Source organism: Bradyrhizobium sp. NAS96.2, from assembly GCF_001908235.1.
Lineage (GTDB): Bacteria > Pseudomonadota > Alphaproteobacteria > Rhizobiales > Xanthobacteraceae > Bradyrhizobium.
The window spans coordinates 1-54,288 of sequence record NZ_LGHK01000021.1; the positions used below are offsets into that span (position 1 = coordinate 1).

The window sequence follows — 54,288 nt, forward strand, 5'->3', positions numbered from 1 at the left end:
CCGATCGCGATCTTGCTCAGGAGCAGTCCAGGCAGACTGTGGTGCAAACGATCCGACGATCGACCGGCTCGATCCGGGTGGCCACCCGGATCGAGCCATTCCTTGCGGAACGCAACAAAGATAGCAGAGCCTTCCAGTACAAGGTGCGAGCGAAGCGAGCCTCGAAGGATGCACGGCCCGGGCTATGGCCGATTCACCCTTCGAGGCTCGCCCAGCCGCGCAAGAGCGCCGCTGGGCGCGCACCTCAGGATGACGGGTTTGTTTGGGTGGCGGCTGCCGTCTTCAATCCAGCAGCTTGGTATCATCAGGCGCCTGCGGCGGCGTCTTGATCGCGATCGCTTTGAACGGACGCCCGTTCGGCTTGGTGCCGCCATGCGGCGTGCCCTTCGGGATCACGATCAAATCGCCCGGCCTCACGGTCACTTCCTTGTCGCCGAGCCACACCGTGCCGGTGCCCTCGAGGATGAACTGCATCTCGTTGGTGTTGGGGTGCATGTGCTTCGGCACATTGCCGTCCTGGATCGAGACGGTGGCGCCGTCGGCGGCGACGAATGTCTTGGAGCGGAAGCCTGTCTTGTTGGCATCGCCGAGCTTGTCGCCCTCCATCTCGCCGGTGTGGATGATTTGCGCGGAGATGCTCTCGGCCGCGAGCGCCGGCCGCAGCAAATGGGTGACGCCGCAGCCGGCGGCAAAGGCAACGGCTATCGACAGCGCGGTTGCAATACGATTCATGAAGACCTCCCTTGGTGTTTCCCTTGAAGTATTCTTGATGGTTCTATTCTTGGTGCTTCTTCGGCGTTTTCTGCATCCACGATGCTATGCCTTGGCCGCAGGCTTGACCAGTTACCGGAAAGTCGCCTTCTCAAGGCAGGCCTGCTCCTCTATCTTGCCGGCCAGTCGAACGGAGGACGTCATGAATAAATGGCTTGGCAAGCTTGCCGGAACGCTGCTGGCGCTGACCCTGTCCACGGGCCTTGCCGCGGCGCAAAGCAAGATCACCATCGCGGTCGGGGGCGGCGCCTGCCTGTGCTATCTGCCCACCGTGCTGGCCAAGCAGCTCGGCGAATATGACAAGGCCGGGCTTGCGGTCGAGCTGGTCGACCTCAAGGGCGGCTCGGACGCGCTCAAGGCCGTGCTCGGCGGCAGCGCCGACGTCGTCTCCGGCTATTTCGACCATTGCGTCAATATCGCCGCCAAGAAGCAGGAGATGCAGGCCTTCGTGGTCTATGACCGCTATCCCGGCCTCGTGCTGCTGGTCTCGCCGAAGCACACCGGCGAGATCAACTCGGTCAAGGATCTCGCCGGCAAGAAGGTCGGGGTCAGCGCGCCGGGCTCCTCGACCGACTTCTTCCTGAAATATCTGTTGAAGAAGAACGGCCTCGATCCGTCCGGCACCGCCGTGATCGGCGTCGGCCTCGGCGCCACTGCGGTGGCTGCGATGGAGCAGGGCCAGATCGATGCCGCTGTCATGCTCGATCCCTCCGTCACCGTGCTGCAGGGCAGCCACGCCGACCTCAAGATCCTCAGCGACACCCGCACCCAGCACGACACGCTCGCGGTGTTCGGCGGCGAATATCCGGGCGGCGCGCTCTACTCGACCACCACCTGGGTCAACGGCCACGACAAAGAGGTGCAGGCACTGACCAATGCGATCATGGCGACGCTCGCCTGGATCCATTCGCACTCCGCCGAGGACATCATGGCCAAGATGCCGGAAGACCTCGTCGGCAAGAACAAGGAGCAATATCTGGCCGCGCTGAAGAACACGATCCCGATGTACTCGGAAACCGGCAAGATGGATCCCAAGGGCGCCGAAGCCGTGCTCGCGGTGTTCAGCGAGGGATCGCCTGATGTCGCGAAGGCCGGCATCGACGTCACCAAGACCTACACCAACAAATTCGTCGATCAGGTCAAGAAGACGACCGGGAACGCAAAGTAGCTTGCGCAAAGATCGTACCAGAATGAGTGCGCGGTGAGCGACATGCCGTCTCCGCTGATTTGTCGCGTCACCGCGCTGGACCTCGCGTTGCAGCGGCGTCCCTGGCCGTTCGCGAACGAGCGGCGCGCCGAGATCGACGCGCATTTCGCCGAACAGCAGCGGCTGAACCCGAACCTGTGGAACGGCCGCGTCCTGCTCGGGCGCGATCCGGTGTTTGCCGATGCGCGGCTCAGTGCGAGCTATTTCGAGACCGATTTTGCAAGCTTCCTGGCCTGGCGCGATTGGGGCTTTCCGGACAAGGAGGTCTTCAACGGCTTCGGCATGGGCGCGCTGCTCGCAAGCGACGGCGCCTTCGTGTGCGGCGTGATGGGCGAGCAGACCGCGAACGCCGGGCGGATCTATTTTCCTTCCGGCACGCCCGATCTCGACGACATCAGGGGCGACACGGTCGATATCGCCGGCAGCGTGATGCGCGAGCTCGAGGAGGAGACTGGGCTCAAGCCATCGGATTGCCGTGGCGATGCCGACTGGCACTGCATCTACACCGGGGTTGCGCTCGCGATGATGCAGATCCTGCGCGTCGACATGCCCGGCGACGCGTTGCGTGCAAAGATCGAGTCCAACCTTGCGCGCCAGCAAAATCCCGAGCTCGCCGGCATCCATCTGGTGCGCAGCCGCGCCGACCTCACCCCCGCCATGCCGCGCTTCGTGACCGCGTTCATCGAGACGCAGCTGCCGGCGTAGCTTTGGCGTCCGCTGCTTCGGAATTTTTGTCACGACGCCATTGGAACCGAGCGCTGCTTATCGCATTCATTTCTCAGTGGTAATTGCAGACTTGCCAGGCTTGTGATGCTGTACACGGCACCGATCGCAGTGCCGGGGGCGCCACACGTGATCGTCATCGGGAATGAGAAGGGCGGCTCAGGAAAGACGACGATCGCGATGCATCTGGCTGTCGCGCTTCTGAAGCAGGGTCAGCGGGTCGGCACCATCGATCTGGACAGCAATCAAAAGGCTCTAACGCGCTACATCGAAAACCGGCGCATCTGGGCCAACCACCGGCGGATCAAACTCGAAATTCCGTTGCATCGTTACGTCCGGCGTGCGGAGGGCGCGAAGCTGGACGACAATGAGGCCGCAGAATTGGCGGCTTTCTGGGAGGCGGTCTCCAGTCTCAAGGAATCTCTCGATTTCCTGGTGATCGACACCCCTTCGACGGATACTTACCTGATGCGTCTCGCCCACCTCGTGGCGGATACGCTGCTAACGCCCGTCACCGACAGCTTTCTTGACCTCGGCACGCTGGCCTCAACCGATCCCATCACGCACGAAGTGACGGGAACCGGTCACTATGCGGAGTTGGTCTGCGACGCCCGCAGGCGACGTCTCCAATTCGACCGGAGCCATACCGATTGGGTCGTCATCCACAACCGCTCGTCGGCGCGTCGGCTGGTGCGGCGGAGTCTTGCCGAAGCAGGAACAAGGCTGGCGTTCAGGCATCTCGGAGGTTGTTCCGAGCGAAACGTGTATCGCCGGTTCTCCGCTTCCGGGCTCACCGTCCTTGATGCACTGGACGAAGCAATCCTCGGTGAGCGGCCGGATCGGTCGCACCGATTGGCTCAACAGGAGATGTGTCATCTCATCGAGCTGTTAAGGCTGCCGATCAGCGAGCGCGCACGCCGAAGGGCCGCGGCGCGCGAGGAGTGGTTTGTGTCAGCACATACGCCGCTTGATACCGGGGATCTGCTGGCTGATGAAATTGCCGGTCCACTGCCGGAGTAACGGCGGATCATTCGGCCACTTCAACGACCATCTCGACCTCCACGGCGTTGTTGAAGGGAAGACCAGCCATCCCGACAGCAGATCGCGCGTGTTTGCCGGCTGCCTCGCCGAAGACCTCCACCATCAGATCGGAAAAGCCGTTTATGACTTTCGGCTGATCTCCAAGGCCGTCGGCGGAATTGACCATCCCGAACACCTTCACCACGCGCTTGACGCGATCGAGGCTCCCAAGTGCGACGCGTACCTTCGCCAACATGATCAGGCCGACCTGGCGGGCCGTGTCATAACCTTCCTGCACGGTGAGGTCCTTCCCAACCTTGCCTTTGTACTTCCAGTCAGCAGCCGGGGTGTTTCCCGCGAGAAAAAGCAGATTGCCGACCCGGACCGCATCGACGTAGTTGGCGACCGGTGTCGGAACGGGCGGCAGCGTGATGTTCAACTCCTTCAGCCGGGTCTCGGCGGACGGTGAATTCTGCGCCACCGCACCCGACGAAGCGGCAATCCAAGCTCCCAATCCAAGCACGCACGCACCCAACCACGAGATGAGTCTCGCTCTGCAAAGCATGTGAGTCATGTGTCGCCTCCGATGACAATTACTTCGCAGCCCTCAGGATAGGGCAGAAATGGCGAAGCTGCCTTCCGTAGTTCTCCGGTCTGAAAAGTCGTCGACACCGTTCCGCCGAAACTTTGCGCAAGCCTGCGCCGCGCGGACGCAGCCATCGCGCTTGACATCATCGGCCGCTCACCCTGTGATAGGGCGGCACGACAACAAAAAATGCAGTGCACAATCTCTGGGGAGGGATGCATGCCGGTCAGGAGGGTCGCCCGCTGGCTCGCGGGTCTGTCTGTCGCCGTTGCGACGCTCGGCGTGGCCGCACCCGCGCATGCGCAGGACAAGAAGGTCAAGATCGGCGTGATCTTCGATTTGACCGGCCCGCTGGCCGGCGGCGGCTCCGAACTGCAATATACCGGCGTCAAGATCATGCTCGACCATTACGCCAAGACCGGCGTCGAGGGTTACAAGGTCGAGGCAGTTTATGCCGACGCGCAGAGCAAGCCCGATATCGCGATCAACGAGGCCGTCCGCCTGCTCGAGCAGGAGAAGGTCGACATGGTGATGGGCTTCTTCTCCTCGGCGCAATGCGTGCCGGTGGCGGCCCGGGTCGACCAGATGAAGAAATTCATGTGGATCACGACCTGCATCTCCTCGGGCGTGTTCGACGGCAAGAACTACAAATATGTGTTTCGTCCGCAGGCCGCCGGCAACCAGTACGGCATGATGACGACCGACTTCATTGCGCAATATTCGCTGTCCAAGTTCGGCAAGGAGCCGAAGGACCTGCGGGTCGCCATCATCCATGAGGACGGCGCCTACGGCGTCGACGTCGCCAAGGGCAACGAGGCCGGCGCCAAGAAAGCCGGCTTCAACATCGTGCTCAAGGAAGGCTATTCGGCGACCGCGCCCGATCTGTCGGCGCTGGTGACCAAGCTGAAGCGCGCTAAGCCGGACGTGATCTTCCACACCGGCTACAATCCGGACATCACCTTGCTATTCCGCCAGGCGCGCGAGCAGGGGCTGAAGTTCGGCGCCATCGTCGGCCACGGCGCCGGCTACGGCGTCTACGAGAAGCTGAAGGAAGGCCTCGGCGCCGACGCCAACTATCTCTTCAACACCGACCCGATCTCGATCTGGCTTGCCAACCAGAAAGGCATGGACCCGAAGCTGCCGCCGGTCATCAAGATGGTTGGCGAGGAGTTCGACAAGCTCAAGCCCGGCGTGCCGATCCGTTCCGCCCATGTCGGCATCGGAGCGGCCAACGCCTATGTCTTCCTCGACGACGTGCTGCCGCGCGCGATCAAGAAGTATGGCGGCGTCGATCCGGACGCGCTGCGCAAGGCCGCGCTCGACACCGACATTCCCGAGGGCGGCACCATGCTCGGCTACGGCGTGAAGTTCTACGGCGAGGGCGAGCAGTATGCCGGGCAGAACGCGCGTTCGTTCCCGGTGGTGCTGCAATATATCGACGACAAATCCTATGTGGTGTGGCCGAAGAGCCAGATGCAGCGCGAGACCGTGCTGCCGCTGCCGGCCGGCACCACCTACAGCTACAAATAGCTCAAGCCAGATGAGATCAGGTCGAACAGTAGCCGTGCAGGAAGCGCGCTCCCTCTCCCGCTTGCGGGGGAGGGCTGGGGTGGGGGCTCTCTCCACAAATCGTATCGTGGAGAGAGCCCCCACCCGGATCGCATCTTCGATGCGCTCCGACCTCCCCCGCAAGCGGGAGAGGTGCAGCGAGCCTGCGGCCGGGCTACTCCCGCCTGACTGCATCCTGCTTTAGCGCTGCGAAAGGGACCGCCGTGCTCGCCGTAGAAGGCCTGGTCAAGCGGTTTGGCGGCTTTCGCGCCGTCAACAACGTGTCGTTCCGCGTCGAGCAGGGCGAGATCCTCGGCCTGATCGGCCCGAACGGCTCGGGCAAGAGCACGATCTTCAACATGCTCTCCGGCACCTTGCCGCCGACCGAGGGCTCGATCCTGTTCGACGGCCGCGAGATCGCCGGCCTTGCGCCGCACCGCATCATCGTCGGCGGCATCGGCCGCACGTTCCAAATCCCGCGGCCGTTCCATCGCCTCAGCATTTTCGAGAATGTCGTGCTCGCCGGCTTCTATGGCCAGGGCCGTCACAGCCGCGCCAAGGCCGAGGAGGCGGCCGAGCATGCGCTGGCGATGGTCGGCCTGCCGACCGATCGCCATGCCAGCGTCGAAGGTCTGGGCGCCGCCGGATTGAAAAAGCTTGAACTCGCTAAGGCGCTCGCGACCGGACCGAAACTCCTGCTCGCCGATGAAAGCCTCGGCGGGCTCGACGAGGCCGAGATGGACCAGGCCGCCGACATGCTGCGCCGGATCCGCGACGAGCTCGGCATCACCATCATCTGGGTCGAGCACATCATGGGCGTCTTGATGCGGGTGGTCGACCGCGTGATGGTGCTGGATCACGGCGAGAAGATCGCCGAGGGACTGCCGGCCGATGTCGCTGGCGATGCCAGGGTGATCGAGGTCTATCTCGGCACCGATGCGGACGCGAGCCTGGCGGCGGCGGCCGCGGCGCAAGCGCGCCGCCGGATCGGGGCGTGAGCGGCATGCTGGAGTTGAAATCGATCGACGCGGGCTATGGCAGCTTCCAGGCGCTGTTCGACGTCAGCCTCGACGTCAAGGCGGGCGAGGCGGTCGGCGTGATCGGCCCGAACGGCGCCGGCAAGACCACCTTGATGCGCGTGATCTCCGGCTTGATCCGCCCGATCAGGGGCACGATCGCGATGGAAGGCGCCGACGTCGTCGCGACGCCCGCGCACCGCATCGTCAGTCTCGGGATCGCGCATGTGCCGGAAAACCGCCGGCTGTTTCCGCGGCTCACCGTGGCGGACAATCTGAAGATGGGCGCCTACATGCCGGGTGCCCGCGCGCACTATGCCGAACGGCTGGAGTTCGTGTTCGAGCTGTTCCCGCGGCTCAAGGAGCGCCTGCAGCAGATGGCCGGCACCATGTCGGGCGGCGAGCAGCAGATGTGCGCGATCGGCCGCGCGCTGATGTCGAACCCGAAACTGCTGCTGCTCGATGAGCCCTCGGCCGGGCTCGCGCCGGTCGTGGTGCAGCAGGTGTTCGAACTCGTCAAGCGTATCCGCGCCAGCGGGCTGACGGTGTTGATCGTCGAGCAGAACGTGCAGCAGGTGCTGCGCGTGGTCGACCGCGCCTATCTGCTGGAGGCAGGCAGCATCCGCGCCGCCGGCACGGCAGCAGAGCTCGCGGCCAGCGATACCATCAAGCAGGCGTATTTGGGGGTGTAGGGGATGATGACGATATCGGAAAGTGTTGCGGCATCGGCGGTTCACCTCTCCCCTTGTGGGAGAGGTCGGATCGCATCGCTAGATGCGATCCGGGTGAGGGGTTACGCCCTCTCGTGGGACCTGTTGCCCTCACCCGGCGCTACGCGCCGACCTCTCCCCGACGGGGAGAGGTAAGAGAGAGGCAGCCATGCAATCCTTCCTCGACATTTTCGACATCTACCTGCTGGAGGCCGTGATCAACGGCATCCTGCTCGGCGGCGTGTTGGCGCTGCTGGCGCTTGGGCTCAATTTGATCTTCGGCGTCATCGACGTTACCTGGATCTGCTACGCCGAGCTGGTGATGATCGGCATGTACGGCATGTACTATCTGGTGCAGGTCTTCCATCTGCCGTATTGGGCGGCCGCGCCGCTGGTCATCCTGCTGGTGGCGCTGCTGGGTGCCGCGCTGCACTTCTTCGTCATCGCGCCGCTCTTGACCGCGCCGCCGATCAACCAGCTGCTCGCCACCGGCGGCGTGCTGTTCATCCTGCAGAGCTTTGCCACCGTCGCCTTCGGCATCGACTTCCGCAATCTCGGCATCCGCCTGCCGGTGCTGGCGCTCGGCGAGATGAATTTCAGTTACGCGCGATTGCTGTCGTTCGCGGCCGCGCTGGTCGGCATGGTCGGCGTCTATCTGTTCCTGACCCGCACCTTCACCGGCACCGCGATCCGCGCGATCGCGCAGGACCGCCAGATCATGCCGCTGATGGGCGTCGATCCCAAGCGCATCTATCTCGTCACCTCGGCGATCGGCGGCGGGCTCGCCGGCCTCGCCGCGTGTCTGTTGGTGCTGCAATATGATGTGCATCCGTTCGTCGGCCTGTCGTTCGGGCCGATCACCTTCCTGATCTGTGTGCTCGGCGGCCTCGGCAACTTCATCGGCGGCTTCATCGCCGCCTTCGTGTTCGCCGAGATCATCTCGCTCGGCGGCCTGTTCTCCGATCTCGAATGGGGCTACGTGCTGGCGTTCGCCTTCTTCATCGTCATGATGTTCATCCGGCCCGCGGGCCTCTTGGCGAGGCGCTCGTGAACAGGCAGGCCGCCTTCTGGACCATTGCGCTGCTCGCGCTCGTCGCGCTGCCCTTCGTGCACCGCGATCCCTATCATCTGCACGTGCTGGTGCTGATCCTGATCTGGTCGTTTGCCTATACGTCGTGGTCGATCATGGGACGCTTCGGCCTGGTCTCGCTCGGCCATGGCGGCTTCATGGGGATCGGCGCCTATGTCACTGCGCTGCTCTGGAACCACCTCGGCGTCTCGCCCTGGATCGGCATTCCCCTGAGCATGGCGACCGCCGGCGTGCTCGCGCTCATCGTCGCCTATCCCTGCTTCCGCTTCCGCATCACCGGGCACTATTTCGTGCTGGTGACCTTGGCGCTCTCCGGCATCGTGCTGCAGGTCATCACCGCGACCCGCGACTATACCGGCGGCTCGCTCGGCTACACGCCGCAGCGCGCGCAAAGCGGCAAGGGGCTGTTTGCGCTGCAATTCGACGACAAGACCACCTGGTACCTGATCGCGCTTGCGGTGTGGGCCGCAGGCCTCGTGATCTGGCGCGCGATCGACCGCAGCATGATCCGCCATGCCATGGAGGCGATCTCGGAGGATGAGGACGCCGCGGCCGCCGCCGGCGTCAACGTCACCGCCGAGAAGCTCAAGGTCACGCTGATCAGCGCGCTGATGACGGCGCTGTCAGGCGCGCTCTATTGCCAGTACCAGATGTTCATCTCGCCGGACACCGTGAGCGGCATCGCTGTTTCCTTGCAGATGGTGTTCGCGGCGATCGTCGGCGGTGTCTATGTCGCGCTGGGGCCGACGGTCGGCGCCGTCATCACCATCGTGCTGGCCGAGGTGCTGCGCATCTCCTTTGGCACCAAGGCGGTCGGCTGGGACAATCTGGTCTATGGCATATTGCTTGTGCTTTTCATCATCTTCCTGCCCAAGGGCATTCTTGGTAGCGTGATCGACCGGATCAAATCGCCACGCAAGCCGTCGAGAGGCCATGAGCAGCAAACCGTCCCCATCGCTCGCCGATGAACTGAAACCCCACGTCGCGCCGTTTCGCTACGACGGGAGTGGCGAGTTTCACCTGAAGTCGTACCCGACCGCCGAGAAGGGCGGCATCGACAAGGACGCCGGCGGCAAGATCATCGAGGCCAACCGCAAGCGGCTCAACGATTTCCAGGAGAAGCTCTACGCCCAGGACCGCTGGTCGCTGCTCCTGATCTTCCAGGGCATGGATGCCGCCGGCAAGGACAGCGCGATCAAGAGCGTGTTCGAGGGCGTCAACCCGCAGGGCTGCGAGGTCTCCTCCTTCAAGCAGCCGTCGTCGCGGGAGCTCGACCACGACTACATGTGGCGCGCCATGATCGCGCTGCCGGAGCGCGGCCGCATCGGCATCTTCAACCGTTCCTATTACGAGGAGTGCCTGGTGGTGCGGGTGCATCCCGAGGTGCTGGACAAGCAGAAGATCCCGAAGAAGCTGGTGACCAAGAACATCTGGCGCGAGCGCTTCGAGGACATCTCCGCGATCGAGCGCTATCTGTCGCGCAACGGCACCGTGATCCTGAAATTCTTCCTGCACGTCTCCAAGGAGGAGCAGCGCCAGCGCTTCCTCGACCGGCTCGAGGAGCCGGCCAAGAACTGGAAGTTCTCGATGGCCGACATCTCCGAGCGGCAGCTGTGGGCCAAATACCAGGCGGCCTATCAGGACATGATCCACCGCACCGCGACCAAGGACGCGCCCTGGCACATTGTGCCGGCCGATCACAAATGGTTCGCCCGCGTCGTGATCGGCTCGACTATCGTCAATGCGCTCGATCGGCTCGCTCTGAAATTCCCCGAGGTCGACAAGGCCGACCTCAGCGAATTCAAGCGCGTTCGCGCGGCGCTGGAGGCGGAAGGCAAGGGCGGGGCGGCGGAGAAGAATGCGACGAAGAAGTAGTGGGTCACGCTGCTGGTGTATCGTGTTCGCAGGTGAACTCGTTGCTTTGTGAGGTGAGCACGTTCGTCCGGCTCCCTCCCCCCTTGTGGGGGAGGGTGGGGAGAGGGGTGGCCCCGGGCGAGATGACGAAGAAGAAGCGCTGGCTTGGAAATTTAGATCGCGTCGTCGAAGATAAATCGAGAGAGTCCCCGTGTGGTACCCCTCTCCCTAACCCTCCCCCACAAGGGGGGAGGGAACCCTGCCGCCGGTATGTCCCTTACGCGCTCTCCGCCGCTAGCTCTTGCGCGACGGCATCCAGGCGGACAGCAGGTAGAAGCCGATCGCTACGATGAGGAGGTAGCGGAAGCCGAGCAGGGTGGAGCACGACTCGGCTAGGCCGCCGATGACGGAGCCCGCGATGTTCGATCCGAATGCCTGATCGGGATTGGCTTCATCGCGGAACGAGCGGGCGAAGATCACGCCGGCGAAGAACATCGGGCCGAGCGCCAGCGCGCACGGGATCACGTAACGCCAGACGATGCCGCCGGCCAGGAACGTGTCCAGCGGCACCAGCACCGAGACCGCCAGCAGCGCCAGCAGTCCGGCATAGTGGCGCACCAGCCGGGTGGACGGCACCTTGATCACATAAAGATTGGCGGCGAGGATCAACAGCAGCGCGGTGAAGAACACCGCCGAGTTGACCAGCCAGGTGCTGCCGAACAGCAGCGCCATCTGCACCACCGCCTTGGTCTCGAGCAGCATGAAGGCCGCGCCGAGGAAGAACATCCGGTTGTTGGGCCGCCAGGCGCCCTTCGGCTTGAACAGGTAGACGAGGCCAAGCCCGAGCACGCCGAGCAGGATCATCGAGCGAACGGTGAGGTCGGGGATCAGCCGTCCGCTGACATAGAGGAACGGCCAGTCGTCGCTGGTCGATTGCTTGGCGCCTTCATTGTCGACCACCAGCTTCGCCGGCGCCAGCGGCACCCAGTCGCCGCGCTGGGGCGCAGCCTTGTCCTGCTTGTCTTGTGCTTTTTCTTGCGGCTTGTCGAAGCCGTTGACCGCCAGGTTCTCCGGCGGAATGCTGTTCAGCCAGAACTTGCCGCGGTCGCGAAACGCGGTGGAGATACGCGGATTGCAGCCCGCGATGATGGTGGTGAAGCCGACTGCCTCCGACGACGTCAGCGTCTCCTTGTAGGGCAGCGGCAGCACCAGCGGATCGCAGCCGAACACCTGCTTGGCCATCTCGGCGACGCGCTGCACGATCCAGCCCTGGCGGTAGTAGTTGTACATCACGAAGATGCCGTCCTGCTTCAGCACACGGCGGACGTCCTGGAACGCCTGTTCGGTGAACAGATAGCTTTCGAGACGGATGTTGGCGTAGCCGCTGTGCAGGATCAGCGAGTCGACCAGCGCATACACCACGAGATCATATTTGCGGTCGGTGGTGCGCAGGAAATGCCGGCCGTCGTCGAGATGCGGCACCACCCGCGGATCCTGATAGGGCTTGTCGGGGTGGTTGTGGATGCCGATGTCCTGGATCGCGGGATCGATCTCGACCGCATCGACGCGCTCCACGCCGAAGCGCAATGCGTGCGCGAGGTCGTTGCCGGAGCCGGCGCCGATGATCATGACGTCCTTGAACGGCGCGCCGCCGCTGTGCTTCTGTAGCAAATGGATCAGCGAGTAGGACGAGCCGCGTTCGCTGAACGGCATCATTTCCTGATGGCCGATGCTGTTGACGGTGATCTCGCCGCTCTTCTTGTTGAGGTCGACGGCGTAATAGGGCGACCAGCGGATGTCATGGTTGCCGGAGCGATCGGTGTAGAATCCGGTGAATCCCACCACGAAGATGATGGTCACGAGGCGCAGGATCGACAGCGCCTTGTCCTGGTAGAGCAGGTAGACGATGCCGGCGCAGCTGATGCCGAACCAGACCACCGGCGGCGCCTGCGCGAACGACAGCAGCGAGAACCCCACGATGCCCGCGAGGCTGCCGCCGATATTCAGCGAATAGCCGGCGACGCGGTTCGGGTAGGCGTCGAAGGCGCGGCCGAGCGTCTGGCCAAGGCCGACGAACATCAGTGCGATCAGCACGAAGAACAGCCCGGCGATCGCCTCGATCGGCACGACGAATTTGGCGAGATCCGGGTTGCGATACTCGGTGCCGAAGAACACCTCCTGCGGCGAGGCCTGATGGCCGACGTCGACCGCGAACTCGCCCCATTGGAAATACAGCACCATGATCGTGGCGACCGCCGCGAAGGTCACGAGCGCGAGCCCGGGAAACAGCGCAAGCCAGTTGGTGCTCCGCCGCGCGGCAAGGCAGCCGCAGGACATGCCGAGGAAGGCCGCCAGCAGCACGATGTTGGTGAAGAATTGCAGGAAGACGACCTTGGCCGAGAACCAGCGAATGCAGGCCAGTTCGAGGAACAGGATCAGGAATCCGACGAGGAAGAGATTGAAGCCGGCTTGTCGCTGATTGGGCCCTACGGCCACGTTCGTCGCGGGCATGATCCCCATATCTCCTTAACCAAACAAGGTCGCGCCCTTAACACCCGGCCGCCGCCCGCACCCTAGATGCAACCTGTTGAGCAAAGATTGACTTGGCCTGCCGCGTACGCGCGATGGTTGTCTCCGTCGGCGTCACGCATGATGTCATGGTGTAGGAGAGGTTTAGCTGTGAGCGGATTTGTGCCGCTGTTCCGAGCATCGATCGGGATAGTGAAAGCAGTGATGTGAGGTGAGCACTCTGTTCGGCTCCCTCCCCCCTTGCGGGGGAGGGTGGGGAGAGGGGTAAGCCCCGGGCGAGATCATCGTGATAAGCGGAGCTATGGCAGTCTTGGTTGCCGAGACGCTCAGTGACAGAGCGCGTCGTGTGTCACCCCTCTCCCTAACCCTCCCCCGCAAGGGGGGGAGGGAACCCTTCCATTGGTGCGTCCCTTACATGAGTGCGTGACTGCGCCGGAGCGCCGGCGCCGAGCGCACGCTTCACGCCGCAGCTTCTCCGAACACCATCTGCCAGCTCTTGCGCGTGTCCATGTATTCGCGCACCTGCTTGATGCGGCCTGCCTCGACCACGAACACGAAGCAATAATCATTCTCGTAGGACCGGCCACCCGGCAGCGTCGCGCGCATGCGCTCCTCGACGATCACGCTGTTGCCGTCGGCATGAACGGCGCGGAACGCGATGTCGATCTCGGTGAACAGGCGGTGCATCTCGGTCGAGATGAAGCGGGCGATCGCTTCCGCGCCGATCATGTGATCGGTGTGATCGAGCGCGACCGCCGTGGCGTTGCGGGCCGGTGCAATCCATTCGGCATCCGGCGCGAACGCGGCGGCAATCAGCTTGGCGTCGCGGGTCCTGAACGTCTGCCAGGCGTTGAGGACGATGTCCTTGTTGGTCGGGCTGGTCATTGCGATGTCTCCGGGGTTGATCGATCGGTTCGATCTAGGCCGGCGCGGCGGGAGGTGCTGGCCGGAATCGGACCTCATCACCGCCGGCCCCTTTCTTCGATCGCGCGATGCGCTAGTGTCCCGCCATGCTCAGCTTCGAGGTCTGCAACGCGGCGCGGCTGCGGCGCGACGCGCGCTATGACGGCCGCTTCTTCACCGCGGTGAAGACCACGCGGATCTATTGCCGGCCGGTCTGTCCGGTGAAGCACCCGCTGCCGCGCAACGTCACCTACTACCCGACCGCCGCCGCGGCCGAGGCGGCGGGCTATCGGCCGTGCCTGCGCTGCCGTCCCGAAACCGCGCCGTTCTGTCCGGCGTGGAACGGCACGCGCTCCACGGTTGCGCGCGCGCTGAAGCTGATCGACGGCGGCGCGCTCGAGCGCGGCTCGGTTGCCGCACTCGCCGACCGGCTCGGCATCACATCGCGCCATCTCGGGCGGCTGTTCGAGCGCCACGTCGGCGCGAGCCCGCAACAGGTCGCGACCACCCGCCGGGCCCAGCGCGCCAAGCGCCTGATCGACACCACGGACGATGCGATGACCGAGATCGCCTTCCGCGCCGGCTTCGGTAGCGTCCGCCGTTTCAACGCTGCCTTCGCCGACCTCTACGGCCGCTCGCCGTCGAGCCTGCGCGCGTCTTCGCGCGGGCGGAGGTGAGGGCTAGCTGCATCGCCAGCCGATGCGAGGTGAGCACATTCGTCGGGCTCGCTTCCCCTTGCCGGGGTCCGACGCGAGGCGCTTGAACGATTTCGGAATATTGGAAATGTATCCCTGAGTTGCCCGACACGTCAAGTTGCCTTGTCGAACGCCGGCAGCCGCCAGCTCCTTTGCATGGGGTTGTTTTGCGATATTTGGCCGCGCGCGGCTGCGGCAGTCGCGCAAGGGGGGAGACCCCACTGGTTGTGCGTCCCTGATGCGCCAAGCCCTCTCACCACGTTAGGTCAACCCCACTGACCATCTTTACCCATTGCGGCGGCTCGCCATAATCGTCTAGAACGACGGCGCAAAGCGCGTCCCGGCAACCAACCGTCAATGGTTTTGACCGAGGGTTTTGGCGCTCAACAGGGCCTGGCAATGCTGATTCGCGGCCAAATCGATGGGATTTCGGGGGAGGTGGCTGAGGCTACCGCCACGATCCCGGCCGCGGCGCCCGCCCTCCTTATTGGCGGCCTGCTTCTTACCTGCCCCTGAGGGCCGGCTGGGCGTCTGCGCCTGGGCACTCAGGGGTTTGTACGAGATCACCGGACCCTGATATCGCCTAAGTAATTGCTCAAGGAGCAAACATGACGGGCGCAAAGCTTAAAGGAATTTCTGACATGGCCACCGCGAACAAGTCCGAGAAGGACCGCGTCATCATTTTCGACACCACCTTGCGCGACGGCGAGCAGTGCCCCGGCGCCACCATGACCTTCGAGGAGAAGCTCGAGGTCGCCGAACTGCTGGACGATATGGGCGTCGACGTCATCGAGGCCGGCTTCCCGATCACCTCGGAAGGCGACTTCCAGGCGGTCAGCGAGATCGCCCGCCGCTCCAAGAACTCGGTCATCGCGGGCCTGTCCCGCGCTCATCCGGCCGACATCGATCGCTGCGCCGAAGCCGTGAAGTTCGCCCGCCGCGGCCGCGTCCACACCGTGATCGCGACCTCGCCGCTGCATATGCGCGTGAAGTTGAACAAGACCCCCGACGAAGTCATCGAGACCTCGGTCGCGATGGTCGCCCGCGCCCGCAACCAGATCGACGACGTCGAATGGTCGGCCGAGGACGGCACCCGCAGCGAGATGGACTATCTGTGCCGGATCGTCGAAGCCGTCATCAAGGCCGGTGCCACCACGGTGAACATCCCCGACACCGTCGGCTACACGGTGCCGGAGGAATACACCCACTTCATGCGGACCTTGATCGAGCGGGTGCCGAACTCCGACAAGGCGATCTTCTCGGTGCATTGCCACAACGACCTCGGCATGGCGGTCGCGAACTCGCTGGCCGGCATCGTCGGCGGCGCGCGGCAGGTCGAGTGCACCGTCAACGGCATCGGCGAGCGCGCCGGCAATGCCGCGCTGGAAGAGATCGTGATGGCAATCAATGTGCGGAACGACAAGTTTCCGTACTGGAACAAGATCGACACCACGCAGCTGACGCGCGCCTCGAAGGTGGTGTCCGCCGCGACCTCGTTCCCGGTGCAGTACAACAAGGCGATCGTCGGCCGTAACGCGTTCGCCCATGAGAGCGGCATCCATCAGGACGGCGTCTTGAAGGACGCCTCGACCTACGAGATCATGCGGCCCGAGATGGTCGGCCTGAAGCAGTCCTCGCTGGTGCTCGGCAAGCATTCCGGCCGTCACGCCTTCATCCACAAGCTGGAGGAGATGGGCTACAAGCTCGGCGCCAACCAGCTGGAGGATGCCTTTACGCGGATGAAGGCGCTGGCCGACCGCAAGAAGGACATCTACGACGAGGACATCGAGGCGCTGGTCGACCAGGAGATGGCGGCCGCGCACGACCGCATCAAGCTGACCTCGCTGACCGTGATCGCCGGCACCCATGGTCCGCAGCGCGCGACCATGAAGCTCGACGTCGACGGCCAGATCAAGATCGAGGAAGCCGAGGGCAACGGCCCGGTTGATGCCGTGTTCAACTGCATCAAGCGCCTGGTGCCGCACGAGGCCAAGCTCGAGCTGTACCAGGTCCATGCGGTGACCGAGGGCACCGACGCGCAGGCCGAGGTCTCGGTGCGTCTGGCGCACGAAGGCCGCTCGATGACCGCGCGCGCCGCCGATCCGGACACGTTGGTCGCATCCGCAAAGGCCTATCTCGGCGCGCTGAACAAGATCGTGATGAAGCGCCAGCGCGACGTCGTCCCGGGCAAGGCTGCGGGCTGAGGCGCAAGAGCGATCGAGAGTTGGAAACGCGGCGCCTCGGCGCCGCGTTTCTCATTTGTCAGGCGCGAACCGCCTGGCGCGCCGTCATCGCGAGTCGGCGTCAAGCGGCCGGCCTGATGTTCTGGTTGACCCGGAACAGATTGGCCGAATCATATTTGCGCTTCACCTCAGCAAGTCGCGCATAGTTGGATCCGTAAGTAGCCTTGAGGCGGGCTTCGCCCTCATCATCCATCATGAAATTCGGGTAGGCGCCGCCGAGGTCGAACGGGTGAACGGCCTCCCAATAGGCCTTGGTCCATCGTGTGATTGGCCCTGCCTTTTGCGGATTCGGATCGATTCCGGCGATCACCAACGACCAGGTCGCATCGCGGCAATTCCACGCGGTCTCGCCGCTGCCGACGCGATGGACGGCGCCGTCGATCGGGTAGAGATGCATCAGCGACAATTCGCTCGGGGTCCTTGCGGCCTGCTCGAGATGGGCGTCGATCGCGGCGTCCGGCAACGTCTTGACGAAGTCGCCACGCCAATACCACTGCATGCCCTTGGGGTAGAGCCCGTCAAACATACCCTGCACGGCAGGATAGGGCATCGTCCCCATCCAGTTGAACCATGGCGCCGGCAACGCATCGAGCAGCGGTGCCAGCGCTCCTTTGCCGTTGTCCTCGGCGCCGTCGTAGCAGCACATCAACAGGCAGATGCGTTTTCCCCAATGCTCCTGCGGAAACGGCGGACCTGACGGGATCGTCTTGAGTCCAAGGAAGACGCTGAGCTCCTCCGGCGCGGTCGGCAGGAAGTCGCGATAGTGCTGCATGATGGTGCGCGCATGCTTCTGATCCCAGGCGATCGGCCCGGCAAACACCGCATCGACCGGATGCAGCTTGAACAGGAAGGACGTGACGATGCCGAAATTGCCCCCGCCGCCGCGCAGCGCCCAGAGCAGGTCGGCGTTCTCGTCCTTGCTGGCGACGGCAAAGCTGCCGTCGGCGAGCACGACGTCGGCTTCGAGCAGATTATCGATCGTGAGGCCATATTTGCGGGTGAGATAGCCATGGCCGCCGCTCAATGTCAGGCCGGCGATCCCGGTGGTCGAGATGATGCCCGCCGGGACGGCGAGGCCGAACGCATGGGTGGCATGGTCGACATCGCCCTGGGTACATCCCGCGCCGACCCGCGCCGTGCGGGCAACCGGATCGACGCGCACGCCCTTCATGGCCGACAGGTCGATGACCAGCCCGTCGTCCACGCTGCCGAGACCGGGTCCATTATGACCGCCGCCGCGAATTGCGATGCGCAAGTCATTCTCGCCGCCGAGCTTTACCGCGGCGATGACGTCGGCGACATCGACACATCGTGCGATGAGCGATGGCCGCTTGTCGATCATGCCGTTATAGAGTGCACGAGCTTCGTCGTAATCGGTTTCGCCGTGCGCGATGACCGCGCCGCGCAAATTTTCACGTAGTTTGATTTTGGCTTCGTCACGCATGATGCTCTCCTGATCAAAAAAATCAGCAGGGCTGCCCGATGGGTTGTACTGCGTCCGTGTCGGAACAGGGCCCTGTCAATTGCTGACGCTAATCGGGGCACCCGAAAGCCCCAGTGTACCAGATTTTGGCGGTAGCTGCGTCATCCGATTGCTGAAGAGAATGGCTTTCGCTTGGAACAAAGTTTGCCCTTGAAGGGCTTTGTTGGAATCTGTTCCCAACAATCCGACTGTCTCCGGATCGGTTTGGGATTTTTTGCGCGACCGCCGGCGCTAACCTGTTGGCGTCGCTCCCGCAAGGACGCCGCCGATGCCGCTCGCTTCCCTCAATGTCGACACGCAACGCAGTCCGACGCCCTCGGAGACCGCGCTCACCCGCCGCGTCGACCTCACCACGCTCCGCCTGTTCGTCGCGGTCTGTGACGAGCAGAACCTCACCCGCGCCGCGCAGCGCGAGGGGATCGCGGCCTCGGCGGTGTCGAAGCGGATGAACGATTTCGAGCTGGCGTTCGGCGTCACGCTGTTCAAGCGGCTCGCCAAGGGCATGGCGCTGACGTCGGCCGGCGAGGCGCTGCTGCATCACGCCCGGGTCACGCTGCTCAATGTCGAGAAGATCGCGGTCGAGCTCTCGGAATATTCGCAAGGCGTGCGCGGCCATGTCCGCATGCTCGCCAACCTCTCGGCGATTGTGCAGTATTTGCCCGAGGACCTCTCCGCCTTCTTCGCTGCGCATGAGCTGCTCCGCGTCGATTTGCAGGAGCGGCCGAGCGGGCAGGTGGTGCGCGGCATCGAGGAGGGGGCGGCCGAGATCGGCATTTGCGCGGCCGAGGCCGACAGCCGCGCGCTCGAAGCCTTCCACTACCGCTACGACAATCTGGTGGTCGTGATGCGGCCGGACCATCCGCTGGCCGGCCGCGAGAGACTGCTGTTTACCGAGACGCTCGACTTCGACCACATCGGCCTGCACACCGCGAGCTCGATCTATCTGCGCTCGCAATATGCGGCGACGCAAGCCGGCAAGACGATGCGGCTGCGCATCAACGTGCCCGGCTTCGATGCGGTCTGCCGCATGGTGCAGGCCAATATGGGGCTAGGCCTGATCCCCGACCGCGCCTTCGCGGTCGTCGGCGCCGGCATGGGCCTGCGCGCGATCCCGTTGCGCGACGATTGGGGACAGCGCGAGCTGAAGATCGTGGTCCGCGATGCCGCGCATCTGTCGGCAACCGGCCGCCTGACGCTGGACTATCTGCGCGCGGTCGAAACGGACCGGGTCGGGCGAGTGAGCTAGACCCCGATCCGGAAAAGTGCGAAGCGGGTTTTTCGCCGGCGACAAACGTGAAGCGTTTGCGCGGAGGTCATGGTCAAGAGAAGAGCTAAAGCGAGCGGTTGACACCCAACGTATAATACTGCGCGCCAAACGGTAGCAACGAAAAGAGCCGGTCAACTCTGCGGAGCAAGGGGCCGGCCGCTGGCACCGAGAAAATGTATCGCGTGCCGATATCGTTGAAGCCGGCACCCTTGAGAAGCGTTTCGGAATCACGTCGTTTCAACAGCACCGCGTCCTTGTCGAATTCACAGGTGTTGACGATGCGGCGGGTCACAGGATTGAATGGATTGTGCTCGAAGATCGCGAACAATCCTCCAGGACGCAGTACCCGGCGCACGTCGGCAACCAGCGCCGACCTCAGTGCAATAGGGACGTGATGAAACACATTGATCGCGAACGCGCAGTCGAATGACTTGTTGCCGAACGGCAGATGGGTGCCGTCAAAGACTTCGTAACGGATGCCAGGGTTGCGTTGACGCGCCACTGCGATGCTGGCACTCGAAACGTCAACTCCCGAAATCCCGCCGACCCGATCGGTCAATTGCTTGTGGGCATTGGCAACGCCGCAACCGACGTCAAGCAGCTCGGCTTTGGCTGCGCCGCCCTGACGTGCGTCGAGGATATCGACCAGATAGTCATTTTTAACGCGTGCGAAGAAGTCGATATCGAGGCCCGAAAAATTCAAGGCCTTGTTGATCTCTTCATTGTAGTTTGCCGTATAAGCGTCGAACTCGGCACCCTTGATATCGTCCGGCTGTGTCATCGGTTGTCACCATAGCTTCCAAGGCGCGGATCCTGAGGCCCACATCTCTTCGAGCTCGCGCTTCTCTCGCAGCGTATCCATCGCCTTCCAGAAACCTGGATGGCGATAGGCCATCAATTGTCCATCGGCAGCCAGCCGTTCCAGCGGTCGACGCTCCCAAACCGTTTCATCGGCGTCGATATAGTCGAGGACGCCAGGTTCGAGGACGAAGAACCCGCCATTGATCCAGCCCATTTCGGCGTCCGGCTTTTCGTGGAATCGCGATACGGCATCATGCTGGTCCATATCGAGAATGCCGAAACGGCCAGGTGACGGGACTGACGTCACCGTCGCGAGCTTCCCATGCCTGCGATGGAATGCGATCAACTGGGCAATATCGAGATTAGCGACACCATCGCCGTATGTGAGACAGAAGGTCTCATCTAGGTACGGCGCAACACGTTTGATGCGCCCGCCGGTCATGGTATTCAGGCCGGTATCAATGATCTTGACCGTCCAGTCATCGAGCGGTTTGGGCGTAAGGTAGCGAACTTCGCGCGTGGCGGTGTGAATCTCAATGTCGTTGGTCTCGAGGAAGTAGCTGGCGAAATAGTGCTTGATCATCGACGCCTTGTAGCCCGCGCAGATGATGAAATCATTCAGCCCGGCTGCGGCGTAGAGCTTCATCACGTGCCACAAAATCGGCCGCCCGCCGATTTCGACCAGCGGCTTGGGGACGAGATCGGTTTCCTCGGAAAGACGCGTGCCGAACCCGCCAGCGAGAATGACCGCTTTCATGTCTTGGCTCTCTCAGTTCGCCCATCGTGGCGCAGTTGGGCGGTCTCACGCGCCAGGTTGAAAATCCTGCTGGCTCAGAATGTCGATCACCGGACCATCATAGCCAATATCTTTGAGATAGTTGCGTATCTCCACCGGAATGTGCCACGCCAGATTGAGCAATGGATTGGCGCCCCGTGGGGCCTTGAGCAGGTCGTCGTCGGAGCCGATCGGAATCCGCGTGCCCGGCAGGTAATGGCCGATCTTCATCGAACCGGGCTTTTCATGAACGATTGAAATCGAGTCGTTGTCGAGCGCCAACAGCTTGATCAGGATGGCGGCGCGGCCCGGGAACGCCTTGCCGCGAAGGGGGCCATTCTTCTGTGCAAGAGTCCTCAACTCCTGACTCTTCTTGTCGCGCCAGCGCGTTACGCCGCTGCGGAGTGTTGCGAAATCCGAGCCGAAGCGAGCCTCCTTGGCCTCGAGCTCCTCTATGGCTGCGGGCTCTACCGCGGACGCCAGCTTGCCCGTAAAAATGCGAATGTTGCCGCCATAACGCGCGGGAAACTGCACGTCGATCAGATTGAGACCAAGCGCGCGGGCGATGAACACGAACGAGCGGTAGCTGTATGTGCGCGGATGCTCGTGATAGAAAGTATCGAACTGATTGGTGAGCAAGACCGATCCGAGATAGTGGTTCTCGATCACCAGGATAGTCTTTTCGCCGATCAAGCGCTTCAGCGCAGCGATTACGCCGCCGAGGTCTTCGATGTGCGCGAACACGTTGGTGAAGGTGATGAAGTCCGGCTTGCCGTGCGTGGTGACGATCTGCTCTGCCGTTGCTTCGGTGAAGAAATCATGGATGGTCGAGTGTCCTTTTGCCGCACAATCCTGCGCGGCTGAGGTCGGCTCAACGCCGATGGTGACGGCACCCTTTTCACGGAAGAAATCGAGCAGGCTTCCGTCGTTGCAGCCGACATCAACGACCTTCCTGCCGGCGATCAGGCCGAAGCGCTGCTCGCAGGAATCGGCAAGGCTCTTCATTCCGGAGAGCACGTCGGCGGTAAAGCGCGACCGGTAGTGATAGCTCTCCGGAAACAGTTCGCGTTTTGGAACCTGGAAGCGCTGGTGTGCGGTCCGGCAATTGTCGCAAAAGAGAATCTCGATCGGGTACTCGGTGCACGTTCGCGAGCTTCCGATCGCAACCAGATCGTCGCACATCGGATGGGTCCCGAGATCCAACACGGGAGCCAAGGTGCGGCTGCCGCACACTTCGCAATGATCGATCTCATTCGCCGGCACGATTGTCGAATTCATTCGGGGGGTCCATGTGACAAGTTTTACTACGGCGCGTATTGTAGTATCGAAGCCGCCTTAGCTTGAATTACGTGCTGACTTTGCGTATCGGGCTCCGTTTGTCAAAGGCTAAGGTCCGCGGGCGGTCGGTGTTGTGCGCTAGCACTGTCTCGCGTTCGGCGGGTTGCCAGAACTCGCGGGGATAGTTAGGGCGAGAACGATGAAGATATCGGTCATCGGCGGCGGGCGTTGGGCCCGAACGATCGCTTCGGTACTGTGCGGTCTCCCGGGGCGGGCAGACCAGATCACGATGCACTCGCCGAGCAATGTCGCGGGCCTCCAGGCCTGGGCTGCGCAATCGCAGTTTGCCGACCGGTTGAGTGCTCTGAACACCTGGCCGACCTGTGGAGCCGGCCCGAAGCGGCCTGATGCCGTCATTGTCGCCAACCGCGCGGAAGACCATTTCGAGGTTGCGGCTGGGGCCCTGATTGGAGGTATTCCGGTATTGGTGGAAAAGCCCGTGGCTCTTGCGCGTCGCGATATCGATGAGCTCAACGGCATTGCAACGGCCAAGAATACGGCGTTCGGGGGCAGCCACGTGTTCTTGTTCGCACGATACGTCGAGACCTATGCGGCTTCCTTGGCTTCGCTCGGCAGGCTGCGGTGCCTTCGGATGATTTGGACCGACGGCGCTTCGGACCTCCGTCACGGGGAAGCCAAGAGCTACGACCCGGCGGTGACCGTGTTCGACGATGTGCTGCCTCACGTCGTGCCGATGGTCGGCGAATTGCAGTTCCGCGATCTCTCACTCGTTTCGCTGGATGTTCGAGGCGGCGGCGCGCGTGTGGCGATCGAAGCGGAAGCCAACGGGCTGCCGGTTTCCTTGCTCTTGGCGCGCAACGATCAAGGCCGGCAGCGGCGGATCGAAGTCGAGACCGAAAGCGGCGTTGCAGTACTCGACTTCGCCGACGAGCCAGGCGTCATCGATATCGCAGGAACGCGCGTGAACGGCGACCCGCACTGGATGACGGCGCTCCGGCCGCTGGGGACAATGCTTGCCGCGTTCATCGCCGCTGTGGAAGGCGCACCACTGGACCGGCGTTTGTCGCCGGACTGGGCCATCGCATCTGCCGCATTCGCCGAGGCCGTTCGCGGCCGCTACATCGCGCACCAGGCTGAATGGTTGGTGGCCCGCTTGGGCGAACCGCTCGATAGCGAGCTGCTTTATGCGCTTGCGGAATTCGGCAGCCCCGAAGCCGGGAACGCCGACGGCATCTCGAAGGCCTGGCCGGCGATTGCCGATCAAGCCGAACTCAAGATGTTCCTGGCCAGAAGTCGGCTATTTTCGACGCAGGCTAAGTCCCGTATCGGGATATCTGCGCGCGCATAAGTTCGAGCGCGTCCTTGCCGTTCGCGAAATCCGCATACCATTGTGCCGTCCATGCAAGCGTCTCGTTGACGTCGAGCCGCGGCCGCCACTGCAACGTCTTGGCAGCCAGCGCGCTGTTGATCCGCAGTGTCTGCTTTTCTGGTGGGAATGAGCCTGACGCCTGCTTCCAGACCTGTCCATTGCCCAGTCCTTCGCCGATCGCCGCCGCCACCTGGGCGACCGTCAGTGATTCATCCGTTAGCGGGCCAAAGTTCAGGGACGGTGGATCGGCCGCACCTTTGTTGGCGAGGTATTCCGCGAAGCCGAGGTAGCCGGAGAGGCAATCAAGGACATGCTGCCACGGCCGGGTCGCCGCAGGATAACGCAGCTCGACCGGAGCGCCTTTTTGTGCGGCCCTGTAGAGGTCCGGAACGAGCCGGTCGCTGGAAAAATCGCCGCCGCCAATGACGTTGCCGCCGCGCGCTGAGGCCAGAGGCACCCCGAGCGGTCCAAAGAAGCTCTCGGCGTAGCTCCGGACCACAATTTCTGTCGCGCCCTTGGACGCGCTGTACGGATCTGAGCCGCCCAGGGGGGCGTTCTCGGGAAACGCCAAGCCAGTCTCCGTATTCGCGTAGACCTTGTCACTGGTTACGATCAGAATCGCCTGCAATCTCGGGTTGGGGCGCAGCGCTTCCAGCAAGTTCACCGTACCCATGATATTGCTGGCGAAGGTTCCGACCGGGTCGCGATAGCTTTCCCGAACCTGCGCCTGTGCGGCCATATGCAAAACGATCTCGGGTTCGGCTGTTTTGCATATTTCGGTCACTGCCGGCACGTCGCGCAGATCGGCATGATGGCTGTCGATCGCTACGTGTCGTCCGATGGTTTGCCAAAGATTAGGTTCAGTCTGGGGGGGTAAGGAAAACGCGGTGACCTTGGCGCCGAGATCGGCCAGCAATACACTGGCCCAAGCGCCCTTGAAGCCGGTATGCCCGGTCAAGAGGATACGGCGGCCGCGCCAGAAGCTTGGGGTCAAATTCAAATGCCCCGCCGCGGATTACATGGTGTGAAAAGTGCTGACGTCATTGTTTGCTCCGATCTGCGGAGATATTCGTGGTGGTCTCGACCGTCACCAGCGGCCTGAAGCGGACTTGCTGATAAATACGGCTCACATATTCGCCGATAATGCCAAGGAAGATTGCGTTCAGGCTGATCCCGAACAGCATAACGACAATGAGCGTCGCAAAGCCGCTCGGCCACGATCTGCCCCGCAGCAGCGCCTCGACGACATAAAACAGCCCCAGCAGAAAGACAGCGACCGAGATCAGGAGGCCGGCATAGGATGCAAGCCGCAGCGGAAGAACCGAGTGCCCGATTATCCCGTCAAGAGCGAAGCCGACCAGTTTCCGCACCGGGAATTTGCTGCGGCCGTGTATCCGCTGTGTCCGGTCGTAGGGAATGCCGGTCTCGCGCGCGGCAAATGAAGATATGACGCCGCGGACGTACGGGTTGTAGTCGTTCAGTTCCTTGAGTCGGTCGATCACGGAGCGGTCGACCAGGCGGAAGTCGCCGGCGTCGCGGGTGATCGGATCATCGGAAATGTAGGTGAGCAGCGCGTAAAATGCGCGGCGACCGAGCGTGAGCAGCCGTGCTTCCTCGCGGCGTCGGCGCAAGCCTACGACTACATCATGGCCCTTTTCCCAAAGCGCAATGAATTGCGGAATCAGTTCCGGTGGATCCTGAAGATCGCAATCGAGCTGAATCGCTGCGTCGCCGGATGCGTTTCGGTAGCCGGTCAGTAGCGATCGCTGAAAACCGTAGTTGCGCGTGAAGCGGATCACCTTGACCCTGCGGTCGGTCTTGGCAAGTGCAGCGAGACGTTCGAACGTTCGATCCTCGCTGTGATTGTCGGTGAAAACAAACTCCAGATCGTATTGGGGCAGGTCTTCGAAAATAGCCATCAGCGCGGCGTACGCGCGATCTATGTTGGCTTCTTCGTTGTAGACCGGCATGACGAGCGAGATCAGCCGTCTTGGTGTGTTCGGCTCTCGCTCAGGTGTCCCCGTATCGACGTTGCTGTTCATGTCAGATCGATGCTGCTTGTGCAACGAGCCTTCTAGGCGAGCCGCCCAAGATATGCAACTCTTTGAACGAGCGGCCGAGCGGGCGTCAGTGTTGGTCGTCGGAAGGTTTGTTGGGCTTCCGCTTATAAATCTTCAGGGTCGGTCCGACGCGCGGCCTGTCGATCGGCTGCCAGATCCCCTCCAGGAGCGCGAGCGAGGATCTCACCCGAAATTCAAGGCTTGGCCATGGTGTGAGATAGGCCGGCGAGGAGGCCGTCGTCCCGCTGGATTCGGGAGCGATTTCCTTGACGAAGGTGATTCCCTCCGCTGCGGTCGGGCCGGGTGCCGGGGTTGGAACGAGAGCTTGGTACATGAGCATCGAAAACGGATTCGGATCGTCCGCAGCGAGGTGTTGAGTCTCGATCAATTTGGCGTAGTGCGGGCTTCCATAGAGACTGCTCGAAAGGACGATATATTCAGGATCGAGAGCGTCGACGCCGCTCCATGTCAACACGCCTCCATACATCTTGGCGTTCTTGAATATCTTTGGATCGAAGTAGCCAAGATCATCGAAAACGATGCGGGCATCCGGCGGAATACCGCCTTTTGCAGCCCAGTCGTTCAGTGCCAACAATGTGCTATCGCGATGGTGGAGCGCGAGCGTCTGGTTGACCAGTGCGAAGACGTGGTCGGTGCCGAGATATAGCGTTGCGAGGAAAACCGAAGTGAGTGTGATTGGACGTGCTAAGCGCCCGAACGGCTTGGCAAGAAAAAACTTCAGCGATGTTACGACGAAATCAAAGCTGAGCATCGCCATGAGAGGGAGCGCGACCAAAAGGTATCCAAGAATGATCCAAAGCTTGCCGAGAAGAGCGTAGTAGGCAATCTGAGACAACGAGAGTATTGCGGCCAAGAAGAGGGCTCGTTTGCGCGGCGTCGAGAACCCGCCGATCAGCGCGTGCAGTAATCCTGCCGCGGCCAACGTTGAGCCAAGCGGGCCAACGTAGTCATAGATAGCCTTTATCCAATCCCAAGGCGTGAACGTTCCCAGGGGGCCACCCGAGCTGCCGACTATCCGCCATTGCGCGAGCCAGGACTGGACGTAGTAGGGCGTGATGACTGCGTAAGGATTCGTACCGATCCAACCCACCAGGGCCGCTGCTCCGAGGACGGCAACTCGCTGGGCAATTACCTTCTTGTCCCATTTCTCAGCGCCTGTCGCACGGATTCCCATCAAGAGCGCAGCCGTTGCTAACGGTACCGTCCACGCACCTCCAAACTTCGTCCCCTGCACCAAACCACAAACCACCCCCAAAGCGACGAGGCTTGAAAGGAGCCCGTCATCTGAATGGCGTAGTGCAAGTCCGAGTGCCAAGAGCCCGAAATAGACCTGAAGCGTATCCGGATGAATGGTCGTCATGTAGTAGAAAAAATAGCCATCCGTCAGCAATACGGCGCAGGATAATATTCCGACAACAACACCCGCATGCTTCCTTGCAAAATTGTACACAAAAAGCAGGCTCATCAACGCAGCGAGCATCGATATCGTTCTGAGGATAATGGGGGCGGTTGGAAAGGCAGGGAGTCCCACCAGGCGCGCCGCCGCGTAGAAGGGACTAGCGATATCGAACATCACAGCGCCGTAATAGACGATGTTGTTGTATCGAAGCGTTCCCCAATATGCCGGGATTTTCTTGAAGGCTTCCGCTGTTGGATCAAGGTAGTTGGCGGGGTTGCCAAAAGGCTTGGCGACCGTTCCATCGAGCGCCAGCGTCATCCATGGTTCATCGTTGGCGAAAGCTGCCAGCAATTGAGGGTTATCAGTGTTGCGTGGAACAAGCGAACCGATACAGATCAAACTTAGGAGGAGAATTGGTGCGATATATCGATCCAGGCGAGCATATTCGCATACAACCTCCAGTATGACCCTAACGGGACGAACCCCAGCCCAAGTGCCTTGCAAAACCATCTCTCCGAATCGCTGAATAGGCTGCCGCGCCCTCTTTGCCATTCCGCGGGACGTTCGCGCGCTTCATTCAATGGATGTCCAGCGTCACCTGATAAGGGAAAGCCTCGCAAAGACAAGTCACTAACAGTCTCGATGACAGCGGAAGATCTTTTTCGTTCGGCTTGTAGCTCGGAAACAGGCAGCTTGCGCTTATACCTTCGTCTCCGTCATGAGCCTGCGGGCTGAAGCAACGGAGCTCCTTCGCGACCGCATTTGCAGGCGCTGCAAGATTTCCGGAACGCGAACAGGCAATTCGCGATCCTGTCACAAGATTGTTGCAATCGAGCGAGGACTCCTTTTATTCTGAGAAGGCGGAGAACTCTCCAATGGTCGCAAACGCGCTGCGCCATCGTTCGGCGCTGATCGCGGGACAGCCCTCTCGCCCGTGTTGTTTACCGTGCATCCTGTCGCAGACCGTCGGCAATCCGCCGACGGACGATCGCCTCAGCCACCGTCGAGTGCGGCGAGATGATCGGCTTCCATGATGTCCTCAACGGTATTCGCATTGAAGAACGGATCCAGCGGCTCGGTCGGCCATTCGACCGTGGCGAGCGGATAGCGCGCGGTCCAGCGATCGATCTTGCGCACATCCTCGTCGACGAGCGCATGACGCAATTCGCCGCGCAGGCGCACGCTCCAGAGGCCGATCACCGGATGGGTCTGCCCGCCGGATGAGGCGACCGCGAGTTCGGCATTCTCGGCGGCGCGCGCCTGCTCCAGGCGTGCGACGAGATCGCGCGGAAGAAACGGACAGTCGCCCGCCGCGCTCAGCACCCATTTCGCGTCCGGCCGGTTGGCCGCGGTCCAGTCGAGCGCGGCCAGGATGCCGGCAAGCGGGCCGGGATAATCGGCGACATCGTCGGCGACGACGGGAAGGCCGAACGCGGCGAAGCGCGCGGGATCGCCATTGGCATTGATGATCAGTCCGCCGCATTGCGGAGCGAGACGGTCGATCACCCGTTGCAGGATGGTGCGGCCCGCGATCCTGCGCATCGGCTTGTCGCCGCCGCCCATCCGCCGCGCAAGCCCGCCGGCCAGCAGTACGCCGGGAATGTCAGTCATTGTCGGTCTCGCCCTTGCGCTTGTGACGCATCGATTCTTCTTCGACGTAGTCAAGGTTCTGGTCGTAGACGATCCGCTCCTGGCCCGACAGCGCGATGAAGCGCTTGCCGCGGGCGCGGCCGACCAGCGTCAGTCCGACCTGCCGCGCCAGGTCGACGCCCCACGCGGTGAATCCGGAGCGGGAGACCAGGATCGGGATGCCCATCCGCACGGTCTTGATCACCATCTCGGAGGTCAGCCGCCCGGTGGTGTAGAGGATCTTGTCGGCCGGATCGACATGGTGGCGGTAGATCCAACCTGCGATCTTGTCGACGGCGTTGTGGCGGCCGACATCCTCGGTGTAGCAGACCGGCGTCGCTTCCTTGCACAGCACGCAGCCGTGGATGGCGCCCGCTTCCAGATAGAGCGACGGCATCGTGTTGATGGTATGCGTCATCTGGTAGAGCCAGGAGGTGCGCAGTTCGGCCTTCGGCAGCGCGACCTTCTCGACGGCCTCGAGCAGGTCGCCGAACGCCGTTCCCTGGGCGCAGCCCGAGGTCTGCGTCCGCTTCTTCAGCTTCGCCTCGAAATTGGTGTGGTGCTCGGTGCGCACCACGACGACCTCGAGATCGTCGTCATATTCGACCTCGGTGACGACGTCGTCGTATTTCAGCATGTTCTGGTTCAAGAGGTAGCCGAGCGCGAGGTATTCGGGATAGTCGTTGATCGTCATCATCGTGACGATCTCCTGCGCGTTGAGATACAGCGTCAACGGCCGCTCGACCGGCACCTTGATCTCGGTCCGCGCGCCGGTCTGGTCGACGCCGACCACGCGCTCCGTCAGCCGCGGATCGTCCGGGTCTGGAACAATGATGGGAGCGGTGGTTTTCGCGGTCACAGGTCGCAGTCCCGATGGGTTCACATGGCAATAGAGCTGGGGATATAAGCACGATCGGAGATGGACTGGCCACTCTCCGCCGCTTCGCCGGAACTGCCACTTATGGTCCGGCTTTGGAGATAACGCCGCAGTTCGCGATCCGGGTCGAACACATCTTGTCGATGGCCGAGCACTGAGAGAGACAATGGCGCAGCTTTCTGACGACTGCTTCGCATTCGGCGGACCGATGATGTCGGTCGACGAGGCCGTCGCGATCATCGCCGCGCGCGTCAAGCCGGTCGGCGAGACCGAAGCCGTTGCGCTGGTGGACGCGGACGGACGCATCCTGGCCGGCGACGTGGCCGCGCCCCTGCCGCTGCCACCCTTCATGAATTCCGCCGTCGACGGCTACGCGGTGTCAGCCACGGACCTGCCGGCAAGTGCCGAGCGCGCATTGCCTGTCGCCGGACGCGTGCAGGCGGGTGCGCCAGCACAGCCCGCGCGGCCCGGCCAGGCGGTGCGGATCTTCACCGGCGCGCCGATGCCGGGCGGTACTGACACCGTGTTCATGCAGGAGGACGTGCGGATCGACGATGCGGGCAACGTGATCCTGCCGCCCGGCCTGAAGGCCGGCGCCAATGTGCGGCCGGCTGGCGAGGACATTGCACGCGGCCATGTCGCGCTGGCATCGGGCCGGCGGCTGCGCCCGCAGGACATCGCTGTCGCCGCGGCGTTCGGACTCACGACGCTCGACGTGGTGCGGCGGCTTCGCGTCGGGGTGTTCTCCACCGGCGACGAGCTGGCCGCGCCGGGCAGCGTGCGCACTGCGGCGCAGCTGTTCGATTCCAACCGCTTCATGCTGATGGCGATGTTGCGGCGGCTCGGCTGCGAGGTCGGCGATCTCGGCATCCTGCGCGACGAACGCGCCGGGCTCGCCGCCGCGCTCAAGCAGGTCGCGCTCAGCTTTGACCTGATCCTGACCACCGGCGGCGTCTCGACCGGCGAGGAGGACCACGTCAAGGCCGGCATCGAGCAGGCCGGCTCGCTGGTGCTGTGGCGGATGGCGATCAAGCCCGGCCGCCCGGTGGCGATGGGCATCATCGACGGCACGCCGCTGATCGGCTTGCCCGGCAATCCCGTTGCGAGCTTCGTCACCTTCGTCCATGTGGTGCGGCCGACCGTGCTGGCGCTCTCGGGCGCGGTGCCGTCTCCGCTGCTGCCGATGCCGGTGCGGGCGGCCTTCAGCTACAAGAAGAAGAGCGGCCGGCGCGAATATGTCCGCGCCTCGCTGCGGCGGGCGGCGGATGGTTCGCTGGAGGCGACCAAGTTTCCCCGCGAAGGGGCCGGGCTGCTGTCGTCGCTGGTCGAGACGGATGGACTGATCGAACTCGGCGAGTCCATCGTACGGGTCGAGCCGGGCGATGCCGTCGGCTTTCTCGGCTACGCCGATCTGCTGTGAGAGCGGTCGGGATCGCGAGCGGAACGACCGCGCGGTCGTTCGCGCGATTGAAGAATCAGATCGCCCGATAGGCAAACATAAACAACGGACTGCGCGGCAACCCGACGCTGCTAGAGGCGTTCTAAATCTGCTTGCCTGTGGCATACCAGAGAATAGAGTTGGTTGAACCAGCGCAATTCGCGCGCGAGCGGAGTTCCAAAGCGGGGTTTCATGAGCCAAGGCGACGTTCACAAGGTCCGCGCGTTCGAGCATCCCGGACAGGGCAGGAAGCGGGCGAAAGCCACGCCCAAGGGACGCCAGGTCGATCCCGTGGCCGCGCATGAGATCGAGGCGCTGCTCGCCGACCGGCCGCGGCGGCGCGACCTTTTGATCGAGTACCTGCATCTGATCCAGGACAAGTACCATCAGATCTCGGCGGCGCACCTTGCCGCGCTCGCCGACGAGATGAAGCTGTCATTCGCCGAAGTGTTCGAGACCGCCACCTTCTACGCGCATTTCGATATCGTGAAGGAGGGCGAGCCTGACATCGCGCCGCTCACCGTGCGGGTCTGCGATTCGCTGACCTGCGCGATGCTCGGCGGCGAGAAGCTCTTAAAGGATCTTCAGGACCGCGCCGGTCCCGGCATCCGCGTGGTGCGGGCGCCGTGCGTCGGCCGCTGCGACACAGCGCCCGCAGCGGAGGTCGGCCGCAACTTCGTCGATCATGCGACCGTCACCAACGTGCTCGCGGCGGCGAAGAGCGACGGTACCCATGTGCATCTGCCCAACTATATTGACTACGACGCCTATGTCGCCGGCGGCGGATACAAACTGTTGACGCGGCTGCGCTCGGGCGAGCTGCCGCGCGAAGACCTGCTGAAGGCGCTCGACGATGCCTCGTTGCGCGGTCTCGGCGGCGCTGGCTTTCCGACCGGCCGCAAATGGCGCGCCGTGCTCGGCGAACCCGGTCCGCGGCTGATGGCTGTCAACGGCGACGAGGGCGAGCCCGGCACGTTCAAGGACCGCTACTATCTCGAGACCGATCCGCATCGCTTCCTCGAGGGCATGCTGATCGGCGCTCACGTGGTCGAGGCGCCCGAAGTCTACATCTACATCCGCGACGAATACCCGGCCTGCCGCGAGATCCTCGATCACGAGATCGCCAAGCTGCCGCCGGGGGGGCCTGTGCTGCACATGCGGCGCGGCGCCGGCGCCTATATCTGCGGCGAGGAATCCTCGCTGCTCGAATCGCTCGAGGGCAAGCGCGGCCTGCCGCGGCACAAGCCGCCCTATCCGTTCCAGGTAGGGCTGTTCGGCCTGCCGACGCTGATCAACAACATCGAGACGTTGTGGTGGGTGCGCGACATCGTCGAGAAGGGCGCCGACTGGTGGAAGAGCCACGGCCGCAACGAACGTTACGGCCTGCGCAGCTTCTCGGTGTCGGGCCGCGTCAAGGATCCCGGCGTCAAGCTCGCGCCGGCCGGCATCACCTTGCGCGAACTGATCGACGAGTTCTGCGGCGGCATGGCCGACGGCCACACCCTGCAGGCCTATCTGCCGGGCGGCGCCTCCGGCGGCATCCTGCCGGCGTCGATGGACGACATCCCGCTCGATTTCGGCACGCTGGAGAAATATGGCTGCTTCATCGGCTCCGCCGCCGTGGTCGTGCTCTCGCAGGCCGACGACGTCAGGGAAGCCGCGCTGAACCTGATGAAGTTCTTCGAGGACGAGAGCTGCGGGCAATGCACGCCCTGCCGCGCCGGAACCGAGAAGGCGGCACTCCTGATGCAGCAGCCGGTCTGGAACAAGGAACTGCTCGACCAATTGAGCCAGGCGATGCGCGATGCGTCGATCTGTGGCCTCGGTCAGGCGGCCTCCAATCCGCTGACGTCAGTGATCAAATATTTTCCGGACGGCTTTCGTCCGCAGCAAGCCGCCGAATAGGCGGGCCAAGCAGGACGAATTTCGACGAGGATTCGAATGAGCAACAATCAGAACTCCGGCCAGATCATTCAGTTCGAGCTCGACGGCCACCAGGTCGAGGCGCGGGCCGGCGAAACCATCTGGCAGGTCGCCAAGCGGCAGGGCACCGAGATTCCGCATCTCTGTTATTCGCCCGCGCCGGACTATCGGCCGGACGGCAATTGCCGTGCCTGCATGGTCGAAATCGAAGGCGAACGCGTGCTGGCAGCGTCCTGCAAGCGGACGCCGACGGTCGGCATGAAGGTGAAGTCGGCGAGCCAGCGCGCCGTCGCAGCGCAGAAGATGGTGATGGAGCTGCTCGTCGCGGACCAGCCGGCGCGCGAGACCTCGCACGATCCGGATTCGAAATTCTGGCACTGGGCCGAGAAGACCGGCGTCACCGAAAGCCGCTTCCCGGCGGCCGAACGTTGGCACGCCGACACCAGCCATCCGGCGATGCGCGTCAATCTCGACGCCTGCATCCAGTGCGGCCTGTGCGTGCGCGCGTGCCGCGAGGTGCAGGTCAACGACGTGATCGGCATGGCTTATCGTAATCACGACTCGAAAATCGTGTTCGACTTCGACGATCCGATGGGCGAGTCCACTTGCGTGGCTTGCGGCGAATGCGTGCAGGCCTGCCCGACCGGTGCGCTGATGCCGGCCGTGATGCTCGACGACAAGCAGACCCGCGTCACCTGGCCCGACCGGAAGGTGGATTCGCTCTGCCCGTATTGCGGCGTCGGCTGCCAGGTCACCTACGAGGTCAAGGACGAGAAGGTGATCTACGCGGAAGGCCGCGATGGTCCCGCCAATCACAACCGGCTCTGCGTCAAGGGCCGCTTCGGCTTCGACTACATCCACCACCCCAACCGCTTGACCAAGCCGCTGGTGCGGCTGCCCGGCGTCAAGAAGGATGCCAACGACCAGGTCGATCCGGCCAATCCCTACACCCATTTCCGCGAAGCCTCCTGGGAAGAGGCGCTCGATCTCGCCGCGAAGGGCCTGACGAAAATCCGCGATGAAAAGGGCGCCAAGGCACTCGCTGGCTTCGGCTCGGCCAAGGGGTCGAACGAGGAAGCCTATCTGTTCCAGAAGCTGGTGCGCACCGGCTTCGGCTCCAACAATGTCGATCACTGCACGCGGCTGTGCCACGCCTCGTCGGTGGCGGCTTTGTTCGAGGGACTGAGCTCGGGCGCGGTGTCGGCGCCATTCGCGGCCGCGGCCGACGCCGAGGTGATCTGGGTGATCGGCGCCAATCCGACCGTGAACCATCCGGTCGCCGCGACCTACATCAAGAACGCGGCCAAGCGCGGCGCCAAGCTCTACGTGATGGACCCGCGTCGGCAGGCCCTGTCGCGCCATGCCACGCAGCACCTCGCCTTCAAGCCGGGCAGCGACGTCGCGATGCTCAACGCGATGATCCACACCATCATCACCGAGGGCCTGACCGACGAGCGGTACATCGCGGGCTATACCGAGGGCTATGACGAGCTCAAGGCGAAGATCCAGGAGTTCACGCCGGAGCGCATGTCGCCGATCTGCGGCATTCCCGCCGAGACGCTGCGCGAGGTTGCGCGCGCCTACGCCAGCGCCAAATCGTCGATCATTTTCTGGGGCATGGGCATCAGCCAGCATGTCCACGGCACCGACAATGCGCGCTGCCTGATCGCACTGGCGCTGATCACCGGCCAGGTCGGCCGTCCCGGCACCGGGCTGCATCCGCTGCGCGGGCAAAACAATGTGCAGGGCGCCTCCGATGCCGGCCTGATCCCGATGTTCCTGCCGGACTATCAGCCGGTCGGCCGCGACGACATGCGCGGCGCCTTCGAGAAATTGTGGGGGCAGGAGCTCGATCCGGTGCGCGGGCTGACCGTGGTCGAGATCATGAACGCGATCCACGCCGGCGAGATCCACGGCATGTATGTCGAGGGCGAGAATCCGGCGATGTCGGATCCGGATTTGCAGCACGCGCGCGAAGCGCTGGCCAAGCTCGATCATCTCGTGGTGCAGGATCTGTTCGTCACCGAGACCGCGTTCCACGCCGACGTCATCCTGCCGGCCTCGGCGTTCGCCGAAAAGTCCGGCTCCTTCACCAATACCGACCGCCGCGTGCAGCTGGCGCGCGAGGTGATCAAGCCGCCGGGCGATGCGCGGCAGGATCTCTGGATCATCCAGGAGATCGGCAAGCGGATGGGATTGCCGTGGAATTATGCCGGGCCGGGCGAGGTCTTCACCGAGATGGCGGAGCTGATGCCGTCGCTGAAGAACATCACCTGGGAGCGCCTGGTTCGCGAGGGCGCGGTGACCTATCCGGTCGACGATCCCGACAAGCCGGGCAACGAGATCATCTTCACCACAGGTTTCCCGACCGAGAGCGGTCGCGGCAAGATCGTGCCGGCCAAGGTGATTCCTCCCGACGAACTGCCCGACGACGAATATCCGATGGTGCTGTCGACCGGCCGCGTGCTCGAGCACTGGCACACCGGCTCGATGACGCGTCGTGCGCAGGTGCTCGATCAGATCGAGCCGGAAGCGGTCGCGTTCATGACGCCGAAGGACATGCGCAAGAAGGGGCTCGCACCCGGCGACTTTATCCGGCTCGAGACCCGTCGTGGCGCGGTCGAGGTCAAGGTGCGCGCCGACCGCGATGTGCCGGAGAACATGGTCTTCATGCCGTTCTGCTATGCTGAGGCGGCCGCCAACCTCTTGACCAATCCGGCGCTCGATCCGTTCGGCAAGATTCCGGAGTTCAAGTTCTGCGCGGTCCGCGCCGGGAAGATCGATATCCGGACGGCGGCGGAATAGCCGTCCGGGACGGGATGTGAATACGCCCGACCCGTCTTGGTCGGCCAAAACTGCGGGAGGTCAGCATGCGAACGATCATCGTGGGAGCACTTTGCGCCATCGTAATGGTCGCGAGCGCGCACGCGGCGGTGAAGGAAGAGCCGGTCACCTATACGGATGGCGAGACCACGATGAAGGGTTTTGTGGTCTATGACGACGCGACGCAGGCCAAGCGGCCGGGCATCGTCATGGTGCACGAATGGTGGGGCATCACCCCGCATATTCATAACGAAGCGCGCAAGTTCGCGGAGCAGGGCTATGTCGCCTTCATCGCGGACATGTATGGCGACGCCAAGACCGCCGACAACCCGAAGGACGCCGGCGCGCTCTCCGGGTCGGTGATGAAGAACCCGAAGGCGATGGAGCAGCGCTTCAACGCCGCACGGGAGCAACTCGCCAAGCAGCCTTCCGTCAATCCGCAGCGGATCGGCGCCGTCGGTTACTGCTTCGGCGGCGCTGTGGTGCTGAACATGGCGCGCACCGGCGCTGATCTCGCCGCCGTTGCGGTCTTTCACGCATTACTTGGTCCCAACACTCCCGCACCGGCGCCGGGTACCGTCAAGGCGAAAGTCCTCATCCTGAACGGCGCGGACGACCCGTTCGTCAAGCGCGAGCAGTACGATGCGCTGAAGAAGGACTTCGACGCAGCGAAGGCCGATTATCGGATCGTCGAGTATCCCGGCGCTGTGCACGCATTCACGAACCCCGAATCCACCGAACTCGGCAAGAAGTTCAACCTGCCGCTCCGATACGACGCCAAGGCCGATCAGGAATCGAAAGCCGAGGCAGCCAAGTTGTTTGCCACGAACCTGCAGAAGTAAGCGGACCGGCCGCCCGCATGATCAAGGTCATCATTTCGGGCGGCTTCGCTGCGGTCTACCGCGAGGTGCTGCCTGAATTCGAGCGCAGCACCGGCATCAAGGTGGAAACCGGATCCGGAGCGTCGGAGGGCACCGGTCCGAAAACCATTAGGCATCAGCTTGCGCACGGCACCAAAGCGGACGTGGTGATCCTGTCGCGCGAGGGACTTCGAGGGTTGCACGAAGACGGCCGGATTCGTGCGGGATCCGAATCTGGCCTGGCGACAGCGCCTCTCGCCGCCGCGGTTCGGGCCGGCTCACCTAAGCCCGACATCGGCAACGCTGCCGCGCTCAGGAAAGCCTTGATCGACGCAGGGCAGGTAGTGGCGCCAAGCAGCACCAGCGGGCAGTTTTTTCGCGACAAGGTCTTCCCGAAGCTGAACCTGCCGGACACGGTGACGCTCACCCTCGAGGCGCGCGGCAGCGAGGCGGCCGAAGCGCTGCGAGCGGGCAAGGCGAATCTCTCGATCGGGCCGACCAGCGAGTTGGTGCAGGAGACCGGCATCGACGTCGTGGGTCTGCTGCCTCCGGGTCTTCAGCTTGTCCAAACCTTCACGGCCGCTGTCGTCAGCGACTCCACCGCGCCTGAAGCTGCCAGGCGCCTGATCGATTTCCTTTCCTCGGATACCGCTCTCTTGCTGGCGGCCATCAGGCGGGCCGGCATGGAGCGGCCTCGCGGATAAATTGGCATCGCAAACGTGGCCGCGCCGCCGTCGACATGTCGCGGCACGGCGCGTCGTGACGACAGCGCTGCGGCTCAGCGATCGCCGGGTGCGACGTTAAGCGGCGCACCCCCGGTCGAAATCGGACCTGATGGCTTGGGCGCCCGAACCGGCGGCTTTCGCGGCTTCGGGGCGGCCTGCGCGACCGGTGCATGCGGCTGCTCGGCGACCGCCGGTGCCGGCATCGGAGCCGGAGCGGGGCGCTGTAGCGCGTCGACCTTCGACGTCAGGGCCGCCAGCTGGTCGACGATGATCTTCAACTGGTCCTGCTGGTCGGCCATCGATTTGCTGAGCGCGCCGATGTCATCCTCGAGCTTCTGCTGGGTCGCGAGCAGATCGGGCAGCGTTTCCTTGTCGCCTGCGGCCGCCTTGTCGCTGGCCGCCGCGTTGCCGAGGGACGGAACCAGTGGTGCGATCTGTGGCCAGGCGTAGACGCCCCCGGCGCCCGCGCAGGCGACGACGACCACCAGCAGGAACCACGGCCAGCGGCGGCGAGCGGCAGGAATCGGGCTTGTCGGCGCATGGCGGTGCCATGCCTGATCGGAATCGTTGGTCACCTATGCTTCCTAGTCTGCTTCGGCAGCGGTTGCAATCGACGCCGAGTCTGACCACTTTGCAGGCATGTCCCCCTCGTCCGGAGCCCCATTGGCCCCCACGCACACGTCCCAGCTTCTTGAGGAACTCGTCGCTCAAGCACCGGACGGCCCCGTCGATCTCGAATGGCTCCTCAGCAACCTGGACAAGCGGTCGTTCGGCCTGCTCCTGCTGCTTTTGGGGCTATTGGTGATCATTCCCGGCGTCGCGACGATCGCGACGCTGGCGCTGCTGTTTCCCGCGGTCGAGATGATGCTCGGCCGCAGCGCGCCGGCGTTTCCGCGATTCCTCTCGAAGCGCCAATTCGACTTCAAGCGCTTCAAGCGGTTCACCGTCTTTGTCCGCCCGATGCTGCAGGCGATCGAGCGCGTCAGCCGGCCGCGCTGGGATGCGCGTCGTGACGTGATCGACCGCCTCGTCGGTCTGGTGGTGTTTCTGCTGGCCTTCTCGGCAGGCTGGCCGCTGCCGCTGGTCAACGTGATTCCGGGAATGGTGGTCGTGCTGATCGCGATCGCCTATCTGCAGGAGGACGGTCTGCTGCTCACCGTCGCGATGGCGGCGGCGCTGATTTGCCTGCTCGGGCTCGGATGGACGCTTTGGGCATCGTTCGGAGCGGTGATGAGCTGGATCGGGCTGTGACCTTCGACGCCGACGCAGGTTGATGTCCCGGCATGAGGGGTCGACATCTCGCACGGGCATGATCATTATCTCGCCGGACGCCGCGGCAAACAGCGGCGCGAATGGGGAGAACAAGATGCGTTGCATCACGCTCGCGGCGATCGCCGCGCTCAGCCTTGCTTCCACGTCGGCGGTCCTTGGTGCCGACAAGAAATACGATCCCGGCGCCAGCGATACCGAAATCAAGATCGGGCAGACCATGCCCTACAGTGGTCCGGCCTCGGCCTATGGCACGCAGGGCAGGGCCGAATCCGCCTACTGGAAGATGATCAACAGCCAGGGCGGCATCAACGGCCGCAAAATCACGCTGCTGAGCATGGACGACGGCTATAGCCCGCCGAAGACGGTGGAGCAGACGCGCAAGCTCGTGGAGCAGGATGAGATCCTCGCCAATATCGGTTCACTCGGCACGCCGACCAATTCGTCGATTCAAAAATATCTGAACAGCAAGAAGATCCCGCATCTTCTGATCTCCACCGGCGCCTCGAAGTGGAACGATCCGAAGGAGTTTCCGTGGACCACGCCGTTCTATCCGCCCTATGCGCAGGAAGCGAAGATCTATGGCAAGTACATCCTCAAGGAATTGCCGAGCGCGAAGATCGGCGTGATCTATCAGAATGACGACTTCGGCAAGGACTATCTCAGGGGCTTCAAGGAGGCGCTCGGCGACAAGGCCGGTCTCATCGTCAAGGAGCTCAGCTACGAGGTGACCGATCCCACGATCGATTCCCAGATCGTCAATCTGAAGGCCGCGGGCGCCGACGTGCTGATGACCATCACGACGCCGAAATTCGGCGCGCAGGCGATCCGCAAGGTTGCCGATCTCGGCTGGAAGCCGACGCACTTCATCGTGTCGGTCTCCAGTTCGATCGGCGGTGTGCTCGAGCCCGCCGGCCTCGAAGCATCCACCGGGCTGATGACGGCGCTCGCCACCAAGGTGGTGGGCGATCCGGCTTGGGATTCCGACAATGGCGTGCAGGACTATCTCGCCTTCATGAAGCAGTGGTATCCCGAAGGCAATCCGATCGATGGCAGCAACCAGATCGGTTATCTCTCCGCGCAGTTCACCGCGATCATCCTGAAGAACTGCGGCGACGAGCTGACACGCGAGAACCTGCTGAAGCAGGCCACCAACCTGAGCAAGGTATCGCTGCCGCTATTGCTTCCCGGCATCACGGTCTCGGTGTCGCCGACCAACTATTCCACCTTCGACACGTTCAAGCTCGCGAAGTTCGACGGCAAGACCTGGAAGTTCTTCGGCGAGAACATCAGCACCGCGTCGCGCTGAGGACACGCGAGACGCCGCCATGCCGATTGGCATTCGGGGGACGCAGCAGATTAGCTGCGTCCCTGCGGAGCGTGGTGTCGCGGCATTTGGGATAGTCGCTGCTACGACCGCTCGCGGCCCCCGCACGGATGCCGATTGATGCCGGCTATGACCCAAAGCGGCCTGTCCGGCGACGTTGGCTCTCGTCGCCATTTAACCGAATGCTCGCGCCCGCCAACTTGGGTAACGAAGCTGTACCCAAGTTTCAGTGCTGTGGTTACGAGACACAAAATCCGCCCGGAGAATCGCCAGTTGCTAGATGGATACGAACGCGAGTAGATTGACCATCACAATTATGGATTGAAAACAATTGCAGCATTACCAAATTGGATCCTTAATATGTCCAGCACGCCCGAAGCGAACGACTGCTTGGAAATCTACGAATCCCGCGTTCGGCTCGCAATTTTCGTTGCCATGGGCATTATTATGACCGCCGGTGCGCTGTTCATGACCGGAGCGTGTATTGGCGTTCTCTTTGGCTTCCTCGGTCCTCCTCGATCAACGGTTCGCGAGCTTGTTGGACCTGTTCTGGCATCGCTGATTGGGATTGTCGGCATCATCATGTCTGGATCAGTTGCCGTTCAGGGCGCGGTTAGGTGGTCGGGGTCGCACCGACCAGTCCTCTTCATGACGCGGGACGGATTCAAGGACATTCGGATCAGCGCCGATTGGATTCCATGGTCCGCGATCCTGTCTTTAAAGAATTACCGTGGGAAAGGTATTGTTGTTGACGTTGATCCTGACTTCCTTAGGACAAGTCTGCGGCTTGGCCCCGTAACCCGGTTCATGCGAAGGGCAAACGGACTCCTTGGCAATCGTGGCCTATGGATCGCCGCATTCCCGCTAAACATGTCATCGCGCGAGCTTCTTGATGTTATGACCAGTCTCTATCGGCCTGCGCACAGGACGTAGCTGAATCACCGTCTTGAACACGTGTGATTGCTGACTACTCACTTGCCCGATGTCGCCCTTGATCGTCGCTTGGTCACTTACTGACACAGAGCAAGGCCTCCGCGCTAACGCCAGCCAGTAACGCTACTCAACCCAGCGGACCTACCCGTGGAATTACGGCCCTTGATAAAGCGCCGACATTAGGGAACCATGGCTCCACGGGCCGACGCATGGCCCTCGCTCTTCGGGTTGGAGGGACGATCGTGAACGGACAAATGCACCCGGCAGCACCTCACCATCTGCCGTTCTTCGTTCCTGGTCCCGATGGCGACGACACCTTGATGGTGGTGATGGGCATCTTCCTGGTCGTGACTGTCCTGTACGTGGGCACGCTGTACTGGAAGCTGCACAGCCTGCCGGAGCGGATGGCGCACAAGTCGCAGAAGCTGCAGTTCGAGGTCGTCGCCGTGCTCGGCCTGATCTCGCTGTTCACCCACATGCACATCTTCTGGATCGCGGGCCTGCTGCTCGCGATGATCGACCTGCCGGACTTCAGCACACCGCTGCGCACCATCGCGGGATCGGTTGAGCGGATTGCCGACGCCACGCCGCCGCGGCCTGTGCCGCCACCGGAGCCGGACGAAGTCGCCGCCGCAGAGGAGGGACAGGGCCATGCTTGAGCTCCTACTGTGCTCCCTCGTCACCATCCTCCCGGACTATCTCTATCGCCGCTACCGGCAGGGCAAGCGCTTCGGCAAGGAGATCACGTTCTTTTCGGTCTGGCACGAGCTCAGATGGGGCATCACCGGCTGCCTGATGCTGACGATCGCGCTGATCACGATGATCTTTTACTACCATCCCTCCACCACTTCGGCGGCGATCTATTTCCGCACCGTGCCGATCCTCCCCGAAGTGGCCGGCCGGGTTGCCGAGGTGAATGTCGGCTACAGCGCCGCCGTGAAGATGGGCGATGTTCTGTTCAGGCTCGATAATACGAAGCAGCAGGCCGCGCTGGAAACGGCGAAGCGCAAGGTCGCGGAGGTCGATGCGTCGCTGGCCAGTGCGCAGGCCGATATCGTCAAGGCCGAAGCCCAGGTCGGCGAGGCCAAGGCGGCCTGGCAGCAGGCCAAGGACGAACTGGACAGCAAGAGCGAATTGCAGCGCCGCAATCCCGGCATCGTGCCGCAGCGCGACATCGAGAAGCTTCAGGTCGCCGTCAATCAACGGCAGGCCGTCATCGACGCGACCAACGCGGCGCGGGAGACCGCGGGGCTGCGCGTCTCCACGCTGCTGCCCGCCGAGAAGGCGAGCGCAGAGGCGGCGATGGCGGAGGCGCAGGTTGATCTCGACAAGACCTTCATTCGTGCCGGTGTCGACGGCCGGGTCGAGCAATTCACCCTTCGCACCGGCGACGTCGTCAATCAGATGATGCGCCCGGCCGGCATATTGATACCCGAAGGCGCTGGCCGGCGCGTGTTGCAGGCCGGCTTTGGCCAAATCGAGGCCCAGGTCATGAGGCGCGGCATGATCGCGGAGGCGACCTGCATCTCGAAACCCTGGGTGATCATCCCGCTCGTCGTCACCGGTGTGCAGGACTACATCGCTGCCGGTCAATTCCGTTCCGGTGAGCAGCTGCTCGATCCGCAAGCCCTTCGCCAGCCGGGCTCGATCCTCGCTTTCCTGGAGCCGCTCTATGCGGGCGGGCTTGAAGGCGTCACGCCGGGCTCCAGCTGTATTGTCAACGCCTATACCAGCAACCACGATGTGATCGCCGATCCGAAGACCGGTGCGTTGAAGGGATTTGCCCTGCACGTGGTCGACGCGACCGGGCTCGTGCACGCGCTGCTGCTGCGGATCCAGGCCTTGCTGCTCCCGGTCAAGACGCTGGTGCTGAGCGGGCATTGAGATCGCGCATATCATCTTGTTCGTACGGTCGTGTCACGGGCCGCGCTGCTTCGCCCTCTGCAAGAGGAGAGGGCGGAACGAAGAGCAAAGCTCGGACGATTCATGTCGCGAGAATGTAGACGCCTACCCTCATCGCTGTTTTGAAAATTGAGTCGAAGAGTGCCGCGCGTTCGCTTCATCCTCCCCTGGAGGGGGAGGATCGGTGCGCATGAAGCGCAGCGGAATGCGAACCGAGGTGGGGTGATCTCTCCACACGGGCATTGATCGATGCGGATAGACCGTCACCCCACCCCGGATCGCGTTTCGCGATGCTCAATGCGATCCGACCCTCCCCCTCCAGGCCCCTCCAGGGGAGGGTGAAACAAAATGCAAAGCTCGGGCAATCAATGTCGCGAGAATACGAGGCTGCGTTCCCACCCAGAACTGTCATCGCCCGGCCCGCACACTCGACCGGGCGATCCAGTACGCTGCGGCGCATGCGCGTGTGATGACACCGCGTGTTTGGCATCTTGAATCGAGTATCCATCCTCATCGTCGTCCGGGCGCAAGCCAGAACCCATTGCCGCAAATCTCGAATGCCGCGCGACGCTGTGGCCACGACACCGTTCATCACCAAATGCGGTGGCTATGGGTCCTGGCTTTCGCCAGGACGACAACGAAGCGTCCCGTTCACACCATCCGCCGCGGCATGTGTATCGGCACCAGCATTCGCGCCCGGCGAACTCGCCATTGCCAAACCTCGCATTGACCATGCGGGCGTGGCCGGGCACAGCGTACGGCCGGTGTCATTGAACGGTCGCAAGAGCCGAAAGGGATACCGCCGCATCGGATTTTGCAGTGCAGCAATGGCGCAATCAGCCCCTGCTAAAGGGGCAATGGCAATCATCGTTGCTTCTCTGTAATGGTGCGACCGGATGTCTCGGGGCCGGTATTCGTGCTCCGCAATTACGCGGGAGGAAACATGCGTAAATTCATTTTGGTTGCGGCGTCGATCGCGGCCTTGACCTTTGTCGGACCGGCCTCGGCGCAGTCGCCGATCGTCCTCAAATTCAGCCACGTGGTGGCCTCGGATACGCCGAAGGGCAAGGCGGCCGACAAGTTCAAGGAGCTCGCCGAGAAGTACACCGGCGGCAAGGTGAAGGTCGAGGTCTATCCGAACTCGACGCTGTACAAGGACAAGGAAGAACTCGAGGCGCTGCAGCTCGGCGCGGTGCAGATGCTGGCGCCGTCGAACTCGAAGTTCGGCCCGATCGGCATCAAGGAATTCGAAGTCTTCGATCTGCCCTACATCCTCCCCGACCTGAAATCGCTGCGCAAGGTGACCGACGGTCCGCTCGGCGCCCAGCTGCTCAAGAAGCTGGATTCCAAGGGCATGACCGGTCTCGCCTATTGGGACAACGGCTTCAAGCAGATGAGCGCGAACAAGAAGCTGGTCGCGCCGTCCGATTACAAGGGGCTCAAGTTCCGCATCCAGTCGTCGAAGGTGCTGGAGGCCCAGTTCCGCGCGCTCGGTTCTATACCGCAGGTGATGGCGTTCTCGGACGTCTACCAGGCGCTGCAGACCGGCGTGGTCGACGGCCAGGAGAACACCTGGTCGAACATCTACACCCAGAAAATGCATGAGGTGCAGAAGTACGCCACCGTCACCAACCACGGTTACATCGGCTACGTCGTGGTCGTGAACAAGAAGTTCTGGGACGGTCTGCCGGGCGATATCCGCGACGAGCTCTCCAAGGCGATGAAGGAAGCCACCGAGTTCGGCAACAGCCAGTCGGCCAAGGAGAACGAAGACGCGCTTGCCGAGATCAAGAAGGCCGGCAAGACCGAGATCGTGACCTTGACGCCGGAGCAGGATGAGGCGATGCGTAAGGCGATGCTGCCGGTCTACAAGGACGTGGCCTCGCGCGTCGGCCAGCCGCTGATCGACGAATTCCTCAAGGAGACGGGCCGCAGCCCGATGAACTGAGGCGTGCTTCACCTCGCCCCGCCTGCGGGGAGAGGTCGGAATTCGAGCGGAGCTTGAATTCCGGGTGAGGGGGAATCTCCGCGCACGCAGTGCTTGTCGTGTGCGCGGAAGCAGCCCTCCACCCAACCCTCTCAGGGCGAGCGTAGCTCGTCCCGACCCCGTAAGAACGGGGAGAGGGAGACAACGCTCTGGCCGTTGGGGCGGCCATGACAGGGGAGATCAATGCTGCTGAAAATTCTGGACCGGCTCGAGGAAATCATCATCGCGAGCCTGATGGGCGCCGCGACCCTGCTGACCTTCATCACGGTGGTGCACCGCTTCCTGGTCGACGTTCCCGTGCTCTATCCGTATCTGTTCGGCATCAATCTCGCCTGGTCGCAGGAACTCTGCATCTACATGTTCATCTGGATGGCGAAGTTCGGCGCCGCCTATGGCGTGCGCACCGGCATCCATGTCGGCGTCGACGTGCTGATCAACCGCCTCAACGATTACTGGCGCAAGCGCACCATCACCTTCGGCCTGCTCGGCGGCGCGCTGTTCACCGCGATCGTCGGCACCATGGGTGCCAAGTTCGTGTTCGAGCTGATGCACACCGACCAGGTCTCGCCCGACATGGAGATCCCGAGCTGGATCGTCTACGCCTGCATCCCGCTCGGCTCCTATCTGATGTGCTTCCGCTTCCTGCAGGTGTGCTGGACCTACTGGCGGACCGGCGAGCTGCCGCACCATGACGCCTCCCATGTCGACGGCGTCGAGACCAGCAAGACCGCGCCCGTCGCGCTTGGAGAAGCGTGATGAGCGCCGCACTTATCTTCGGACTGCTTTTTGCCTTGATGCTGACGGGCATGCCGATCTCGATTTCGCTCGGCCTGACCGTGCTCACCTTCCTGTTCACGATGACCGAGGTGCCGATCGAGAGCGTCGGCCTGAAGCTGTTTTCGGGCCTCGACAATTTCGGCATCATGGCGATCCCGTTCTTCATCCTCGCCGGCACCTTCCTGACCCGCGGCGGCGTCGCGCGGCGCATGATCGCGTTCACGACCTCATTAGTCGGCCATCTGCCCGGCGGCCTTGGCCTTGCCGGCGTCGCGGCCTGCGCGATGTTCGCGGCGATCTCGGGATCGAGCGTCGCCACCGTGGTCGCGATCGGCTCGATCATGATGCCGGCGATGGTCGATCACGGCTATCCGAAGCGCTTCGGCGTCGGCGTGATCTCGACCTCGGGCGCGCTCGGCATCCTGGTGCCGCCCTCGATCATCCTGGTGCTGTACGGCGTCTCCACCAACACCTCGATCGGCGCGCTGTTCATGGCCGGCATCGTGCCGGGCGTGCTGCTCGCGCTGATGCTGGCCGCGGTGACCTTCTTCGTCGCCCAGCGCAACGGCTATCCGAAGATGCCGCGCGCGACCATCGCCCAGCAGTTCAAGGCGTTCCGCGAGAGCATCTGGGGCCTCTTGCTGATTGCGATCGTGCTCGGCGGCATCTATGGCGGCATCTTCACGCCGACCGAAGCGGCTGCAGTTGCGGCCACCTACGCTTTCTTCATCACCGTGTTCGTCTACAAGGAGTTGAAGCTCTCCGAGGTGCCGAAGGTGCTGCTGCAGGCGGCGAGCATGAGCTCGATGCTGCTCTACATCATCACCAACGCGGTGCTGTTCTCGTTCCTGATGACGCATGAGCAGATCCCGCAGGAGATGGCGGCCTGGATCATCGACAAGAACTTCTCGGTGTGGATGTTCTTGTTGGTCGTCAACGTCATCCTGCTGCTCGCCGGCAACGTGATGGATCCGTCGTCGATCCTGCTCATCATGGCGCCGATCCTGTTTCCGCTGGCGACCAAGCTCGGCGTGCATCCGGTGCATCTCGGCATCCTGATGATCGTCAACACCGAGGTCGGGCTGTGCCATCCGCCGGTCGGACTCAACCTCTACATCGCGAGCAGCATCGCCAAGATGGGCATCTCTGAGATCACGATCGCGGTGCTGCCGTGGCTATGCGCGATGCTGGCGTTCCTCGGCCTGATCACCTACGTGCCGGAGATCTCGCTGTGGCTGCCGCGGCTATTGGGAATGATCTGAATCAAAGCGCAACACTTGCGCTTTGGATATTTCTGGCGGGCAATGAAGCGGATTACATCTTGGTAAGGGATGCCTCTCTGTCCAATCCGTAAGTTGAAGGCGAGGGCGAGCGGCATCATCTTCAAGCAACCTTCAAAGGAGGTTTCGATGAAGAAAGTTCTGCTCGCCGGCGTCGCGGCGCTCACGATTGCTGGTTCGACCGTGGTCTATGCACAGCATCGCCCGTGGTTTCATGGCCATATGCGGATGAGCCCCGAGGATCGGGCCGCCTTCCTCGACGCGCGGATCGCCGCGGTCCACGCCGGACTGAAGCTTACCGCGGACCAGGAGAAGCTGTGGCCGCCGGTGGAAGCCGCGGTGCGCGACTTCGCCAAGATGCGGATGGATCGCGCCAATGCGCGGATGGCTGCGGATAAGACCGACGCGGACAAGGCCCAGAAGCCGGACGATCCGGTCGCGCGCCTGCGCGAGCGTGCCGACAACATGGCTGCGACCGCGACCTCGCTGAAGAGGATCGCCGATGCCGCCGACCCGCTCTACAAGACGCTCGACGACGGCCAGAAGCGGCGGCTTTCCATGCTTACCCATATGGAGGGGCGTGGGTTCGGTGCCGAGGGTTGGCGCCGCCACCGCCTCGAGCGCGGCATGGACCGCTGGGAACACGGAGGCCGCGGCATGGACCACGACCGTTTCGACCGCGACGACGGTCCGGATCAGGAGCGCTCCGGCCGGCTTTGACGGCCTGCCGCCAACGCTTTCGCCAAGCCCATGAAAGGCCGCCGGAATCCGGCGGCCTTTCGGCTTCGTAAAAGTCGGGAAAACTTGCGCCTGCTTGCTGGACATCGCGGAATCGCTTTGCTAAACGACGGCCTCTCTTGCGAGGGTCATTTCCGGACAAGTTCCGGGCGCATAGCTCAGTTGGTAGAGCAGCTGACTCTTAATCAGCGGGTCCCAGGTTCGAGCCCTGGTGCGCCCACCATTGGAAAGTCCTTATTTTCCAAGACCTTCGCGGGGTGGTCGCCGAGAACAAACGGGTTTCGTGCGACGCTTTTTTTGTGGGCGGGGACCACCAGCTTGCTGTTCGGTTTTTCCCTTGTTTCTGTATCTTCACCCCATTCGATACAGCGCGCAGATCCGATGGGACAGGTCGATTACTTGCTCGTCGTAGAATCGGAAATTAGAGCGAGCAAAACGGACAAACCTGTTCTGCCCGTCGCAGCAACATACCGCTTGCTGCAGAACCAAAACCAGATCGTTCGGGTTCGAGTCGCTCCCTCGCTGTGATTTTGTCCGCCAAACTGAGATTTGCCGCGATTTTGTACTCCCGCCGGTAGCGCTGGCGAGCGACCCGCACGACCGTTGCGGTCTCGGCCGCGAAGCAACGTGCGATGGTTGTGCCGGTGCCAGATGCCGCATCTGGCGCGCCGACTCCATGTCTAGGACGCCAATGGCCTTGGAGCCAAATGCATAGGGCTCGTATACTGATCGGGTATGCAATTGAAATCGCGACAAAAGCATTCGTGCGCTGCGGCCGTCACTTCGCCGCAAGGGCCTCGATTTCGACCTTGAACTCCGGTCGCGTAAAGCCGCTGACGATCATCAGGGTCGAGGCCCGTGCCGGCAGTGCCACGTAGCGATCGCGCACGGCCATATAGGGCGCCATGCATGCGCGATCCGTAACATAGGCGTTGATGCGTACGAGGTCGCAAAAGCCCATGCCGGCTTCGGCTAGGCACAAGCCGATGGCCTCAAAGCAGAGCGCCGACTGCTCTTCAACGCCCTCCGGGATACAGTCGTTCGCCGAGATGCCGAGTTGGCCCGAGCAGAAGAGCAGCCGTGTGCCGCCCTGTACTTCGACCGCATGGCTGTAATTGGCAAACGGCTTGCGGATTCCCGCAGGGACGAGATGGCGGAGCACCGTGTTCACTCCGGCTCGTCGGTGCTCTGCGCCATGGCTTGGCGCAGCGCCTCCGAAGCGCGTCGGCAATAGTCGTTGTAGACCGGCGAGACGCGGAAGTCTTCGTTGCGTGGGTAGGGTGCGGATATCGCGATCTCGGTGCTCATGCGGCCGGGCCGTGCGCGCATCACCGCGATCCGCGACGACAGATAGACCGATTCGTAGACGCTGTGGGTTACGAAGATCACCGTGAGGTTGTTCTTCGTAAACAGTTGCAGAAGATCGTTGTTGAGCTTCGTGCGAGTGATTTCGTCCAGCGCGGCGAAAGGTTCGTCCATCAACAGGATGCGCGGGTTGGTCGCCATGGCACGAGCCACCGAGACACGCATTCGCATGCCGCCCGAGAGCTCGCGCGGATAAGCGTCGGCAAAGCGCGTGAGGCCGACCTGCGCCAGTACTTCCATGATGCGCTCGCGCACATCCCGGCGACGCGCGCCGCCGAGCATCAGCGGCAGATAGACGTTGTCGAACACCGTCCGCCAAGGCAGCAGCGTCGGTTCCTGGAACACGAAGCCGAGCGAGCGGTCGGGCTCGCCGCGCGCATCGTAGGTCGAGGTCGGCCAGTCGATGGTACCGGTCGTGGGCGCGCTGAGGCCGGCGATCATCTTCAGGAGCGTGGACTTTCCGCAGCCCGACGCTCCGAGCAAGGTGAGGAACTCGCCGGGCCGGACGGTCAGGTCAACGCCCTCAAGCGCCAGCGTCCTGTTGGTGAAGGTCTTGGAGACGCCCGCAAGCTGCAGCAATGCGCGCGATGGGGCGGGCGCAGCGCCGAGCTCGGGAGGCTTCGCCTCGAACATGGGCATGACATTCATTGCTGCGCCCCCGGCAAGCGCGGAACGAAGCTGCGCATCTTGCCCGGATTGAGCAAGCCGAGCGGATCCACCTCATGCTTGAAGCTCAGCTGGTCGGCGTCGACGCGCTTGTATCGGCTGCCGTCCTCCAGCGTAACAACATGCGGATTGGCAATCATGATTCCGAGTGCTTCATAGGCTGCCATGATCTCGTCGAGGCGTTCCGGCGTCGAATAGCGGATCACGGGGAGTCCGCTCGCGGTCATTAGTCCGTTGATGCGGATGAATTCGAGGTGCTGCATCACCTCGCCTTCGAACCGGGCGCCGATCTCTGCGGCCGCCTCGACGATGCGGTTGTGTGGATAGAGCACCTGCAGGTAGGTGATGCTGCGATCGACCTTGAACGTCTGCAGCGTGCAGTGGTTCCAGCTATGCTCGTAGAGCGGCACCTTCGTAAGCACGTCCTCGCTCGGCGCCTTGTAGGTGAGGGTACCGCCGAATGAGTCGAGCAGCGTCTCGAAGCTCTCGATCGACATCGATCCGATCATGCCGAGCAGCACAGCCTTGCCATCAGGGCAATACTGGCGAAGGCCGGCGAAGTTCTGCGGTAGCGGCCACTCGATCGGCGCCAGCAGCTTCTTGACGACGCCGTCCGCCATTGCGATAGCGTGACCGAAGCGGATTGACTCAGCGAAGTCGTCAAAGGCAACGATCACGTCGATCCATGGCAGCGCCGGCGCCAGCGGCATTTCCAGCACCGTGATGATGCCTGTTGTGCCGTAGGCGCGGCTGATCTTCTGCGCCGCGTCGCCGCGCAGCTCGATCACGCGCGGCGTCTCCTCTACGGTGACGATACGCGCGGCGAGGATGTTGCCGGGCTCGCGCATGCCGCCAAAGGTGACGCTGCCGATGCCCCCGGATCCTCCGGCGACGAAGCCGCCAATCTGCGCCATGCGCTTGGTGGACGGATGCATGCGGAGCTCCCAACCGAGCTGCCGGGTCTGCGCGTCGATGTCGAACAGCTTGGCGCCGGCCTGGACGCGGACGATACCCGGCGTCTGCCATTCGATGCGGTTCATGGCGGCCATGTCGAGCAGAACACCGCCTTCGAGCGGCACGCATTGACCATAGTTTCCGGTCGCGCCCCCCCGCACGGTGAGCGGGATGCGATGGCGATAGCAGGCGGCGGCGACGCGGACCACGTCGGCCTCGTCGCGCGGCGTGATGATGATGTCTGCAACCTTGTCTCTCAACCGGGTGGCGAGGATTGGCGAATACCAGTAGTAGTCGCGCGACTTCCGCCGCAGATCGGCCGGATCGAGGCTCGTCGCGATATCGCCGATGTCGGCGAGCAGGGCCTTGATCGGGTAGCACGCGGCAGCGAGAATGTTTGGCATGGACAGGGTGGCGTCGGACATGTGTGGCGACCTGCAATCGGAGGGTCAAGCGGCGCGATAGACCTCCGCCTCGCCGTGGTCTTCGAGGAGCTTCATCAGCCGCTTGCGCATGATCATGCCGGGCCGGTCCGACACCATGTTGGCCTCGGCGCGGCGACCGACGTCAATGGGGGTGTCGTAGTCGGTGGACTCGATGATGTCCTTGTCCTCCCGCGTGATCTTGTAGTCCCAGTCGTTCAGGAGCTGCGCCGGGCAGTCCTCTTCTGTGTCGTTGCGGTAAAGCCACTGCACCAACTGGATATGGCTGTCGTCGATCGGCGTCGCCGAGTTGAAGATAATGTGGCGAAGGCCGGACGGATATTCGATGTCGAGCCGGCGGCAAAACGGCATGTACCATTTGTTGCGCATGTGACGCGTGGTGGTGGCGGCGTCAGTTCCAGATATCCGATGCTGGATCGGTGGATTGATGACGGTGATCAGCGTCTCGGCTTCGAACCCGTAGTCAGTTTCCGTGATCTCGTACTTGTCAGGGAGCGGCTGGTCGGCCTGGCCGAATGTCCCCTGATGCACGAAGGCGAAGTGGGCGTTGTCGAAGGAGTTCTCCATCATCCGCAGGGCCGAGGTGTTCCAGACTTCGTAGAACTGCGGCACGTAGCGGAACGACGGGTCCCTGTCCTCGGGCACCTCGAAGATCGGCGCCAGCGGCTCGTCAAGCGCCACCCAGGCATAGCCGTAGCGCGCTTGGCAGTGATAGGCGGGCGTCGACAGATTCGGCACTTCCTGCTGCACCGGAAATTGCGGGACGTGCACGAGCTTGCCGGTGGAGTCGTAGGTCCAGCCGTGATAGCCACACACGATTTGCCCGTCCTTGCACCAGCCTCTCGAGAGCTTGGCGGTGCGGTGGCAACAGCGGTCTCTGAGCGCGGCCGGGCTTCCATCTGGACCGAGGAACAGCACGATGTCCTCATCGAGCAGACGGAACGGCCTCGGTCCGTCCGCGAGGTCGGAGAGCGGCATCACCGCGTACCAGAAACGGCGCAGCACCTTCTGCTTGGTGGTCAGCATGCGAACCTCGTCGGGACGTGTTGTGTTGCGGGCAACTCGCGGGACATCAGCCGTCCCGCTCGAACTCGCTGTCGTGCCAGCGGCCGAGCGCCAGCTTCGACAGGGCGGCCATCGCCAGAAACAGAGCGATGCCGGTGATGGTGATCAGGAACAGCGCAGCGAACATGCGGGGTATGTCGAGCTGGAACCCGGACTGCAGGATCTCATAGGCGAGGCCTGCGCTGCGGCCGCCGGTGCCGGCGACGAATTCGGCTACCACCGCGCCGATCAGTGCGAGGCCGCTGGCGACGCGCAAGCCGGCGAAAAAGAACGGCAGGGCGCTCGGTATGCGCAGATAGAGGAGGCTCTGCAGGCGTGTGGCACGGTTGATGGCGAACAGGTTCTGGTGGCCGCTCTCGATACTGCGAAGGCCGATGGTGGTGTTGGAGATGATCGGAAAGACGGCAATGATTGTGGCGCAGATGATCAGCGCGACCTGCGTATTTTTCACCAGGATGATGATCAATGGGGCAATGGCAACGATCGGCGTCACCTGCATGATGACGGCGTAGGGGAAGAAGCTGCGCTCGATCAACCTGTTCTGCACAAACAGGAAAGCCAGGGCCGAGCCGATCATGGTTGCGAGACCAAGCGCGGTCAGCGCGACTTTCAACGTGCTCCACAGCTCCCGCATCAGTCCCGGCGTGTCGACGACGATCGCCTGCGCGATCGCGCTGGGCGCCGGAAAGAGGTAGGCTGGAATGGCGAAGATACGGCAGGAGGTTTCCCAGGCGGTGACGATGATCACGCCAACCACCAGGGGCGGCAGCACTTCGGTAAGGGCGGAACTGGCCTTGTGTTGTTGCATCGCCGGCGTTCGTCTGTCGTATCGGGGGGCGCAGCTGGGATCAGCTGCGCTGCGTGTCAGTTCATCGGAATCTTCATGCCGTCGATGAACTGCGTCGTGAACGCCTTCTTGTAGTCGACGCTCTTGTCGAGCAGGCCGCCGGCCACCATGAAGTCGTAAGTCGACTTCCAGCGCGCGTCGGTCATCACGCCGATGCCCATGGTCTGGGCATCGCCGCCATCGACCACCTTCAATTCCTTCATGCGCTTGACGCCGAAGGCGATCTGATCATCGGTCATCTTCGGGTTATCTGCCTTGATCAGTGCGTTGGCAGCGGCGGGATCGTCGGTCAGATAGCTCTTCCAGCCCTCCATCGACGCGCGCACGAAACGCTTCAGCACGTCCGGCTTCTCCGCGACCAGCTTGGTCGTGGTCACCATCGTCGTGCCGTAAGGGGGATAGCCGTCATCCGCGAACAGGAAGAAGTTGACCGCTACGCCCTTCTGCAACGCCTGGAACGGCTCGGATGAGGGATACGCCTGCTGGGCGACGTTGGCGTCTGCAAAGAAAGGTTGAAGGTTGAACGTGTAAGCCTTGGCCTGGTTTTCGGCAAAGCCAAACCTGGTCTTCAGCCACGGCCAGAAGGTGGAGTGACTGGAGCTCGCGATCAGGATGTCCTTGCCTTTGAGGTCCGCGAGGCTCTTGACGTCATCATGCGTCATCATGCCCTGCAGATCCTTTTGAAATGACGCACCGATGGTGACGACGGGCAGGCCCTTCCCGATCGACTGCAGCACTTGGATGTCGTAGCCCATGATGACGTCGGCTTCGCCGCCGAGCAGAAGCTGCATACCGTTCACCTGCGGACCGCCCATCTTGATGGCGACGTCGAGGCCGGCCTTCTCGTACAGGCCTGTCGCCTTGGCTTGATAGAAGCCGCCATGCTCGGCCTGCGCGAACCAACTCGACAGCAGCGTGATCTTGTCGGCGGCAACGGCAAACGACGGAGCGCAGGCAATGCCAAGGAGCATGGCACCAGCGATGGCATGTCGGGAGATCCGTACGAGCGTGGTCATTTGCGAAATCCGTTGGGTGTGATCAGGCTTGGCAAGGATGTCAGCAAATGCGAATGATGAGAAAGCATCAATTTT

Annotated in this window: 47 protein-coding genes and 1 tRNA gene; 28 read left to right on the forward strand and 20 right to left on the reverse strand. The window is 62.8% G+C overall.

All coding sequences use genetic code 11. The annotated features are described in order from the left end of the window. Positions 1-282: 282 nt before the first annotated feature. On the reverse strand, positions 283-732 hold the full coding sequence (locus AC628_RS05385) for a cupin domain-containing protein (RefSeq protein WP_074125704.1): 450 nt from the start codon (positions 730-732) through the stop codon (positions 283-285). Positions 733-913: 181 nt separating this feature from the next. Here AC628_RS05385 and AC628_RS05390 point away from each other — a divergent pair, with 181 nt between their 5' ends. From AC628_RS05390 to AC628_RS05400, 3 genes are all read left to right on the forward strand, one after another. Next, entirely contained in the window at positions 914-1,939 is a 1,026-nt protein-coding gene (locus AC628_RS05390; protein ID WP_074125705.1) for an ABC transporter substrate-binding protein, read from the forward strand. A 42-nt stretch (positions 1,940-1,981) separates the two neighbouring features. After that, positions 1,982-2,683 carry a hypothetical protein gene (locus AC628_RS05395; RefSeq protein ID WP_074125706.1) on the forward strand — a complete coding sequence of 234 codons (702 nt, stop codon included), beginning with the start codon at positions 1,982-1,984 and terminating at the stop codon, positions 2,681-2,683. A 105-nt stretch (positions 2,684-2,788) separates the two neighbouring features. Next, on the forward strand, positions 2,789-3,721 hold the full coding sequence (locus AC628_RS05400) for a division plane positioning ATPase MipZ (RefSeq protein ID WP_074125707.1): 933 nt from the start codon (positions 2,789-2,791) through the stop codon (positions 3,719-3,721). Positions 3,722-3,728: 7 nt separating this feature from the next. Here AC628_RS05400 and AC628_RS05405 read toward each other — a convergent pair whose 3' ends face one another. Further along, the gene (locus AC628_RS05405; protein WP_245321038.1) at positions 3,729-4,295 is read right to left on the reverse strand and encodes a RidA family protein; all 567 of its coding nucleotides are present in this window, start codon (positions 4,293-4,295) and stop codon (positions 3,729-3,731) included. A 231-nt stretch (positions 4,296-4,526) separates the two neighbouring features. Between AC628_RS05405 and AC628_RS05410 the strand changes: the two genes are divergently transcribed. The 6 genes from AC628_RS05410 (at position 4,527) to AC628_RS05435 (ending at position 10,546) form a co-directional block, all read left to right on the forward strand. Beyond that, positions 4,527-5,837: an ABC transporter substrate-binding protein gene (locus AC628_RS05410; RefSeq protein ID WP_074125709.1), complete on the forward strand. Its 1,311-nt coding sequence runs from the start codon at positions 4,527-4,529 to the stop codon at positions 5,835-5,837. 242 nt (positions 5,838-6,079) lie between these two features. Continuing rightward, complete coding sequence (locus AC628_RS05415; protein WP_074125710.1) at positions 6,080-6,853, forward strand: ABC transporter ATP-binding protein; 774 nt, start codon at positions 6,080-6,082, stop codon at positions 6,851-6,853. Positions 6,854-6,858: 5 nt separating this feature from the next. Then, positions 6,859-7,563 (forward strand): ABC transporter ATP-binding protein, encoded by a 705-nt coding sequence (locus AC628_RS05420; protein ID WP_074125742.1) that lies wholly within the window; start codon positions 6,859-6,861, stop codon positions 7,561-7,563. 187 nt (positions 7,564-7,750) lie between these two features. Then, complete coding sequence (locus AC628_RS05425; RefSeq protein WP_074125711.1) at positions 7,751-8,632, forward strand: branched-chain amino acid ABC transporter permease; 882 nt, start codon at positions 7,751-7,753, stop codon at positions 8,630-8,632. Continuing rightward, the gene (locus tag AC628_RS05430) at positions 8,629-9,639 is read left to right on the forward strand and encodes a branched-chain amino acid ABC transporter permease (protein ID WP_074125712.1); all 1,011 of its coding nucleotides are present in this window, start codon (positions 8,629-8,631) and stop codon (positions 9,637-9,639) included. Before AC628_RS05425 ends, AC628_RS05430 begins: the two co-directional genes overlap by 4 nt. Beyond that, the gene (locus AC628_RS05435; protein WP_074125713.1) at positions 9,605-10,546 is read left to right on the forward strand and encodes a polyphosphate kinase 2 family protein; all 942 of its coding nucleotides are present in this window, start codon (positions 9,605-9,607) and stop codon (positions 10,544-10,546) included. Before AC628_RS05430 ends, AC628_RS05435 begins: the two co-directional genes overlap by 35 nt. Positions 10,547-10,819: 273 nt before the next feature. Here AC628_RS05435 and AC628_RS05440 read toward each other — a convergent pair whose 3' ends face one another. After that, positions 10,820-13,036 carry a spermine/spermidine synthase domain-containing protein gene (locus tag AC628_RS05440; protein ID WP_168193305.1) on the reverse strand — a complete coding sequence of 739 codons (2,217 nt, stop codon included), beginning with the start codon at positions 13,034-13,036 and terminating at the stop codon, positions 10,820-10,822. 477 nt (positions 13,037-13,513) lie between these two features. Then, entirely contained in the window at positions 13,514-13,939 is a 426-nt protein-coding gene (locus AC628_RS05445; protein WP_074125715.1) for a nuclear transport factor 2 family protein, read from the reverse strand. A 125-nt stretch (positions 13,940-14,064) separates the two neighbouring features. On the opposite strand from AC628_RS05445, the gene AC628_RS05450 reads away from it, so the two are divergent. Together AC628_RS05450 and AC628_RS05455 are read left to right on the forward strand one after the other, a co-directional pair. Continuing rightward, positions 14,065-14,634 carry a bifunctional transcriptional activator/DNA repair enzyme AdaA gene (locus AC628_RS05450; protein WP_074125716.1) on the forward strand — a complete coding sequence of 190 codons (570 nt, stop codon included), beginning with the start codon at positions 14,065-14,067 and terminating at the stop codon, positions 14,632-14,634. A gap of 659 nt (positions 14,635-15,293) precedes the next feature. Beyond that, the gene (locus tag AC628_RS05455; RefSeq protein WP_050419311.1) at positions 15,294-16,856 is read left to right on the forward strand and encodes a 2-isopropylmalate synthase; all 1,563 of its coding nucleotides are present in this window, start codon (positions 15,294-15,296) and stop codon (positions 16,854-16,856) included. A gap of 100 nt (positions 16,857-16,956) precedes the next feature. Here AC628_RS05455 and AC628_RS05460 read toward each other — a convergent pair whose 3' ends face one another. Continuing rightward, positions 16,957-18,339, reverse strand: coding sequence for an FAD-binding oxidoreductase (locus AC628_RS05460; protein ID WP_074125717.1), 1,383 nt, complete (start codon positions 18,337-18,339; stop codon positions 16,957-16,959). A gap of 307 nt (positions 18,340-18,646) precedes the next feature. On the opposite strand from AC628_RS05460, the gene AC628_RS05465 reads away from it, so the two are divergent. Then, complete coding sequence (locus AC628_RS05465; RefSeq protein WP_074125718.1) at positions 18,647-19,624, forward strand: LysR family transcriptional regulator; 978 nt, start codon at positions 18,647-18,649, stop codon at positions 19,622-19,624. Between the two features lie 85 nt (positions 19,625-19,709). Here the strand turns inward: AC628_RS05465 and AC628_RS05470 are convergent, their stop codons facing one another. The 3 genes from AC628_RS05470 to AC628_RS05480 are packed head-to-tail and all read right to left on the reverse strand — an operon-like array spanning position 19,710 to position 22,499. Continuing rightward, entirely contained in the window at positions 19,710-20,426 is a 717-nt protein-coding gene (locus AC628_RS05470; RefSeq protein WP_074125719.1) for a class I SAM-dependent methyltransferase, read from the reverse strand. A 6-nt stretch (positions 20,427-20,432) separates the two neighbouring features. Next, entirely contained in the window at positions 20,433-21,203 is a 771-nt protein-coding gene (gene rfbF, locus AC628_RS05475) for a glucose-1-phosphate cytidylyltransferase (protein ID WP_074125720.1), read from the reverse strand. Positions 21,204-21,248: 45 nt separating this feature from the next. Then, positions 21,249-22,499 (reverse strand): class I SAM-dependent methyltransferase, encoded by a 1,251-nt coding sequence (locus AC628_RS05480; RefSeq protein ID WP_074125721.1) that lies wholly within the window; start codon positions 22,497-22,499, stop codon positions 21,249-21,251. A gap of 199 nt (positions 22,500-22,698) precedes the next feature. On the opposite strand from AC628_RS05480, the gene AC628_RS05485 reads away from it, so the two are divergent. Further along, on the forward strand, positions 22,699-23,868 hold the full coding sequence (locus AC628_RS05485) for a Gfo/Idh/MocA family oxidoreductase (RefSeq protein ID WP_074125722.1): 1,170 nt from the start codon (positions 22,699-22,701) through the stop codon (positions 23,866-23,868). Here the strand turns inward: AC628_RS05485 and rfbG are convergent. From rfbG to AC628_RS05510, 5 genes are all read right to left on the reverse strand, one after another. Continuing rightward, on the reverse strand, positions 23,834-24,889 hold the full coding sequence (gene rfbG / locus AC628_RS05490; RefSeq protein ID WP_074125723.1) for a CDP-glucose 4,6-dehydratase: 1,056 nt from the start codon (positions 24,887-24,889) through the stop codon (positions 23,834-23,836). The two genes, AC628_RS05485 and rfbG, sit on opposite strands and share 35 nt — an antisense overlap. A gap of 40 nt (positions 24,890-24,929) precedes the next feature. Then, positions 24,930-25,931, reverse strand: coding sequence for a glycosyltransferase family 2 protein (locus tag AC628_RS05495; protein WP_074125724.1), 1,002 nt, complete (start codon positions 25,929-25,931; stop codon positions 24,930-24,932). Between the two features lie 85 nt (positions 25,932-26,016). Further along, a complete protein-coding gene (locus AC628_RS05500; protein WP_074125725.1) occupies positions 26,017-27,687 on the reverse strand; it encodes a glycosyltransferase family 39 protein in 1,671 nt (556 codons plus the stop codon). Between the two features lie 675 nt (positions 27,688-28,362). Then, on the reverse strand, positions 28,363-28,980 hold the full coding sequence (gene mobA / locus AC628_RS05505; RefSeq protein ID WP_074125726.1) for a molybdenum cofactor guanylyltransferase MobA: 618 nt from the start codon (positions 28,978-28,980) through the stop codon (positions 28,363-28,365). Next, entirely contained in the window at positions 28,973-29,857 is an 885-nt protein-coding gene (locus AC628_RS05510; RefSeq protein WP_074125727.1) for a formate dehydrogenase accessory sulfurtransferase FdhD, read from the reverse strand. The genes mobA and AC628_RS05510 overlap by 8 nt, the downstream gene beginning before the upstream one ends. Before the next feature lie 184 nt (positions 29,858-30,041). Here AC628_RS05510 and AC628_RS05515 point away from each other — a divergent pair, with 184 nt between their 5' ends. From AC628_RS05515 to AC628_RS05535, 5 genes are all read left to right on the forward strand, one after another. Then, positions 30,042-31,295 carry a molybdopterin molybdotransferase MoeA gene (locus AC628_RS05515; protein ID WP_074125728.1) on the forward strand — a complete coding sequence of 418 codons (1,254 nt, stop codon included), beginning with the start codon at positions 30,042-30,044 and terminating at the stop codon, positions 31,293-31,295. Positions 31,296-31,505: 210 nt separating this feature from the next. Further along, on the forward strand, positions 31,506-33,218 hold the full coding sequence (locus AC628_RS05520) for an NADH-ubiquinone oxidoreductase-F iron-sulfur binding region domain-containing protein (RefSeq protein ID WP_074125729.1): 1,713 nt from the start codon (positions 31,506-31,508) through the stop codon (positions 33,216-33,218). 36 nt (positions 33,219-33,254) lie between these two features. After that, positions 33,255-36,041 (forward strand): formate dehydrogenase subunit alpha, encoded by a 2,787-nt coding sequence (gene fdhF, locus AC628_RS05525; RefSeq protein ID WP_074125730.1) that lies wholly within the window; start codon positions 33,255-33,257, stop codon positions 36,039-36,041. A 65-nt stretch (positions 36,042-36,106) separates the two neighbouring features. Beyond that, on the forward strand, positions 36,107-36,901 hold the full coding sequence (locus tag AC628_RS05530) for a dienelactone hydrolase family protein (RefSeq protein WP_245321039.1): 795 nt from the start codon (positions 36,107-36,109) through the stop codon (positions 36,899-36,901). A gap of 17 nt (positions 36,902-36,918) precedes the next feature. Continuing rightward, entirely contained in the window at positions 36,919-37,623 is a 705-nt protein-coding gene (locus AC628_RS05535; RefSeq protein ID WP_083632595.1) for a substrate-binding domain-containing protein, read from the forward strand. Between the two features lie 74 nt (positions 37,624-37,697). Here AC628_RS05535 and AC628_RS41990 read toward each other — a convergent pair whose 3' ends face one another. Beyond that, positions 37,698-38,219 (reverse strand): hypothetical protein, encoded by a 522-nt coding sequence (locus AC628_RS41990; protein ID WP_083632597.1) that lies wholly within the window; start codon positions 38,217-38,219, stop codon positions 37,698-37,700. 88 nt (positions 38,220-38,307) lie between these two features. Between AC628_RS41990 and AC628_RS05545 the strand changes: the two genes are divergently transcribed. The 10 genes from AC628_RS05545 (at position 38,308) to AC628_RS05590 (ending at position 48,080) form a co-directional block, all read left to right on the forward strand. Next, a complete protein-coding gene (locus tag AC628_RS05545; RefSeq protein WP_168193306.1) occupies positions 38,308-38,895 on the forward strand; it encodes an exopolysaccharide biosynthesis protein in 588 nt (195 codons plus the stop codon). A 115-nt stretch (positions 38,896-39,010) separates the two neighbouring features. Then, positions 39,011-40,222 (forward strand): ABC transporter substrate-binding protein, encoded by a 1,212-nt coding sequence (locus tag AC628_RS05550; protein WP_074125744.1) that lies wholly within the window; start codon positions 39,011-39,013, stop codon positions 40,220-40,222. A 378-nt stretch (positions 40,223-40,600) separates the two neighbouring features. Then, complete coding sequence (locus AC628_RS05555; RefSeq protein ID WP_074125734.1) at positions 40,601-41,173, forward strand: hypothetical protein; 573 nt, start codon at positions 40,601-40,603, stop codon at positions 41,171-41,173. A 242-nt stretch (positions 41,174-41,415) separates the two neighbouring features. Next, the gene (locus AC628_RS05560; RefSeq protein ID WP_143201449.1) at positions 41,416-41,832 is read left to right on the forward strand and encodes a hypothetical protein; all 417 of its coding nucleotides are present in this window, start codon (positions 41,416-41,418) and stop codon (positions 41,830-41,832) included. Next, the gene (locus tag AC628_RS05565) at positions 41,825-43,057 is read left to right on the forward strand and encodes an HlyD family secretion protein (RefSeq protein ID WP_074125736.1); all 1,233 of its coding nucleotides are present in this window, start codon (positions 41,825-41,827) and stop codon (positions 43,055-43,057) included. Before AC628_RS05560 ends, AC628_RS05565 begins: the two co-directional genes overlap by 8 nt. A 961-nt stretch (positions 43,058-44,018) precedes the next feature. Next, the gene (locus AC628_RS05570) at positions 44,019-45,023 is read left to right on the forward strand and encodes a TRAP transporter substrate-binding protein (RefSeq protein WP_074125745.1); all 1,005 of its coding nucleotides are present in this window, start codon (positions 44,019-44,021) and stop codon (positions 45,021-45,023) included. A gap of 222 nt (positions 45,024-45,245) precedes the next feature. Next, positions 45,246-45,818, forward strand: coding sequence for a TRAP transporter small permease (locus AC628_RS05575; protein ID WP_074125737.1), 573 nt, complete (start codon positions 45,246-45,248; stop codon positions 45,816-45,818). Next, the gene (locus tag AC628_RS05580; protein ID WP_074125738.1) at positions 45,818-47,101 is read left to right on the forward strand and encodes a TRAP transporter large permease; all 1,284 of its coding nucleotides are present in this window, start codon (positions 45,818-45,820) and stop codon (positions 47,099-47,101) included. The genes AC628_RS05575 and AC628_RS05580 overlap by 1 nt, the downstream gene beginning before the upstream one ends. A gap of 147 nt (positions 47,102-47,248) precedes the next feature. Further along, complete coding sequence (locus AC628_RS05585; RefSeq protein WP_074125746.1) at positions 47,249-47,839, forward strand: Spy/CpxP family protein refolding chaperone; 591 nt, start codon at positions 47,249-47,251, stop codon at positions 47,837-47,839. Between the two features lie 165 nt (positions 47,840-48,004). Continuing rightward, positions 48,005-48,080, forward strand: a tRNA-Lys gene (locus AC628_RS05590). A gap of 555 nt (positions 48,081-48,635) precedes the next feature. Here the strand turns inward: AC628_RS05590 and AC628_RS05595 are convergent. The 6 genes from AC628_RS05595 to AC628_RS05620 are packed head-to-tail and all read right to left on the reverse strand — an operon-like array spanning position 48,636 to position 54,213. After that, entirely contained in the window at positions 48,636-49,019 is a 384-nt protein-coding gene (locus AC628_RS05595) for a RidA family protein (protein ID WP_074125747.1), read from the reverse strand. Between the two features lie 5 nt (positions 49,020-49,024). Then, positions 49,025-49,870 (reverse strand): ABC transporter ATP-binding protein, encoded by an 846-nt coding sequence (locus AC628_RS05600; protein ID WP_083632599.1) that lies wholly within the window; start codon positions 49,868-49,870, stop codon positions 49,025-49,027. Beyond that, the gene (locus tag AC628_RS05605) at positions 49,867-51,267 is read right to left on the reverse strand and encodes an FAD-binding oxidoreductase (protein WP_245321040.1); all 1,401 of its coding nucleotides are present in this window, start codon (positions 51,265-51,267) and stop codon (positions 49,867-49,869) included. Before AC628_RS05605 ends, AC628_RS05600 begins: the two co-directional genes overlap by 4 nt. Positions 51,268-51,291: 24 nt before the next feature. Further along, positions 51,292-52,311: an aromatic ring-hydroxylating dioxygenase subunit alpha gene (locus AC628_RS05610; RefSeq protein WP_074125739.1), complete on the reverse strand. Its 1,020-nt coding sequence runs from the start codon at positions 52,309-52,311 to the stop codon at positions 51,292-51,294. A gap of 46 nt (positions 52,312-52,357) precedes the next feature. Further along, positions 52,358-53,158 (reverse strand): ABC transporter permease, encoded by an 801-nt coding sequence (locus tag AC628_RS05615; RefSeq protein WP_074125740.1) that lies wholly within the window; start codon positions 53,156-53,158, stop codon positions 52,358-52,360. 56 nt (positions 53,159-53,214) lie between these two features. Next, the gene (locus AC628_RS05620; protein ID WP_074125741.1) at positions 53,215-54,213 is read right to left on the reverse strand and encodes an ABC transporter substrate-binding protein; all 999 of its coding nucleotides are present in this window, start codon (positions 54,211-54,213) and stop codon (positions 53,215-53,217) included. Positions 54,214-54,288 lie beyond the last annotated feature (75 nt).

What these genes read in the sequence shown, in the direction of transcription:
- AC628_RS05465 (WP_074125718.1), top strand. Translation starts at nt 18,647, where the DNA reads ATGCCGCTCGCTTCCCTCAATGTCGACACGCAACGCAGTCCGACGCCC.
- AC628_RS05495 (WP_074125724.1), bottom strand. Translation starts at nt 25,931, where the DNA reads ATGAACAGCAACGTCGATACGGGGACACCTGAGCGAGAGCCGAACACA.
- rfbF (WP_074125720.1), bottom strand. Translation starts at nt 21,203, where the DNA reads ATGAAAGCGGTCATTCTCGCTGGCGGGTTCGGCACGCGTCTTTCCGAG.
- AC628_RS05610 (WP_074125739.1), bottom strand. Translation starts at nt 52,311, where the DNA reads ATGCTGACCACCAAGCAGAAGGTGCTGCGCCGTTTCTGGTACGCGGTG.
- AC628_RS05530 (WP_245321039.1), top strand. Translation starts at nt 36,107, where the DNA reads ATGCGAACGATCATCGTGGGAGCACTTTGCGCCATCGTAATGGTCGCG.
- AC628_RS05400 (WP_074125707.1), top strand. Translation starts at nt 2,789, where the DNA reads ATGCTGTACACGGCACCGATCGCAGTGCCGGGGGCGCCACACGTGATC.
- AC628_RS05410 (WP_074125709.1), top strand. Translation starts at nt 4,527, where the DNA reads ATGCCGGTCAGGAGGGTCGCCCGCTGGCTCGCGGGTCTGTCTGTCGCC.
- AC628_RS05485 (WP_074125722.1), top strand. Translation starts at nt 22,699, where the DNA reads ATGAAGATATCGGTCATCGGCGGCGGGCGTTGGGCCCGAACGATCGCT.
- AC628_RS05500 (WP_074125725.1), bottom strand. Translation starts at nt 27,687, where the DNA reads ATGACGCTGGCGCTCGATGGAACGGTCGCCAAGCCTTTTGGCAACCCC.
- AC628_RS05550 (WP_074125744.1), top strand. Translation starts at nt 39,011, where the DNA reads ATGCGTTGCATCACGCTCGCGGCGATCGCCGCGCTCAGCCTTGCTTCC.
- AC628_RS05520 (WP_074125729.1), top strand. Translation starts at nt 31,506, where the DNA reads ATGAGCCAAGGCGACGTTCACAAGGTCCGCGCGTTCGAGCATCCCGGA.
- AC628_RS05535 (WP_083632595.1), top strand. Translation starts at nt 36,919, where the DNA reads ATGATCAAGGTCATCATTTCGGGCGGCTTCGCTGCGGTCTACCGCGAG.
- AC628_RS05515 (WP_074125728.1), top strand. Translation starts at nt 30,042, where the DNA reads ATGGCGCAGCTTTCTGACGACTGCTTCGCATTCGGCGGACCGATGATG.
- AC628_RS05445 (WP_074125715.1), bottom strand. Translation starts at nt 13,939, where the DNA reads ATGACCAGCCCGACCAACAAGGACATCGTCCTCAACGCCTGGCAGACG.
- AC628_RS05460 (WP_074125717.1), bottom strand. Translation starts at nt 18,339, where the DNA reads ATGCGTGACGAAGCCAAAATCAAACTACGTGAAAATTTGCGCGGCGCG.
- AC628_RS05405 (WP_245321038.1), bottom strand. Translation starts at nt 4,295, where the DNA reads ATGACTCACATGCTTTGCAGAGCGAGACTCATCTCGTGGTTGGGTGCG.
- AC628_RS05555 (WP_074125734.1), top strand. Translation starts at nt 40,601, where the DNA reads ATGTCCAGCACGCCCGAAGCGAACGACTGCTTGGAAATCTACGAATCC.
- AC628_RS05425 (WP_074125711.1), top strand. Translation starts at nt 7,751, where the DNA reads ATGCAATCCTTCCTCGACATTTTCGACATCTACCTGCTGGAGGCCGTG.
- mobA (WP_074125726.1), bottom strand. Translation starts at nt 28,980, where the DNA reads ATGACTGACATTCCCGGCGTACTGCTGGCCGGCGGGCTTGCGCGGCGG.
- AC628_RS05455 (WP_050419311.1), top strand. Translation starts at nt 15,294, where the DNA reads ATGGCCACCGCGAACAAGTCCGAGAAGGACCGCGTCATCATTTTCGAC.
- AC628_RS05435 (WP_074125713.1), top strand. Translation starts at nt 9,605, where the DNA reads ATGAGCAGCAAACCGTCCCCATCGCTCGCCGATGAACTGAAACCCCAC.
- AC628_RS05565 (WP_074125736.1), top strand. Translation starts at nt 41,825, where the DNA reads ATGCTTGAGCTCCTACTGTGCTCCCTCGTCACCATCCTCCCGGACTAT.
- AC628_RS05605 (WP_245321040.1), bottom strand. Translation starts at nt 51,267, where the DNA reads ATGTCCGACGCCACCCTGTCCATGCCAAACATTCTCGCTGCCGCGTGC.
- AC628_RS05615 (WP_074125740.1), bottom strand. Translation starts at nt 53,158, where the DNA reads ATGCAACAACACAAGGCCAGTTCCGCCCTTACCGAAGTGCTGCCGCCC.
- AC628_RS05450 (WP_074125716.1), top strand. Translation starts at nt 14,065, where the DNA reads ATGCTCAGCTTCGAGGTCTGCAACGCGGCGCGGCTGCGGCGCGACGCG.
- AC628_RS05600 (WP_083632599.1), bottom strand. Translation starts at nt 49,870, where the DNA reads ATGAATGTCATGCCCATGTTCGAGGCGAAGCCTCCCGAGCTCGGCGCT.
- AC628_RS05440 (WP_168193305.1), bottom strand. Translation starts at nt 13,036, where the DNA reads ATGCCCGCGACGAACGTGGCCGTAGGGCCCAATCAGCGACAAGCCGGC.
- AC628_RS05420 (WP_074125742.1), top strand. Translation starts at nt 6,859, where the DNA reads ATGCTGGAGTTGAAATCGATCGACGCGGGCTATGGCAGCTTCCAGGCG.
- fdhF (WP_074125730.1), top strand. Translation starts at nt 33,255, where the DNA reads ATGAGCAACAATCAGAACTCCGGCCAGATCATTCAGTTCGAGCTCGAC.
- AC628_RS05620 (WP_074125741.1), bottom strand. Translation starts at nt 54,213, where the DNA reads ATGACCACGCTCGTACGGATCTCCCGACATGCCATCGCTGGTGCCATG.
- AC628_RS05395 (WP_074125706.1), top strand. Translation starts at nt 1,982, where the DNA reads ATGCCGTCTCCGCTGATTTGTCGCGTCACCGCGCTGGACCTCGCGTTG.
- AC628_RS05480 (WP_074125721.1), bottom strand. Translation starts at nt 22,499, where the DNA reads ATGAATTCGACAATCGTGCCGGCGAATGAGATCGATCATTGCGAAGTG.
- AC628_RS05570 (WP_074125745.1), top strand. Translation starts at nt 44,019, where the DNA reads ATGCGTAAATTCATTTTGGTTGCGGCGTCGATCGCGGCCTTGACCTTT.
- AC628_RS05385 (WP_074125704.1), bottom strand. Translation starts at nt 732, where the DNA reads ATGAATCGTATTGCAACCGCGCTGTCGATAGCCGTTGCCTTTGCCGCC.
- AC628_RS05575 (WP_074125737.1), top strand. Translation starts at nt 45,246, where the DNA reads ATGCTGCTGAAAATTCTGGACCGGCTCGAGGAAATCATCATCGCGAGC.
- AC628_RS05585 (WP_074125746.1), top strand. Translation starts at nt 47,249, where the DNA reads ATGAAGAAAGTTCTGCTCGCCGGCGTCGCGGCGCTCACGATTGCTGGT.
- AC628_RS05470 (WP_074125719.1), bottom strand. Translation starts at nt 20,426, where the DNA reads ATGACACAGCCGGACGATATCAAGGGTGCCGAGTTCGACGCTTATACG.
- AC628_RS05390 (WP_074125705.1), top strand. Translation starts at nt 914, where the DNA reads ATGAATAAATGGCTTGGCAAGCTTGCCGGAACGCTGCTGGCGCTGACC.
- AC628_RS05580 (WP_074125738.1), top strand. Translation starts at nt 45,818, where the DNA reads ATGAGCGCCGCACTTATCTTCGGACTGCTTTTTGCCTTGATGCTGACG.